Raw genomic sequence first — 53,854 nt, forward strand, 5'->3', positions numbered from 1 at the left:
GGCCTTGATGGCCTGGACCACCGGCACGAAGGCCTGGGCCAACTGGTCGTTCCAGATCCCGGGGCAGCCGGGGGTGATGCGCCCTTCCGGCGAGACGGCGGTGGCCTCGACGATCACCAGCCCCGCACCACCCCTGGCGATGCTGGCGTAATGCACCTTGTGCCAGTCGTTGATCAGGCCGTCGTTGGCCATGTACACGCACATGGGCGGAACGGCGATGCGGTTGCGCAGGGTGACATCCTTCAGCGTGTACGGCTGGAACAGAGCGGACATGGAGCTTCCTCGTGCGGTGAGATTGAATTCTCTAGTTCGATAATATTCGAACAATGGATGACGAACAATCCCTCCGGTATGATTCCGCCATGCGCCCCTTCAAACACCCCGCCGCCAGCGAATTCGTCCTCGAGCGCGTTCTCTACGCCCTGAGCGATCCGGTGCGCCTGGAGATCGTCCGGCGCCTCGCCGCGCTGGGCGAGGCCAGTTGCAGCGAGCTCGACGGCGGCCGGCCGAAGTCGAGCGTTTCCCACCATTTCCGGGTGCTGCGCGATGCGGGCCTGGTCTGCACCCGCAGCGTCGGGACCACCCACATCAACTCGCTGCGCAGCGAGGAGATGAACGCACGCTTCCCGGGCTTGCTCGCGGCGATCCTGTCGCAGCGCGAGTGACAGGAATCCTTCCCCTGCAGGTGCGGCGGCGAAACAGCGGACGGAGTCTCGAAGGCCTCATCTGATCCGCTTTTTTAGAAAGAACCTGAGCCTGTCATCGGAGCAGCGCCAGCCCGATGATTGCCCCCGTCCACCCAAGCCTGACGGGGCGAACCGCCATGACCGACCGCATACCCGCCCGGATCGTCGAGTCCTTCGACCCGGCCAGACCGATCCGCCTGCCCCCGGCCCGCAACGGCAGCCCCATCCATACCCGCAGCTTCAGCGGGCGCTTTCGCAACCTGCGCCGGTATGGCGCCGGGCTGTTGCTCCTGCTGTTCTTCGGCCTCCCCTGGCTGAGCTGGAACGGCCGCCAGGCCGTGCTCTGGGATCTGGCGGGGCGCAAGTTCCACATCTTCGGCGCCACCTACTGGCCGCAGGACTTCATCCTGCTGTCGGCCCTGCTGATCATCGCCGCCTTCGGACTGTTCTTCGTCACCGTGCTCGCCGGCCGCGTCTGGTGCGGCTATGCCTGCCCGCAGAGCCTGTGGAGCTGGATCTTCATGTGGTGCGAGAAGGTCACCGAAGGCGAGCGCAACCAGCGCATCAGGCTGGATGCCGCCCCCTGGTCGGCGCACAAGCTGCTGCGCCGCACGGCTAAACATGGCCTGTGGCTGGCGGTGAGCCTGGCGACCGCGTTGGCCTTCGTCGGCTACTTCACGCCGGTCCGCGACCTGTTGCAGGACCTGCTCACCTTCGAAACGGGTGCGACCACCGGCTTCTGGCTGTGCTTTTTCACTGTCGCCACCTATGCCAAGGCCGGCTGGCTGCGCGAGAAGGTCTGCCTGCACATGTGCCCCTATTCGCGCTTCCAGAGCGTGATGTTCGACAGCGATACCCTGATCGTCTCCTACGATGCCGGGCGCGGCGAAAACCGCGGGGCGCGCCGGAAGGGGGCCGCCCCGCGGGCCGAAGGGCTGGGCGACTGCATCGACTGCACCCTGTGCGTCCAGGTCTGCCCCACCGGGATCGACATCCGCGACGGCCTGCAACTGGACTGCATCGGCTGCGCGGCCTGCATCGACGCCTGCGACAGCGTCATGGACAAGCTGGGCTATGCCCGCGGCCTGGTGCGCTACAGCTCCGAACGCGCCCTGGCCGGCGGCCGGACACGCCTGCTGCGCCCGCGCCTGGTCGGCTACGCCGCCATGCTGCTGGTCATGCTCGGCGCCTTCGCCTGGGGCATGGCCTCACGCCCCCTGATGTCGCTGGACGTGAACAAGGATCGCGGCCTGTTCCGCGAGAACGACCAGGGACAGATCGAGAACGTCTACACCCTCAAGGTCATCAACAAGTCCCAGCAGCCGCGCCAGTACGTCCTGTCGCTGGCCGACAGCGGCCCCTTCGCGCTGCACGGCCGGCGCGAACTGTCCCTGGCGCCGGGCGAGATCCTCGATCTGCCGGTCAGCGTCACCCTGACCGACGCGCGTGCAGCCAAACCCACCCGGACGCTACGCTTTGCGTTGACGGAGCGGGACAACCCCACGCACCGGATCGCTACCGACAGCGTTTTCCTTGCCCCCGCCAACCGCTGATTGCAGGCCCCTCCCCCGCAGGGGCCCTGTCCGGCACACCAGCAGAGAGTTCGCATGCACGCATCGCCGCCCGCAGAGTCTCCCGCTACGCCCTGTGCGCCGCTGAACCGGGACAAGATGAAACGCTACGAGAAGTTCGCCGATGAAATCGCCGCCCTGATCCGCAGCGGCGTGCTGGCGCCCGGCGAAAAGGTGCCCTCGGTACGCCACGCCAGCCGTACCTACGGGGTCAGCCCGTCCACCGTGTTCCAGGCCTACTACCTGCTGGAGGACCGCGGGCTGATCCAGGCGCGGGCCCGTTCCGGCTATTTCGTCCGCGAGCATTCCCGGCATCCGCTGCACGAGCCCGAGATCGGCGCCCGCCAGGCGCAGACCACCGAGGTTGGCGTCAGCGAGCTGGTGTTTTCCGTGCTCGGCTCGCTGAAGGACCCCGATACCGTGCCCTTCGGCTCGGCCTTTCCCAGCCCGGACCTGTTCCCCCTGGCGCGCCTTGCCCGCTCCATGAGCCACGGCTTGCGGATGCTGTCGCCCCACGAGGTGATCGCCGACATGACCGCGGGCAATCCCGACCTGCGTCGGCAGATCGCCCTGCGCTACATGGTCAGCGGGGTGAGGCTGCCGCTCGAGGAGCTGGTGATCACCAACGGCGCCATGGAGGCGCTCAACCTGTGCCTGCAGTGCATCGCCAGTCCGGGCGACTTGGTGGCCATCGAGTCGCCGGCCTTCTACGCCTGCCTGCAGGTGCTGGAGCGGCTCAAGCTCAAGGCGGTGGAGATTCCCGTGCACCCGCGCGAGGGCATCGACCTGGAAACCCTGGCCGACAGCCTGGCGCGACTGCCGATCAAGGCCTGCTGGTTCATGAGCGGCCTGCAGAACCCACTGGGCGCCAGCATGAGCGAAGCGAAGAAGCGCGCCCTCTACGAGCTGCTGCGGCGCCACCAGGTACCGCTGATCGAGGACGACGTCTATGCCGAGCTGTACTTCGGCAACCAGCCGCCCAGGCCGGTGAAGAGCTTCGACCGTGAGGGGCTGGTGCTGCATTGCGGTTCCTTTTCCAAGAGCCTGGCGCCGGGCTACCGGGTCGGCTGGGTAGCCGGCGGGCGTCATGCGGAGCAGATCGGCCGGCTGAAACTGATGACCACCATCTCGCCCAGTGTGCCGGCCCAGGCGGCCATCGCCGACTACCTGCAGCACGGCGGCTACGACCGCCATTTGCGCAAGCTGCGCCACGCTCTGGAAATGCAGCAGGCCGCCATGCTCGCCTCTGCCGCCCGGCATTTCCCCGCCAGCACCCGGGTGACCCGCCCCAGCGGCGGCTATTTCCTCTGGTTCGAGTTCCCCGAAACGGTCGACTCGCTGCAGCTGTTCCGTCTCGCCCTGGCCCAGGGCATCAGCCTGGCACCGGGGCCGATCTTCTCGGCGACCCGCCGCTTTCGCAATTGCGCCCGGCTCAACCATGGCCATCCCTGGAGCGCCCGGAGCGAGCAGGCCATGGAAGTGCTCGGACGCATCCTGCAGTCGTTCTGAGAGGCCGCATGCGCACGTCTCCCGGCTAATCGGCCCGGCACAGCCCGCGCTTCGCGCCCGTCGCGGCCTGCGCCCAGCCGAAGGCGATCAGCGCGACCAGCGAAAGGGCGCTGCCGAATACCACGATCCCCAACCACCCCGCGTGTTCGTAGAGCACGCCGGCCACCGAGGAGCCCGTGGCGCCGCCGATGAAGATGCTGGTCATGTACAGCGCATTGAGGCGCCCGCGGCTGGCCGGATCGAGGCTGTAGACCGCGCGCTGGCCGAGCACCATGTTCATCTGCACGGCGAAGTCGAGGACGATCCCGGTGATCGCCAGCCCGACGACCCCGCTCGGCAGCGGAACGACGCCCGGCAGAAAGCTGAGGACACCGAGCGCCATGGCTAGCGCGGACATGGCGCGGGTATGGCCGGCGTCCGCCAGCCGCCCGGCGATGGGCGCGGCGATCGCACCGATCGCGCCGACCAGGGCGAAGAGCGCGATCTGCGACTGGGACAGGCCGTACTCGCGCGACAGCGCCAGCGGAGCCGCCGTCCAGAACAGGCTGAACGCGGCGAACATCAGCCCTTGGTACAGGGCGCGCTGGCGCAGCACCGGCTCGCGCCGGAACAGTTGCCCGAGCGAGCGGAGCAACCGGGCATAGCTCGCCCGGTGCTCGGGCCGGCGGCCGGGCAGCGTGGTGGCGACGACCAGGGCGATGAGCAGCATCGCCGCCGCCGCGCCGAAGAACACCGCCCGCCACTGGAAGTGGTCGGCGATCAGGCTGGAGACCGGGCGGGCCAGCAGGATGCCCAGCAGCAAACCGCCCATGATCGCGCCGACTACCCGGCCGCGGGTTTCCTCGGGTGCCAGGTGCGCGGCCAGGGGAATCAGCATCTGCACCGACACCGAGCCGAAACCGATCAGCAGCGAGGTCGCCAGCAGGACGCCCGGCCCTTCGCTCAGCCCCGCGCCGATCAGGCCGACGACGGTGAGCGCGAGGGTGGCCAGCATCAGCCGGCGATTCTCGAGCAGGTCGGCGAGCGGCACCAGGAAGAACAGCCCCAGCGCGTAGCCGACCTGGGTCAGCGAGACGATGAGGCTCGCGCCGCCGGCGGAAAGGCCGATGTCGGGGGCGATCAGCTCGATGATCGGCTGGGCGTAGTAGATGTTCGCCACGATGACGCCGCAGCAGAAGGCGAACAGCAGGACCAGTCCCCGGCCCATGATCCCGGCGCCCTGCGCGGGGACTGTCGTTGCCGGGCGGCTCATGGGCGCGACTCCTCTGCAAGGGTCCGGGCGAGGCGCGACTCAAGGCGGAAAGGGACAGGCGGGATGGCGGGAAAGAGTGGCGGGGGCATGGCGGTTCTCCACGGCAGGTTGTCTGGCTGCCACCTTAGGCGCTGCCGGCAAGCGGGAGAATCCGCCGGCACGGCAACGCGGCGTTGCGCCCGGCGCAATGGCGCGCGGGCGCCTCAGAGAATCCGCGCCATGAACGCCAGGAAGGCGTCGATCCGCGTCGAGCCGCGGTGGTTGGGCAGATACAGTGCGCTGATCAGCGGACGGGTGTTGTCGGGATCGACCGAGAAGGCGTCGAACAGGCCCATCAGCTGGCCGTTCGCCAGGTCCCGGTCGACGACCCAGTCCGGCAGGAGCGCCACGCCGAGACCGGCGCGCGCCACCGCGTGCAGGGCTTCGACATTGTCGCTCCTGAACCGCCCGTGGACCGGCACGCGGATGACTTCGTCCTGCGCCTGGAAGGTCCACACCTGCCGGGCGCTGCCGTAATTGAAACGCAGGCAGTCGTGCGCGAGCAGATCCATCGGCCGCTCCGGCACGCCCCTGTCCCGCAGGTAATCCGGACTGGCCACCACGCGCCGCCGGAATTGTCCGAGGGGGCGACTGACCACGCCGTCCATCGGCGCCGCCGCGCCGAGCCGGATCGACAGATCCACCCGCTCGGCCAGCAGATCGACGATGTCGTCGGTCAGGGAGACGTCCAGTTCCAGCCGGGGATAGCGGCGCAGCAGATCCCCCAGGTGCGGGCAGATGCGCGCACGCCCGAAGGCCATCGGCAGCGAGACGCGCAGGGGGCCGGCCGGCTCGTCGCCGCGGTCCCGGATCGACGCGTCGGCCTCCTCCAGCGCCTCCAGAATGCGCCGTGCGCTCAGGTAGTAGGCGGCGCCGGCCTCGGAGACCGTGACCTGGCGGGTCGAGCGGTTGAGCAGGACGCTGCCGAGCTCCTGCTCCAGCGCATCGACCATCCGCGTGACCGTGGAGGTCGCGACTTCCAGCCGGCGGGCGGCCGCGGAAAATCCCCCGGCGTCCACCGTGGCGACGAACATCTTCAGAGCGAGCAGCTTGTCCACGCGATCTCCCGCACTCCATGCAGCCATACAGGCCGGGTGGGCCCTATGGTCTCACGACTTCGCCGCGAATCTCGCCCGGCGGCAGACGGCGGATCAGCCCTGGCCGGCGGCGTAGCTCTGCATCAGGTTGGCATAGGCCGGCAAATGGCTGCCAAGCAGCCCGCCGAACCCCTCGATGTCGTTGCGCCAGTCGCGGTGCAGCTCGCAGCCCACGGCGAACCAGTTCATCAGTTGCGCGCCGGCCTGGCTCATGCGGTTCAGAGCGGCCTCGCGCACCACCGGGTTGAAGGTGCCGGACGCATCGGTCACCACGAACACCTCGAAGCCCTCCGCCAGCGCGGAAAGCGTCGGAAAGGCCACGCACACGTCGGTCACCACCCCGGCGATGATCAGCTGCCGGCGCCCGGTGGCCTTGATCGCATCGACGAAGTCGGCGTTGTCCCAGGCGTTGATCTGGCCCGGCCGCGGAATGTACGGCGCCTCCGGGAACATGGCCTTGAGCTCGGGCACCAGGGGACCGTTGGGGCCCTTCTCGAAACTGGTGGTGAGGATGGTCGGCAGCTGGAAGAACCTGGCGATGTCGGCCAGCGCCAGCACGTTGTTCTTGAACTCGTCGGGCGTGAAGTCACGTACCAGCGACAGAAGGCCGGCCTGATGATCCACGAGCAGCACTACGGCGTTGTCCTTGTCCAGGCGGTTGTATGGGCGGGCCATGGCGGTTCCTCTCGGGTGAGTGGGTAGCGGTGCGGCTACGGTCCCGGCAGGTGTCCAGGCGAACGGAAGAGTGCTGCCGCCTCGCTACGCCGCGCGGCGCGGGCTCTCGCTGTCCTGAACCGGAAGCGGGGAAAAGAGCCCCGTGCGCCGGTCCGTGGCACGCCCATCGAGCATAGCCCGCGGGAAAGCCGCAGCCTTCGCGCGGGCGATCAGGGGTATGGACGGTACGAGACGGCAATGGCCGGGAACGGCGGAGGCGCTGCGGGCTGAGCCTGGAAACGAAAAGGCCCGGCGCAAGGGCCGGGCCTGGGATTGCTGCGCTGTACGCGGGATCAGTCGCGGTAGCTGTAGGCGCCGCCGTAGGTGCGGTCGTCGGCCAGGGCGGCGGCGTCGTAGACGCGGTTGCCGCGGGTCTCGACCTTGTCGCCGACGGCGAACTCGTTGTTCGGCGAACGCAGCACTTTCACGTCGCCCTCGGCGGTGCGGACCTTGTAGGCGCGGTCGCTGAGGCCGGCGGCGTCCTGGGCCTCGCCACCGAACAGGGTGCCGATGCCGGCACCGATCAAGGCGCCGATCGGGCCGCCGACGGCACCGATCATCATGCCGGTCATGCCGCCGGTGGCCTTGCCGGTGGTTTGATCCTTGGTTTCCTCGAGAACTTCGGCGGCGTTTACGCTACCGGCGGCCAGCAGGGTGAGGGTCAGGGCCAGGGTGCCGAGCTTTTTCATGGCAGTTCTCCGAGGAAGCATTCCAGCGATTTTGGTCGAATCGGTCATGCGGAACGGGCGCTGTGCTTTTGGCAGGTTTCCGTCTCCGCTGGGGCGGAAATTACCCACTCCATTGACATGGATCAAGAAAAGAATGGCCTTATTATGCTTAAGGATTGGGTATGCCTGGCAGCACGCCTGGCAGGCATGCAGCCGCTTGCCAAGCAGGCTCCAGACAATCGCTTGATTCTCAAGGAAAAGCCCTCCTCCCCACGCTCCCGGGCGTTTGCGCTGCCGCCCTCTTCCATGCGCGGCAGAGGGCCAGCGCCAGGCAATACCTCTTTCCTGAACCTCTTCCGCAAACGGGAGAAGGCTCTCGATACTGCGCGGTCCTCCCGTTCCGACGCCGGTCCGCGGAGCCGATCTCGCCGGGGAAAGCCCCGTTCCTGACGCGCCGCACGTCCTGCCGAATGCCTATTTGCTTATTCCAAATAAGAATTTAATTTTTTCATTTTCTCGAATCAAGATATAAAAACCGGACCACCGGAGCATCGCTTTCCAGCGCCGATCTCCAGTGCCTCCTCTTCCGGGGCCCCGTGCGGCGCTCCCCTGAAGACGAGGTAAGGCATGACCAGTCCGTTACTTTCCCAAACCCGGGACGCTCAACGTCCGGTATTCGAGGCCACGTCCAGCGACCTGGACAGCCGTCCCCCCTTCACGCCCGCCAGGCTGCTGCACAGCGACGGCGAAGCCCTCGAAGCGGCCCGCGCCGTGGCGCGCCAGGCTGCGGCCGGCGCCGCCCAGCGCGACCGCCTGCGCCAGCTGCCGTGGGACGAGGTCGACCTGTTCAGCGCCAGCGGCCTGGGCGGCATCGGCATTCCCCGCGCCTACGGCGGGCCGGGCCTGTCCTTCGTCACCATCGCCGAGGTGTTCCGCCTGATCTCCGCCGCCGATCCCTCGGTCGGGCAGATCCCGCAGAACCAGTTCGGCATCCTCGGCCTGCTCGAAGGCAGCGCCACCCGCGAGCAGAAGGAGCGCTTCTACAAGGCCGTGCTGAGCGGCGAGCGCATCGCCAACTCCGGCCCCGAGCGCGACACCCGCCACATTCTGGACGTCCGGGCGCACCTGGTGCGCGACGGCGACGGCTACCGCCTGAGTGGCGAGAAGTTCTATTCCACCGGCGCGCTGTTCGCCCACTGGATCACCGCCAAGGCCATCGACGACAAGGGCCGCCTGGTGATGGCGCTGATCCCGCGCGGCACGCCGGGGCTGCGCATCCTCAACGACTGGTCGGGCTTCGGCCAGCGCACCACCGCCAGTGGCAGCGTGCTGCTCGACCGGGTGCCGGTGGCCGCGGAGAACCTGGTGGAGATCTGGCGCCTTGCCGAGAAGCCCAATATCCAGGGCGCCGCCTCGCAGCTGATCCAGGCCGCCATCGACGCCGGCATCGCCCGCGCCGCGCTGGACGACGCCATCGCCTTCGTGCGCCAGCGCGCCCGGCCGTGGATCGACGCCAACGTCGAGCGCGCCGCGGACGATCCCTACGTGATCGCCGAGGTCGGCCGCCTGCAGATCGACCTGCACGCCGCCGAGGCGCTGCTGCGCCGGGCCGGCCGGGTGCTCGACGAGGTCGCCGCCGCGCCGGTCGACGCCGACTCCGCCGCCCGTGCCTCGATCGCCGTGGCCGAGGCCAAGGTGCTGACCACCGAGATCTCCGTGCTGGCCGGCGAGAACCTGCTGGAGCTGGCCGGCAGCCGCGCCACCCTGGCCGAGTTCGACCTCGACCGCCACTGGCGCAACGCGCGCACCCACACCCTGCACGACCCGGTGCGCTGGAAGTACCACGCGATCGGCAACTACCACCTGAACGGCGCCAAACCGGCGCGCCACTCCTGGATCTGAGGTCGCCATGCCCGTCCACCAAGACTTCCCGCGCGGCCAGGCCGCACTGATCGAAAACGACGCCCAGGCCCTGCGGGTCGCCGACGAGTTGGCCGCGGAGTTCGTCCGCGACGCCTCGGTACGCGACCGCGAACGGCGCCTGCCGCATGCCGAACTGGAGCTGTTCTCCCGCGCCGGCCTCGGCGGCATCACCGTGCCGCGCGCCTACGGCGGCGCCGGGGTGTCCAGCGTCACCCTGGCCCAGGTGATCGCACGCATCGCCCGCGCCGACGCCTCCCTCGGGCATATCCCGCAGAACCACTTCTACGCCCTGGAAGTGCTGCGCGTGAACGGCAGCCCCGAGCAGCGCCGCCACCTCTACGCCGAGGTGCTGGCCGGGGCGCGCTTCGGCAACGCCCTGGCCGAAATCGGCACGCGCACCGCCCAGGAGCGCAGCACGCGGCTGCGCCGCGAGGGCGACGGCTACCGCATCCAGGGGCGCAAGTTCTACGCCACCGGCGCGCTCTACGCCCAGCGCGTGCCGACCCTGGCGATCGACGACGACGGCGTCCAGCAACTGGCCTTCGTCGACCGCCGCGCGCCGGGGCTGGAGGTCATCGACGACTGGGACGGCTTCGGCCAGCGCACCTCGGCCAGCGGCACGGTGAACTTCAACGACGTGCCGGTCGCCGCCGGGGACGTGGTGCCCTTCCAGAGCGCCTTCGCCCGGCCGACCACCGTCGGCCCGCTCGCCCAACTGCTGCACGCCGCCATCGACGCCGGCATCGCCCGCGCCGCCTGGGAGGACGCCCTGGCCTTCGTCGCCCGCCGCGCCCGTCCCTGGATCGACGCGGGGGTGAACCGCGCCGCCGAGGACCCGCTGGCCCTGCAGATCCTCGGCCGCCTGACCAGCCGCCTGCATGGAGCCGAGGCGCTGCTCGAACGCGCCGGCGAGTTCGTCGACCGCGCCCAGGCCGCGCCCGATGCGGAAAGCGTGGCGGCGGCCTCGATCGCCGTCGCCGAGGCCCGCGCGGCGACCACCGAGGTCGCCCTGGACGCCGCCAACCGCCTGCTCGAACTGGGCGGCAGCCGCGCCACCCTGGCCGAGTACAACCTCGACCGCCACTGGCGCAACGCGCGCACCCACACCCTGCACGATCCGGTGCGCTGGAAGTACCACGCGGTGGGCAACTACTACCTGAACGACGCCCTGCCGCCGCGCCGGGGGACCATCTGATGAGCCGCAAGCAGATTCTGCTCAATGCCTTCAACATGAACTGCGTGGGGCACATCAACCACGGCCTGTGGACCCACCCGCGCGACCGCTCGACCGAGTTCAACAGCCTGGAATACTGGACCGATCTGGCCCGGCTGCTCGAGCGCGGGCTGTTCGACGGACTGTTCATCGCCGACATCGCCGGGGTCTACGACGTCTACCGCCAGTCGGTCGAGCTGACCCTGCGCGAGGCCATCCAGCTGCCGGTCAACGACCCGCTGATGCTGGTCTCGGCGATGGCCGGGGCAACCCGCCACCTGGGCTTCGGCGTCACCGCCAGCCTCAGCTACGAGCCGCCCTACCTGCTCGCCCGGCGCCTGTCGACCCTCGACCACCTGAGCCGCGGGCGGGTCGGCTGGAACATTGTCACCGGCTACCTGGACAGCGCCGCCCGCGCCCTGGGCCTGGAACATCAGGTGGAACACGACCGCCGCTACGACCAGGCCGACGAGTACCTGGAGGTGCTCTACAAGCTCTTCGAGGGCAGCTGGGAGGACGGCGCCGTGCTCGAGGACCGCGCCGGCCGCCGCTACGCCGACCCGGCGCGGGTGCACAAGGTCGAGCATCACGGCGAGTTCTACCGGGTCGAGGGCTACCACCTGTGCTCGCCCTCACCGCAGCGCACTCCGCTGCTGTTCCAGGCCGGCACCTCGGAACGCGGCCGGCGCTTCGCCGGGCGCCACGCCGAGGGCGTGTTCATCACCGGGCAGCATCCCCGGGCGGTCGCCGAACAGGTGCGCCAGGTGCGTGCCGAGGCGCTCGCCGCCGGCCGCCCGGCCGATGCCATCAAGCTGTTCATGGGCCTCACCGTGATCGTCGCGCCGAGCGAGGCCGAGGCCCGCGACAAGCACGCCGAATACCTGCGCTACGCCAGCCCCGAGGCGGGCCTGGCGCACCTGTCCAGCTCGATCGGCATCGACCTGGCCGCCTACGGCCTCGACGAGCCGATCCGCTACCGGAAGACCAACGCCATCGAGTCGGTGGCCAGGACCTTCACCGCCGCCGGCAGCGGCTGGACCAAACGCAAGCTGCTGGAGCAGCACGCCCTGGGCGGCCGCTACCCGACCCTGGTCGGCTCGCCGCAGCAGGTCGCCGACGCCATCGCCGACTGGGTCGGGCAAACCGACCTGGACGGCTTCAACCTGACCCGCACGGTGACCCCGGAAAGCTACGCCGACTTCATCGACCTGGTGGTGCCCGAGCTGCAGGACCGCGGCCTGTACAAGACCGCCTACGCCGAGGGCAGCCTGCGGGAAAAGCTCTTCGCCGCCGGTCCGCGCCTGCCCGCCAGCCATCCCGGCGCGGCCTGGCGCGACCTGGGCCGTAGCGACGCACGCGCCAGACGCGCCTGACCCCGATCCCGATCCGACTTCCCTCAACACAAGGAAACCGTTCATGCCGCTCACGTCCCTCTCCCGCCGCCGCTGGTTCAAGACCCTCGCCTGCAGCGCCCTGCTCGGCTTCTCCGGCCTGAGCCTGGGCAGCGACGCCCCCCTGAAGATCGGCACCACCGCGGCCTTCGCCCCGCCGCTGGAAGTGGCGGTCGCCGAGGCCGCCAAGGAAGGCCTCAAGGTCGATCTGGTCGAGTTCAGCGACTGGATCTCGCCGAACGCCACCCTGGCCCACGGCGACATCGACGCCAACTACTTCCAGCACATCCCTTTCCTGGAGAACGCCAGGCAGGAAGGCGGCTACGAGCTGGTGCCGGTGGCCCCCGGCGTGCTGAACAACGTCGGCCTCTATTCGAAGAAGCACAAGAGCATCAATGCGCTGCCCGAGGGCGCCAAGGTCGCCATCGCCAACGATCCGGTCAACGGCGGGCGCGGCCTGCAGCTCCTGAAGAAAGCCGGGCTGATCACCCTCAAGCCGGGCGTCGGCTACAAGGCCACCCTGGAGGACATCACCGCCAACCCGAAGAAGCTCGAGATCATCGAACTGGAGGCGGTGCAGCTGGTGCGCGCCCTGGACGACGTCGACCTGGCCCAGGGCTACCCCCACTACATCCGCCTGGCCGGCACCCTCGATCCGCATTCGGCGCTGCTGTTCGACGGCCTGGACCACCCGGAATACGTGATCCAGTTCGTCGCCCGCCCGCAGGGCAAGGACGACCCGCGCCTGCGCCGCTTCATCGACATCTATCAGCATTCGCCGCTGGTGCGCGCCGCCCTCGACAAGGCCCACGGCGGTCTCTACCTGCCCGGCTGGGAGCAATGACATGAGCAGCCTGACCTCCGACTATCGCTATTTCGACGACGGCTCGCCGGAGCGGGATGCCCGGGCCCCGTCCGCCGCGCGGATCCAGGCCGGCGTCGAGCCGCAGCACGCCCACCTGCGCTTTTCCGGCCTCGGCAAGCGCTACGACGGCGCCCAGGGCCCGGTGCACGCCCTGCAAGGCATCGACCTGACGGTCCGCCGCGGCGAGATCTTCGGCATCATCGGCCGCAGCGGCGCCGGCAAGTCGTCCCTGCTGCGCACCATCAACCGCCTGGAGCGGCCCAGCGAGGGCCGCGTGCTGATCGACGGCGAGGACATCGGCGGCTACGACACGGATCGCCTGGTCGCCCTGCGCCGGCGCATCGGGATGATCTTCCAGCATTTCAACCTGCTGGCCTCGAAGACCGTCGGCGAGAACGTCGAGCTGCCGCTGCGGGTCGCCGGGGTGCCGCGCGAGCGGCGCCAGCGCAAGGTCGAGGAGGTGCTGCGCCTGGTCGGCCTGGAGAGCAAGCGCGACGCCTATCCGGCGCAGCTCTCCGGCGGCCAGAAGCAGCGTGTGGGCATCGCCCGCGCGCTGGTCCACGACCCGGAGATCCTGCTCTGCGACGAGGCTACCTCGGCGCTCGACCCGGAGACCACCCAGTCGATCCTCGCCCTGCTGCGCGAGATCAACCGCCGGCTGCGGCTGACCATAGTGCTGATCACCCACGAGATGGAGGTGATCCGCGAGATCTGCGACCGCGTGGCGGTACTGGAGCGCGGCGAGCTGGTGGAACAGGGACCGGTCTGGCAGGTGTTCGGCGCGCCCCGCCATCCGGCCACCCGCACGCTCTTGGCGCCGTTGCAGCAGAAACTGCCCGAGGACCTGCTGGCGCAGCTGCAGAACGGCCGCCGGCAGGCGAACGACCGCCTGCTGCTGGAGCTGCGCTACACCGGGGCGAGCAACCGCGAGCCAGACCTGATGGGTCTAGGCGCATACTTCGGCGGCCGGGTGAGCCTGCTGCAGGGCGGCGTCGAGCGCATCCAGGGCCGCACCCTGGGACAGCTGCTGCTGGCCGTGGCGGACACGCCCCTGGCCGCGGAGGCGCTGCGCCGGCAGGCGCTGGAACTGGCCGATTCGGTGGAGGTGCTGGGTTATGTCGCCGCTGCTTGATCGCCTCTGGCAGGCCCTGCTCGACACCCTGCTGATGGTCGGCGCCTCCGCCCTGCTCGCCCTGCTGCTGGGCATCCCGCTGGCGGTGCTGCTGGTCACCAGCTCGCGCGGCGGCCTGTTCGAGGCGCCGCTGCTGAACCGGGTAGTCGGCTGGCTGGTCAACCTGTTCCGCTCGGTGCCCTTCCTGATCCTGATGGTCGCGCTGATCCCCTTCACCCGCCTGCTGGTCGGCACCAGCTACGGCGTCTGGGCCGCGGTGGTGCCGCTGACCATCGCCGCCACGCCGTTCTTCGCGCGGATCGCCGAGGTCAGCCTGCGCGAGGTCGACCCCGGGCTGATCGAGGCTGCCCAGGCGATGGGCTGCCGGCGCCGGCACATCGTCTGGCACGTGCTGCTGGCGGAGGCCCGTCCGGGGCTGGTCGGCGGCTTCACCATCACCCTGGTGACGCTGATCAACGCCTCGGCGATGGCCGGCGCCATCGGCGCCGGCGGCCTCGGCGACCTGGCCTACCGCTACGGCTACCAGCGCTTCGACAGCCAGACCATGCTCACCGTGATCGTCGTGCTGGTCGCCCTGGTCTGCCTGCTGCAGTACGGCGGCGACCGCCTGGCCAGGGGGCTGAACCGGCGAGGCTGAGCGTCGTCGCCGCGGGGCGGTCCCGACCGGTCCGCTCCCGCAGGCTCATCCATTCCTCAGGGGTTGCCGGCGAGCATCTCGCCCTTCGTCAACTCGCCGCTGTTGAAAAACGGCACCTTGCGTCCGAACAGACGTCCCGTCTTGACTTCCCCGCTCACCCTGTAAGGGATGGGGTCTTCGGCTTTCTTCAACAGCTTGACGAGAGGCTTCATGCGCCGCCAGAGGTTCGTCGTGACCGGCACCTCGAATTCCTGGTAGCTACGGGCAGGAACGGTGAACGATTGTCTCGACTCGCCATCGCTCACCAGCTCGATATCGTCCAGATGCACCTTGTAGGCCAGACCGCGGACCGACAGCTTGCTCTCGTTAGGATTGCTGATCCGGAAATGCAGGACGAAATCCTGCTCCAACAGACCGGCCTTGCTGATGTTCACTTGAGTCAGCTCGAGAACAGGAGACTGAAATGCTTCATCTGCCCAGCTTGTGGAGGCAGTCGTGCCGGCAAGGAGAGTCATGAGCCAGAAGCCGAAAAACTTTGCTGTAGGTGCCCGTAAATGCATGGGTCTGCTCCCTGGTTGCCTATGAGCGTAGCAACCCCTTGCCCTTCGGCAAGTCAAATAATAATAATTCTTATTTAGCCACTACTGGATCAGCTTGGCAAGAGTGCGTCAGCCGGCCAATGACCGGCGTCATACTTTGCGCGATTATTGCGACAACGACGTGTCATGGCCTTCGCTCCGAGCGATCGGGAACCATTCTGCCGGTAGTTGCCCCCCCGTTGATCGGGGGTTGATCTGTCTGGCGACTGCCAATTTGCCTGCCTGTCAATCCTCTTTCCCGGGATCGCGCCAGGAACCAAAAAAGGCCGGCCCTTGCGGGACCGGCCAAGAGGTCGAGATGACCCAGCCTTTTGGTATTCGGGTTGCGCCTGCGACGGACCCAGGCCCGCTTAGAGCAGCGGCAGGCTGTAGGTGACGTACAGGCGGTTCTCGTCGATGCTGCGCTGCGAGGCCACGTCGCTGCGCAGCGAGGCATGCCGGTAGGAGAGGCCGACGCCCTTGAACAGGCCGCCCTGCACGACGTAGTCCAGGCGCAGGTCGCGCTCCCACTCGCTGGCGTCGCTGCCGTTGGTGTCGATGTTGTCGCCGTGCAGGTAGACCGCCGAGGCCTTCAGGCCCGGCACGCCGAGCTTGGCGAAGTCGTAGGCGTAGCTGGCCCGCCAGGTGCGCTCGCCGGCGCGCAGGAACTTGTTGATCTGGCTGTCGGTGATCAGGTAGGCGGTGTAGCCGTCGCCCTGGTTGAGCACCGGGAAGTCGCTGTTGCCGGACAGCCGCTGCACGCCAAAGCTCAGCTCGTGGGCGTCCAGCAGGTAGGTGAACTTGGCGCTCCAGGTGCGGTTGTCGACCTCGCCGCGGTCGCGGTCGCCGGCCGACCAGTAGCCGCTGCTGCGATAGCCTTCGGCGCGTCCGGAGGCGCTGGCGTTCTTGCCGTCGGAGTCGCTGTTGAAATAGCGCAGGTCGGTCTTCAAAAGGCCCACCGGCAGCTTCCAGTCGTGCTGCAGGCCGACGAAGTGCTGCACGTAGAAGTCTTCCAGGTTGCCGTAGTAGTACTGCAGCAGGAGGTTCTTGCCGAGCTTGTAGTCGGCGCCGGCGAAGTAGAACTGGTTGCTGAACTGGCCGGTCTTGGCATTGTTGGCGCCGGCGATGGACAGGCTGTCGCTGTTGGTCGAGCTGCGGCCCTTGGCACGCTCGAACTTGCCGCCGGTCAGGGTCAGGTTGGAAATCTCGTTGCTGGTCAGCTGCGCGCCCTCGAAGGTCTGCGGCAGCAGGCGGCCGTCGTTGTGGGTCACCACCGGCAGCTTGGGCAGGAAGGTGCCCAGACGCGCCTCGGTTTTGGAGAAGCGCACCTTGGCGGTCAGCCCCAGGCTGCCGTATTCGTGCACGGCGCGGCCGTCGCTTTCGGTGGGGAACAGCTGGCCGCTGTTGTTGGCGCTGGTCGGGTTGTAGTGGGTGCCCTTGCCGGAGTCGAGGCGGACGCCGACTAGGCCGAGGGCATCGACGCCGAAGCCGACCGGGCCCTGGGTGTAGCCGGACTTGTAGTCGAGGATGAAGCCCTGGCCCCATTCCTCCTGCTTGGACGGGGCGGCGGCGCCGTCGCGGTTGTCCTGGTTGAAGTAGAAATTGCGCAGCCCCAGGGTGGCCTTGCTGTCCTCGAAGAACCCGGCAGCGCCCGCGTGCTGCGCGGCCCCGCCGAGGACGACCGCCAGGGCCAGGTAAGACTTGTTCATGCTCGATGCTCCAGATGCCTGTTCGAAATTCTTGGAATGCATGGCTGGGGCTCGGGCCGGCGAACGCTGCGAGGAGGTTGCTGGTGGGAGGGGGAGCCCCATGATCGGGCTCGGTGCGGTGATCCGCTGTCGGCTGGGGGTGCAATCTAAGGGAAATCCTTTATCCCTAAAAAGAATTATTTTTTACTTTAATATAACTAAAATATCAAAGGTTGCCGCGCAGCCTTGTTCCCTCTCGAACGGGTGGCCGGGCATATCCTTATCGCCTTAAATTATTGGCTTGCCAGTTTTTAGATAATCTAGTTTGCAACGACCGGACCACCGGACTTCCCGCATTTTCTTTCGAAGTTCCGTCGTTCCGGTCCCTCGTAGTGGCCGGGACCGCATCCACGAGGTCTTTCATGCCCCCGTTCATTTCCCTCAGCCGCCGCGCCCTGCTCGGTCTCGGCCTCGCCCTGGGGCTGTGCGCCGCCCTGCCCGTCCAGGCGGAAACCGAGCTGCGCATCGGCTACCAGAAGTCCTCCACCCTGATCGCCCTGCTGAAGGCCCGCGGCACCCTGGAGAAGGCCCTGGCCGCCCAGGACATCCGCCTCAGCTGGCACGAGTTCGCCAGCGGCCAGCCGCTGCTGGAGGCGCTCAACGTCGGCAATCTCGACCTGTCCGCCGACGTCGCCGACACCGTGCCGGTGTTCGCCCAGGCCGCCGGCGCCCAGCTCGCCTATTTCGCCCAGGAGGCGCCGTCGCCGGCCGCCCAGGCGATCCTGGTGCGCGCCGACTCGCCGCTGCGCGGCCTGGCCGATCTCAAGGGCAAAAAGGTGGCGGTGACCAAGGCCGCCGGCAGCCACTACCTGCTGCTCGCCGCGCTGGCCAGGGCCGGTCTGAAGTTCTCCGACATCCAGCCGGCCTACCTGACCCCGGCCGACGGCCGCGCCGCCTTCGAGAACGGCAAGGTGGACGCCTGGGTGACCTGGGAACCCTTCCTCAGCAGCGCCCAGCGCCAGCTGTCGACCCGCACCCTGGCCGACGGCGAGCAGCTGGCCGCCTATCAGCGCTATTACCTGACCAGCCAGCGCTTCGCCAGGGAACACCCGCAGGTGCTGGAAGTGGTGTTCGCCGAGCTGGTCAAGGCCGGCGACTGGCTGCGCGCCAATCCCCGGGAGGCGGCACGGATTCTCGCGCCGCTGTGGGGCAACCTGGCGCCAGAAATTGTCGAGCAGGCCAACGCCCGGCGCAGCTACCGGGTGCGCCCGGTGCAGGTGGAGAGCCTGGCCGAGCAGCAGAAGATCGCCGACGCCTTCTTCGCCGAAGGGCTGCTGCCCAGGCGCGTCGATGCCCGCGACCTGTCGATCTGGCAGCCGCAGACGGCCGCCCGCTGAACCCCTCTTCCCCGGCCGCATCCACTCGCCGGGGATTTTCGTCTGTGCCTTCAGATACCCGGCTGGGCCAGCAAGGCGCGCAGGTGCGCCCGCTCCCGGGCGTCGAGCCGGGCCAGTTGCTCCTCGATGATGGTCAACGGCGTGTGCGACGGCGCTGGGGTGCCCGGCAGATTGAGGTGGGCCGGGAGGATCTCGTCGCCGCTGCAGACCAGCAGGGCGAAATGGATGACGCTCTCCAGCTCGCGGGTGTTGCCCGGCCAGGGATGGCGCTCCAGGGCGAGCTGGGCCTGCGCGCCGAGCTGAGGGAGAGCCAGGCCCAGGCGCTGGGCGTAGACGCCGAGAAAGTACTCGGCGAGCGGCAGGATATCCCCGGGCCGCTCGCGCAGCGCCGGTAGCTCCAGACGGCCCTCGTCAAGGTAGCGGTACAGCCGCTCGCTGAACTTGCCGGCAGCCACCGCCTGGGCCAGGTCGACGCTGCTGGCCGCCACCAGATGCACATCCACCGGCGCCGGCTGCTGCGCACCGACGCGCAGCACCTCGCGGGTTTCCAGGGCAGCGAGCAGCTTGCCCTGCAGGCCCAGCGGCAGATCGCCGATCTCGTCCAGATAAAGGGTGCCGCCGTTGGCCGAGCCGAACCAGCCGGCGCGGCTGCAGGCGGCACCGGCATAGGCGCCGGCGGCGTGGCCGAACAGCTCGGCCTCGGCCCAGGTCGGGCTGAGCGCCCCGCAGCTGACCGCGACGAACAGGCCGCCGCGTCCGCTTTCGCGGTGGATCTGCCGGGCCAACAGCTCCTTGCCGGTCCCGCTCTCGCCGCGGATCAGCACCGGCAGGCCGGTCGGCGCGAGGCGCTCCACCTCGTCGCGCAGCCGGCGCGAACGGGGATCGACGAACACCAGCGCCTTGGCACGGATGCTCAGCGGGCTCTTGTCGGCATCGGGGAAAGTCAGCAGCGGCTGACCGGGCGGAAGATGGCGATTCATGGGGAACTCTCCTGGCTGGGCCGCCGGGCCGGCCAGGTCCGGGGCTATCGGCGATTGTCGGGTGGGAAACGGCTGCACCCCGGCATCTGCCGGTTCTCGCGGGCGCCCGGGCGCCTCATACGCAGCGCCGCTCCAGTCGTTCGATCTGTTGCTGCAGGCGGTAGAGGTGGGCAAAACCCTGCTCCCAGCGCCGGTGTCCGGAATCGACATTGATATGGCCGGCGCCGGGCAGGATGGTCGGCAGCGCGCCCCAGTCGCGGGCCAGCTCCAGGGCGCGGACCGCCGTGGCGGTCGGGTCGTTGTCCGAGCCGACCAGTTGGCTGGGAAACGGCAGGCGCTCGCGGACGATGGGGGCGAAACATCGCAGGGGTTGGTGACAGCCGGGACGCTCGACATCCGCCGGCGCCACCAGCAGCGCCCCGCGCACCCGGCGCAGCGAGGCGGACGGGGCCTGGGCGGCCCAGCGCGCCACGGTGACGCAACCGAGGCTGTGGGCGATGAGGATCGCCGGCGTGCGCTCGGCGGCGACCGCACGCTCCAGCGCGGCGACCCAGCTGAACGGGTCGGGATTGTCCCAATCGGCCTGCTCGACCCGCACCGCATTCGGCAGCGTGCGCTGCCAGTGGCTCTGCCAGTGCTCGTCGGGCGAGCCGTGCCAGCCCGGCAGGATCAGGTAGCGAAGTGTCTGGCTGGGCATTGCGGGCCTCCTCGTGTGGCAATGGAGACCAGTCTAGGCATACCTTTTAAATTCTAAAAAAGAATAAAAAATTATTTATTTATTCAAATTTTCTTATGCTGCAGACCGTTATCTGATAGCAATTAATTATATAAAAATCACAAAACAGTATTTTTAAGAATAAATGCTTTTCCCTACTATCCGCTCCACGCCGCCGAACCACCGACCCGACGGCATATTCATCCAAGGAGAGCACAGCCATGAGCGCCCCCCTCAGAAGCCTCGAAGGCCAGGACGAGTCCAGCATCCTGCGCGAGATCCACAGCGCCCTGAAGAACCTGCGTTTCGGCGCGGTGGAGATCACCGTGCACAACGGCCAGGTGGTGCAGATCGAGCGCAAGGAGAAGTTCCGCCTGCAGGCACAGCAGACCGGCAAGACCCCCTGATTTCCCGGGGCGAACGACCCGACTGGACAACCGGAGGGTACGCATGAACGAAGAACACACCGGGCACCGAGCCCCTCGGTGCAGACAGGGCTCGAGCCACCTGCACCGGCACATGCCAACGTCGACCGTACCCCACAACCAGAACGCATCGCCGATACATTCAGGAGTCGTATCCATGTCCATCCGTCGTTTCGCCCTCGCCGCCCTGGCCGGCCTGAGCCTCTGCGCCGCCGCCCAGGCACAGACCCTGCTGCTCAACGTGTCCTACGATCCGACCCGCGAGCTGTACCGGGAGTACAACGCCGCCTTCAACAAGCACTGGCAGGCCGAGGGCCATGACCCGGTGACCATCCAGCAGTCCCACGGCGGTTCGGGCAAGCAGGCGCGCGCGGTGATCGACGGGCTCAAGGCCGACGTGGTGACCCTGGCCCTGGCCGGCGACATCGACGAGCTGTACAAGCTCGGCAAGCTGATTCCCGAGGACTGGCAGAGCCGCCTGCCGCAGTCCAGTACGCCCTACACCTCGACCATCGTCTTCCTGGTGCGCAAGGGCAACCCGAAAGGCATCAAGGACTGGGGCGATCTGGTCAAGCCGGGCGTGGAAGTGATCACCCCGAACCCCAAGACCTCCGGCGGCGCACGCTGGAACTTCCTCGCCGCCTGGGCCTGGGCGCAGAAGCAATACGGCAGCGAGGACAAGGCCCGCGTCTACGTCGAGCAGCTCTACAAGCAGGTGCCGGTGCTGGATACCGGCGCGCGCGGCTCGACCATCACCTTCGTCAACAATAACATTGGCGACGTTCTGCTGGCCTGGGAGAACGAAGCCTTCCTGGCGCTGAAGGAACAGGGTGGAGAAAACTTCGAGATCGTCGTGCCTTCGGTGTCGATCCTTGCCGAACCGCCGGTGGCGGTAGTGGACAAGAACGTCGACCGCAAGGGTAGCCGCGAAGTGGCCACCGCCTATCTCAACTACCTGTACAGCGAGGAAGGTCAGCGCATCGCCGCGAGGAACTTCTACCGGCCGCGCAACGAGAAGGTCGCCGCCGAGTTCGCCAAGCAGTTTCCCAGCCTCGAGCTCGTGACCATCGATACGGAATTCGGTGGCTGGAAAACCGCCCAGCCGAAGCTCTTCAAGGACGGCGGGGTATTCGACCAGATCTACAAGGTGCGCTGAACCCATAACCACGCAGACAAGGCCACGAGCCGGAAGTCCTGGACTCCGCTTGTGGCTTGTTGCTTTCCGTCATTCGAGAGATGTCCATGTCCCGCCGCATATCCCCCGTCATACCCGGCTTCGGGCTGACGCTGGGCTACACCCTGGTGTATCTCAGTCTGTTGGTGTTGATTCCCCTGGGTGCCATGTTCGTCCACGCCTCCCAGCTCACCTGGTTGCAGTTCTGGGAGGTTGTCTCCGCCCCGCGGGTGCTGGCCGCACTCAAGCTCAGCTTCGGCACCGCGCTGGCCGCCGCACTGCTCAACGGCGTGATCGGTACCCTGCTGGCCTGGGTGCTGGTGCGCTACCCCTTCCCCGGCCGCAAGGTCATCGACGCCATGATCGACCTGCCGTTCGCCCTGCCCACCGCGGTGGCCGGCATCGCCCTGACCGCGCTCTACGCGCCGGCCGGAGCGGTCGGCCAGCTCGCCGGCGAGTTCGGCCTGAAGATCGCCTACACCCCGCTGGGCATCGCCCTGGCGCTGACCTTCGTCACCCTGCCCTTCGTGGTGCGCACCCTGCAGCCGGTGCTGGCGGACATTCCCCGCGAGGTCGAGGAGGCGGCCGCCTGCCTCGGCGCCAGCCCCTGGCAGACCTTCCGCCACGTGCTGCTGCCGGCGCTGCTGCCGGCCTGGCTGACCGGCTTCGGCCTGGCCTTCGCCCGCGGCATCGGCGAGTACGGCTCGGTGATCTTCATCGCCGGCAACATGCCGGGCAAGACCGAGATCCTGCCGCTGCTGATCATGGTCAAGCTGGACCAGTACGACTATACCGGCGCCACCAGCATCGGCGTGATGATGCTGGTGGTGTCCTTCGCCCTGCTGCTGCCGCTCAACCTGCTGCAGCGCCGCATCGCCACGCCGTAAGGAGGCCGCCATGTCATCCACAACCCTGAGCGCGGCCGCCTCCGCCAATGCCGCCCGCCGCGGCAACGCCCTCGGCCGCCGCCTGCTGATCGCCACCGCCTGGCTGGCGTTCGCCGTATTCCTCCTGCTGCCGCTCTACGTGGTGCTGAGCGAGGCGCTCAAGCTCGGCTTCGGGACCTTCTTCGAGGCCCTGCTGGAGCCGGACGCCATCTCCGCCCTCAAGCTGACCCTGCTCGCCGTGGGCATCTCGGTGCCGCTCAACCTGGTGTTCGGCCTGGCTGCCGCCTGGTGCGTGAGCAAGTACGAGTTTCCCGGCAAGAGCCTGCTGGTGACCCTGATCGACCTGCCGTTCTCGGTCTCGCCGGTGATCGCCGGCCTGATCTACATGCTGCTGTTCGGCGCCCAGGGCCTGTTCGGCGAGTGGCTGAGCGAGCGCGACATCCAGATCGTCTTCGCCCTGCCCGGCATCGTCCTGGCGACCATCTTCGTCACCCTGCCCTTCGTCGCACGCGAGCTGATCCCGCTGATGCAGGAACAGGGCACCCAGGAAGAGGAAGCCGCGCGCCTGCTCGGCGCCAACGGCTGGCAGATGTTCTGGCACGTCACCCTGCCCAACATCAAGTGGGGCCTGATCTACGGCGTGGTGCTCTGCACCGCCCGCGCCATGGGCGAGTTCGGCGCGGTGTCGGTGGTCTCCGGACACATCCGCGGCTTCACCAACACCCTGCCGCTGCACGTCGAGATTCTCTACAACGAGTACAACCACGTCGCCGCCTTCAGCGTCGCCAGCCTGCTGCTGGTCCTGGCGCTGATCATCCTGCTGCTCAAGCAGTGGAGCGAAGCCCGTCTGTCCCGCCTCAAGTCCAATGCTGCCGAGGAGTAAGCCATGTCCATCGAAATCCGCAACGTCAGCAAGCGCTTCGGCGCCTTCCAGGCCCTCAACGACATCAATCTGGACATCCACAGCGGCGAGCTGGTCGCCCTGCTCGGCCCCTCCGGCTGCGGCAAGACCACCCTGCTACGGATCATCGCCGGCCTGGAGACCCCGGATGCCGGCAGCATCTCTTTTCACGGCGAGGACGTCTCCGGCCACGACGTGCGCGACCGCAACGTCGGCTTCGTATTCCAGCACTACGCGCTGTTCCGCCACATGACGGTGTTCGACAACGTCGCCTTCGGCCTGCGCATGAAGCCCAGGCGCGAGCGGCCGAGCGAGCAGGTCATCGCCCAGAAGGTCCATGAACTGCTGGGCATGGTGCAACTCGACTGGCTGGCCGACCGCTATCCGGAGCAGTTGTCCGGCGGCCAGCGCCAGCGCATCGCCCTGGCCCGCGCGCTGGCGGTGGAGCCGAAGATCCTGCTGCTCGACGAACCCTTCGGGGCGCTGGATGCCAAGGTGCGCAAGGAGCTGCGCCGCTGGCTGGCGCGCCTGCACGAGGAGATCAACCTGACCTCGGTGTTCGTCACCCACGACCAGGAGGAAGCCATGGAGGTGGCCGACCGCATCGTGGTGATGAACAAGGGGGTGATCGAGCAGATCGGCGCGCCGGGCGAGGTCTACGAGCAGCCGGCCAGCGACTTCGTCTACCACTTCCTCGGCGACTCCAACCGCCTGCATCTGGACGACGGGCACATCCTGTTCCGCCCCCATGAGGTTCTGCTGTCCCGCGAGGCGGTGGCCGAGTACCACGGCGCCGAAGTGCGCGACATCCGTCCGCTCGGCGCCATCACCCGGGTGACCCTCAAGGTCGACGGCCAGAACGAGCTGGTCGAGGCGGAGGTGGTCAAGGACCACGACACCCTGGTCGGTCTGGCGCGCGGGGAGCGGTTGTTCATCAAGCCGAAGGCGAGCGCCTGAAACGCCCCGCCCGGCCCGATATCATGCGGGCCGGGCGGAACATTCTTCGAACTGAAAACACGACGGGCGGGGTAAAACCCCGCCCGTTCCTTTCATGCCGCAGCGAATCGCCCTCCACGGTCCGGCAAGCGGACGACGTCAGAGGCGCTTCAGCTCGCCGCCCAGCGGAACCAGCTCGGGCGAGCGCTCCGCGGTGGCGTCGCGCAGCATCGACTCCAGGTTGCGCTCGATGTTCTGGCACAGGGCCTCGGTCTGGATCCGGTGCTCGCTGTTGCGGAAGGGGCTCTGCAGGTCGGTGCCGACCCGCTCGATGGCCAGCAGCATGAAGCCCGCCACCGTCGAAGCCAGCGGCGTGTACCAACCGAGGGTTTCCACCAGGCCGATCGGCATGATCAGACAGAACAGGGTGATGAACAGCCGCGGGAAGTACACGTAGGGATACGGCAGTGGCGTGTTGGCGATCCGCTCCATGCCGCCCTGGCAGTCGGAAAGCACCACCATGGTCGACTCCAGGCGGGACAGACGCATGCTGTCCAGCCGTCCGGCCTTGTATTCCTTGGCCAGCAGGGCCGCCGAGCCGTTCAGGATGTCGTTGGGGAAGTTGTTGGTGTGGTGGCGACGGTCGAACTCCTCGGCCGGGATCAGCGCCTGGACCTCCTCGCCACAGGGAGCGCCCTTCAGGTGCGCCGACAGGGCCTTCACGTAGGCCACGTGGCGACGCAGCAGCACGGCCTTGACCGGGTTCATGCCGTAGGCGTCGTCGATCAGGGTGAGCACCTGGCGCGCGAAGCTGCGCGAGTTGTTGGTCATGGTGCCCCACAGGGTGCGCGCTTCCCACCAGCGATTGTAGGCGCTGGAGTTGCGGAAGCTGGTCAGCACCACCAGCGCCGAACCGAGCAGCGTCAGGGGCATCGGAGGGAGATTCCAGCGTGGACTCACCAGAAGCATGTAATCCACGGTGATGAAGATATCCCAGAGCAACAGCCAGAATAGCGACCAGCCGACATAGGTAAGCGTTTTGATCAGGTATCGGCTTTTTCGGATAAAGGCGTTCGACACAGGCGCATCTCGACTAGGGGAGTAACGGGGATTCGACCACCGAACAATAGTTCGATCGCACTGCAATCCCATGATTCTCGGGTTATCCGATGGGTGGAACTATTAATGATTAACGAATTGACGCGCGTCAAGGACACCAAGTGCGCGCCCATGCGTCAGTTCATATCGTGGCAATCCAGGCGATGGCAAGCGGGCACGCCCTGCAAATCGGTTCGACTTCGAAGCAGTGCACTTTGGAAACTCGCCTGCAGCCGGCCAGATACAAGGCGGTCCCGGCTTTCGCCAGTACTGCAATCGCAATCTTGCAGTGACATTGTTCGGCCGAAAACTACGACCAGAGAACCGGCGATGCAGAACCCGCCGGAAACATCTGCAAACAATCTCATTTCCCGCAGATCACGCCACGAATCGAGCTGGAAAGCCCAAAACCTTGAAATAGAGGGTTGCGAGCCCCTGAGCGAACCTCCCTTCGACCTACCTGTCCGCATCTGGGGCATCGAAACAGGCAGGAAACAATGTTGCTATCGGAAACAGACGCCGCCTCTGCAACACGTCAATCAAGATCCAGCAAAGATGATGCACAGCCTGTCCAGCAAGTTGCAGACACTGCGGTACATCCTCATCCGAGTAATATCAAATCGATATCATTACGTGGGCCGTAAATATTTTGTAAATCTTTACCTGCGATTCCGGGGTAGCCCTGCTCCTCTTTCCATCATTGAAGCCAATCAATCCCGCACCCTCTTTGCCACGGCAGCAACCGCCCGCCGAAGTTCTGAGGGGCTCCTTCGAGAAAAACGATGGCTGTTTCAAAAAGGAATAGCCGAATACGGGCGAATGCCGAAACGGGAACTTTGCACAGGCTTGGCGAGAGTATTTGGAAACTGCTTGCGCACCCTTTTCCTGACGGTACTCAAGAACTGCAAATCCCGCAGGCTGGGCCGGGGCCTTTCTCTTTCCGGCCAATGATCGTCGAACATGAGGACAAGTAAAGGTGAGGAACTCGCATCACGGAATGCGCCCTGACAGGCGACAGGACACGAATAGAAAAATCCTGTGGAGCAGGAGACCGGCAATGACCAGCCTCGGCAGCCAGTGCATTCAAGGTGCGGGCCTGGCATCGGCAATAGCGCCGGCCTCATTGCTTCGGCACTACCGAGCCAGGCCCTGGACAGCAGGAGAGCCCCCTCCCGCCCTTGAGGGCTATTCGCTACGCAGGCATGTCCCGCATCAGGGCATCATGCTCGCAGCTGAAGGAGGTAACGAGAGAAAATACCAGCCGTCAATGCCGGGCCAGCCTGTCGATGAGCGCGCGGCAATGCCGGAAGCCGGCCTCGCGGGCCGCTTCGATGCCGTCCCAGGAACAATCGACATCGGTTTTCCGGGAGGTGAACATTTCCCTATCCCGACGTACGCTGGCCCGGATGGTCCACTTCCGTCCCAGCCCGGAGCGGTATGGCTCGACAGCCATATCGAACCCCTTGTATTTCTGCACATAAACAGCAACATCGGCACCCTTATTATTCATATTATCTCCGTGATAGTGATGTTGGCCTGTCGAAACAGGCAGATAGGCACTTACAGCGCAAAAAATCCTGCCCCAACTAAAGTTGCGTGGCAAGCGCACCGTAACAGGGCAACATGCCAGCAAGCGGCCAGCCTTGGCCCGCCGATCAGAGAACATGAACACCACCTGTGTTCGCCAGTCGCCTGGCCCAGGCGAAACCGCTTGCTTCCCATTCAAGATCCGGCTTTTCTGATAGGCCGATCTGTCCCCACATTCGGTCCGATCCGCGCAACATGCCCATTGCCATCATTTTTATGACGCAAGGAGATGGCATTGGTGCAACAGGGTGCTGCGAGAACCGCCCCATCTCATCCCTTACCCGCCTCCTGAGACTGGCCGCTGGGAGCGAAGCGGATGGCATCGCGGATAAGGCGTGGCGGCACAGCCAGGTCGCGGGTGCCGCTGGGGAAAAATGTGCGACTCGGAACATGTCAGACCGTCGCCGGGATCGGTGACGGTGGGCAACCCAAGCGTTGCCCACCCTGACCTGCCAGCTGACGCCATTAGCCGTTATAGGGAAAGGACTTGGCGGTTTCGGGCGTCCAGCCAAGCGGGCGCGGGCGGTTGCCGTGGATCATGACCTTGTCGCCGGGGGCAAAGACATAGTTCGGCGAGCGGTACGTCTTCAGTTCGCCGCTGTCGGTGCGCACGATGTAGGCGCGGTCGCTGCCGCCGACAGCCTTCTGACCGGAACCGCCGAACACCGCGCCGAGGCCTGCACCGATCACCGCACCGATCGGACCGCCCACGGAACCGGCCATCATGCCCGTCATGCCGCCCGTAGCCTGCCCGGAGGTCTCGTCGCCCACTTCGCTGACGATTTCAGCGGCGTAAACGTTGCTGACGGCGAGCATGCCGATGGTCAGAGCCAGAATGCCGAACTTTTTCATGGCGGTTCCCCCGAGGACGATATCTGTGGTCGTTGCCAGTGATTCCTGTTACTGGGGCGCTGTCTGCGCCGTTTCGCTTTCCTTGGTGAGGAAACTAACCATTTGGCTGACATAGATCAATAAAACAATCATCGCATCATGCTTAAGGAGGGGGTGTCCCTGGCAGTCTGCCAGGCAGAACTTTCCCACCGTCGAATGCCAAGTGACTGATTTTAAAGAAAAAATTACCAGCGCGAGAGTTGCAGCCGGTCTTCAGGCCTGGAGGAAGTTCGTTCGTCGCCCTTATCCGAGGGAGCCGGAGATGATGAGTTCGGCAGGCATGCCGGCGCCCGCTGGCCATGAACAACACCGCCAGCGATCAGCTCCCGGGGAGAAGTGCCCCCTACTTTGCGTCTTGCCGGATATCTGCCTGTGAGGTCGAGAGGTTCAGCGTCGGTAGCCTGGGCGGCGAGGCTGTGGATTCGCGGTCGCCGCCGGCCAGGAGAGGTAATTCAGGTCATCGGCTCTTGGCCAGATGCCTGTCGATCAGCGGCGCCACCTCGGCGGCGAGGATTTTGGCCAGGCGGTGATCGCCGCCGGGGAGAACGTGCAGCTCGGCGCGGGGCAGCAGCGTGGCGAGGCGCTGGCCGACACTGACGGGACTGACCGGGTCGTCATCGCCCCACAGCAGCAACGTCGGCATCTCCAGCTCCGCCAGCCGGGGCGTCAGGTCCTCGCGATAGTCGATGAACCACTGCGGCACGACCAGGTTTGCCTCCGCGAACAAGGGGCGCCAGTCCTGCGCGCCCAGGCTCTCCATATCCATCCCGCCCGAGGTCGCGGTCAGTACCAGGTGGGTGACCAGCTCGGGCTGCTCAAGCGCTGCCAGCATGGCAATCACCCCGCCCATCGACTGCGCCACCAACGCCGTCGGCTGGTCGATCTCGGCTACGACGCGTGCCACCAGATCGGCAAAACGGGTCACGCCCGGATCGGCCGGCGTCGAACCCAGGCCGGGCCAGCCGATATGGACTTTCTGTGCCGGGTGAGCGAGCAGGTCGGCAGCCGGCCGCCAGAATCGCGTGCTGCCGGAGGCGCCGGGGAGGAACAGGAGTTTGGAGGGAGAGGAATACACAGGGTCAGCCCTTGAAAGTATTGTTTGAGGGGAGCGACGCCATAGTAATGCTGGACAGGCAAAGCGCTGTCTACCCTACTTGCTGTCAATCCGCATAAAAAGCTCAGACTGAAAAAAGCCAGAAACTCCAATAAATACAAGGGATTCGGGCTTTTCCGTTTAAGTCGCCGCTAGCCGTGGCCGCGCGCTCCCTGGTCGAGGCGAGTCTGCCAGCCGATGCCGCCAGCCTTGAAGCAGGCGATCGCCTCGGGGAAAGACGCAGAGAAACCTGCTCCTTGGTAAGAGTCTTCTCCGAGCCATGGGCCTGGTGTGTTTGGCGACTACCAATTTACCTGCTTCCCTACCTGTAGATCCTCGCTTCCCCAGGACTCTGCGAAGAATCGAAAAAACCCTGCCAGTGTGGCAGGGGCTCGTTGGTCGGACTTGCCGGCCCGACAGCAGCCAGGCTGCTAGACTGCCAGGGATGTCTCTTCCTCCTCGCCTGTCGCGCAGCGTCCTCTACCCAACATGGCTTTCCCAGCACAGTGCCTTCCGTCGCATTGCACCGCGCACTGCGGTCAATGTTGGCTCAAGTCAAGAATGCCGCTGCCTTGGTGCCCTAGGGTGCCGGCTTGGGCGGCCGTCCTGTATGTGTCCAGACCTTTGCCGGTCCGTGGTAGCGCAATGAAACGAAGTGTTAGCCGCCCCCCCTTGCTCGCCATGCCATCCCATCAAGCCAGGCTGGAGGCACACCCGATGAATGGAGTTTTGATACTCACGATTGCCGCCATGGTCTACCTGATCCTGGCCGCTGCGGTGATGGATCTTCTCATAGAGCTGATATGCCATCTCCTGCAAAGCCAGGACAACCCCGATCTGGAAGAGGTTTCGGACAGCCTCCAGGTCGTCTCGTCGCAAGACGAGCAGGTGCGGAAAATCCCCTCCGCGTGCGCACCCGGCACGCAGCAGGGCAATAGCCCCTGCCCTCCCTCACCCTCCGAGCCTTTACAGCGGATCCCCCTATCCCCCTGGCTCCTCACGAGGGTTGGGGCGTAACCACACGCCTCCAGCGATCAGCCGTCCGCTGCTGGATTGCAGGCACAAAAAGAGCCCCTGCCAGAGTCGCAGGAGCTCTGATGTGGAACCGGTTGGCCGAGCTTGTGACTTTCCCTGCCTTCGCACGGGAAGGTCATCCGGCGGATCCTCGAACACGGACCAATGCTCCCGGATTTTGTCGGTGGCGTTCCTGACTTTCCGCCTGCTGCGCGACTTCGGACGCCTCAGTCCTGTCGCTGTGCGTCATGTTCAGCGAATAGAAGGTGGCTCTCCCGGCCCCCGTTCCGCCTATCTCCTGCTGGCTGTACATGCCGGCCTTGGCATACCACCTGTCGCTCCGGTACGAGGCCACGTCGAACCGGTATCTCCTGACTTCGCCGTTGACCGTGACGGTCAGTTCCCCATCGCTGGTCACTGCCGCCGAGTAAGCCAGCCTGTTGCCAAGCCTGTAGCCCTTGAGGATGGGATCTTTCCTTTCCTCGCCGTTGTACTGCGGGCGATATTGCACGTAGATGGTGCTGCCGGTGATCTGCAATTTGAACGGCGGTTTCGTGCTCGTGCCATGGAACTGGCCGATGATCGCCTTTTGGCTGGCTGCCAGGGAGTCGACCGTAAGCGTTGCGCTCAAACGGTGGACCCTGGCGCTGCCGAGGCGCCAGTTGGCCTCCTTGTCGGCGCCGTTGGGCAGCGTTTCCCGGAGTTCGGAGCGTGGGTAAACGCTGTTCGGCGTGCTTCGGATGCCTGCCCCGGAGGAAGGCGCATAGAAGGTGATGGAGCCATCGGTGTTGCGGACAAACCACTTCGACTCATAGGTCTGAAGCTGCCTGGTCTGAATGATCGCGGCCCCAACGGGAATGGTGAGATTCCAGTGCGAAAGATCAATCACTTCACGGTTCCTAGCACGACAGGTTCATGATGGCATTATTTTGCCTTCATATTGATATTACCTGTGTGCCATCGCACGCATCCTCCTCAATCGATCGGCCGCTCGCGCAGAGCCATTGCCCGCAATCGCCTTCGGTCACATTGCCTCGCTGACACTGATCAATGTAAGCGGCTGGGGATTACACCTTGCTGGCAGGCATCCAGTTGTGCGGCAGCAGCTCGGTGAGCCCACTGGCCTTCTGCGTTGGCAGCCGGGTCAGCACATCTTTCAGATAGGCATACGGATCATGGCCGTTCAACCGCGCTGACTGGATCAGTGTCATCAGCGCAGCCGCACGTTTGCCGCTGCGCAGCGAGCCGGCGAACAGCCAGTTCGCACGGCCGATGGCCCACGGGCGGATCTGGTTTTCACACCCGTTGTTGTCGATGGCGAGCATGCCGTCATCGAGATAGCGCACCAGGGCCGCCCAGCGCTTGAGGCTGTAGTCGAGTGCCTTGGCGATGGCCGTGCCTTCATGCACCAACCGGCGCTGGGCGAGCATCCAGCCGTGCAGGGCATCGGCGATGGGCTTGGCTTTTTCCTGGCGTATTCGCTGTCGCTCATCGGGCAGCAAGTCGTGTACCTCGCGCTCGACGTCATACAGCTGACCGATGTGGCGCAGGGCCTGTTCAGCCAGTTGGCTCTGGTTCGCGACATGCAGGTCGTAGAACTTGCGTCGGGCATGGGCCATGCAGCCGATCTCGGTCACGCCCTGCTCGAAGCAGGCCTTGTAACCGGCGAAGTCGTCGCAGACCAGCTTGCCTTTCCAGTCGCCCAGGAAGGTGCGGACATGCTCGCCGGCACGGCTGGGGCTGAAGTCGTAGACGGCTGCGCGCAGCTCGGCGAACGGGCTGGGAACGTAGGCCCAGACGTAGGCGCGCTGGGTCTTCTTCATGCCCGGCGCGAGCATCTGCACCGGGGTCTCGTCGGCATGGACGACGTTCTGCTCCAGGACTGTGTCCCGCAGCGCATCGACCAGCGGTTGCAGCTGTACGCCGCAGCGGCCGACCCACTGCGCCAGGGTCGAGCGCGGGATGGCCAGGCCGGCCCGGGCGAAGATCCTTTCCTGCCGGTACAGGGGCAGATGATCGGCAAACTTGGCCACCATGACCTGGGCCAGCAGCCCGGCGGTCGGGATGCCCTTGTCGATCACCTGGGCCGGAACCGGCGCCTGGATCAGGGTTTCGCACCGCTCGCAGACCCACTTGCCGCGGATATGCCGCTCCACCGTGAAGACGCCCGGGGTGTAGTCGAGCTTTTCGCTGACATCCTCGCCGATGCGCTTGAGCTGGCAGCCGCAGGAGCACTGCGTGTTGTCCGGCTCGTGATGGATCAGCGTGCGGGGGAACTGCGGCGGCAAGGCCGTGCGCCTGGGCTGCCGGCGTGGCCCGGCAGCGGCGGGAGCTGGAGCCAGTTCCTCGAGCTCGGCTTCGATGGCCGCGATATCGGTATCGAGCAGATCGTCCAGCAGGCTGAGCTGGGCAGCACCGAGCTGCTCGCTGCGCCGGGCAAACCGATGCCGCTTGAGGACGGCAATTTCGTGAGCCAGCTGCTCGCCGCGGGTTTTGTAGTAATGGACTTGCTGCGTCAACTGCGCCGCCAGTTCGCGCAGTTGCTCGGGAGTCAGATGGTCGAAGCAAGCAGAAGTCATGGCGCCGAGTGTGCCTGCCTTGATCGCTCCCGGCGATAGGCCGTTCGGTCAATTGCGCGGCATGGGGCACCTGACGGTCAACTATAAAAGGCGGATTTCGGCCCCCGATCCGACCCGCTGCCAGGGCAGCCCGACCACCAGGGCCTGAAGCTGCTCGGCGCTCAGTTCAAACTGGGCACCCTGCCAGCTGCCCGGCCAGACGAAGCGGCCCCGGTTCAGCCGGCGCGAGGCCAGCCAGACACCGAAACCATCGTGAACCAGCACTTTCATGCGGTTGGCCCGCTTGTTGGCGAACAGGTAGGCGTTGTGCGGCTTCGCCGCACCGAAGACCGCCACCACGTTTCCGTTCCGGCCCGCATATCCAGCGGCGCGGTGGCGAGCCAGATGGCATCGATGCGGATCATTGCAGGAGCTCGCGGACGAACCGGGCACAGCCTTCGGCATCGCCCGCCGGCCAGTGCACGGTCAAGCTTGTACGGCGATGGGGAATCTCGATGCGGATCTCCGCCTGGTCGGAAGTCGCCGACTGAACCAGCGGCTCCAGCGTCACCGGAAGAAAGGCGGGCAGTGTCCCGGTCGACGGGGAGCATGCGGCCAATCTTCTCCAGCGATGAACCACATTGGTATTGATGCCGTGGCTCAGGGCCACGCTGGCAACCGAGTTGCCGGGCAGGCTGCACTCCTGCACGACCTGCGCCTTGAAGGCCTTGGAATAAGAACGTCGCTGCATGATTCCCCGCTTGAAAGCCTTGAAATGGTGTCCACGATAAATAGGTGGACACCATCTCTTAGCCTGGCGGGTTCAAGCCAGATGACTTGGCCGGACGGTTACTGATCAATGTTGGCTCAAGCCAAAATGCCGCTGTGCAAGTGTCATAGGACGCCAGCTCGGGCTGGCCTTATCCCGAATGTGTCTGGCCTTTGCCGACCCGTGGTGGCGCAACGAGCGAAGTATCAGCCGCCTTTCTTGCTCGCCTGGCACTGGTCTTCGGCGGGGCATCGCTGGCGGCGAAGCTGCACGTTTCGGCACCGATCGTGATGGCGGTTGCCGGCCTGATCATCGGCAATCATGGCCGCCGCCATGCCATGTCCGATGAACCCCGCCGTTACGTCGATGGCTTCTGGGTCCTGATCGACGAGACTCTCAACGCCCTGCTGTTTGCCCTGATCGGCCTCGAGCTGCTGGCGCTGCCTCTCGCCTGGCTGCATGTGGCTGCAGCGATCCTGCTCGGCGGAGCCGTGCTGGTAGCCCGGGTGCTGACCATCGGCCCCGGTATCGTCCTGATCCGCCAGTCGAAATCCGCCCAGCTCCAGGTGCCCCCCGGAACCGTCCGCATCCTGTCCTGGGGCGACCTGCGCGGCGGGGTTTCGGTGGCACTGGCCCTGGCGCTGCCCCAAGGCCCGGAGCGCGACCTGCTGCTGGCCCTCACCTATATCGTGGTGCTGGTCTCGATCCTGGTGCAGGGGCTGACCATCGAGCCACTGGTACGGCCGCTGTATGGCAGCAATCCTGTCGAGGCCGGGGAAGCCCACTGAGCGCCACGTCCGACAGCGCCCTAGGCAGAGCCTGCCGGTCCAGGCGCGCCACTAGGCGGCGATGACTCACGCCAGGTGATCTTCGGGAAGCAGCTCATCGAGGCTGATGGGGAACAGACTGCCTTGGCCGGAGGAATGACCGCGGATGCAAGCCATAAATGACAATGCCTCACCGACTGCCAGATTTTCACACAGTCTGTGAGGCGCGGCTCCAGTGTTCGGGATGTCGTCATCCGCTCGGTAGTCGGGCTTTCGAGCCAGCCCTGCATCGACTCGCTCTTGCTTGCCGAGCAAAGAGTCTCAGCGAGATGTACCTGCTATTTACTCTTGCCCTTGCCTTCCCCGATCACGCCTGAAAGGCCACGAAGCGTCGCTTGTCGGTAGCCTCCGTCCAGAAGCGGCTGGCTCACGTCCTGAATCTGGCAGGCTTTCTGTCCGGCGGTCGTCAAGTGATGGCCGACTTCTTCAGCCTGCTGTGGAGTCAGCCGGATCTCGACCGGCCCCAGCCAGAAAACGACGACATTTTCCTCGACACAGACCCGGACGCTGTAGTCTGCGATCATGCCTCCACTGAACAGCCCAGCTGCTTGATAGTTGTCCGTCCCACTCAGCAGGTGCAGCTTGTTCATCGCTCTCCTCCTCGGAACCCCTTCAAAATTCCGTCACGAACCATAACGGAAGTGAGGGTCCTGAAGCACGGTAATCGCGCACTTTGGCGACTATCGGTTGGAGAGCCCACTATTCGACGCAGAAAGCCGAAGCGACATCGGCCTTGGCTTATCTTATAGGGCCTCGGCTTTTTGGGTAGTCTTGACGGTTTGCTGTACTGTCCCGCTCCTCGCGCCTCAAGGCCACCCCCGGCCTGTCCCGTCACGCCACCTTCTTCACCAGCTGCATCTCGCAGAACCTGGAGATGCCGGTCTCGGTGACCTGGCCGTCGGCCAGAAGCTCGGTTGGCGCTTCCAGGCGCAGATGCCCGGTACCGAATACCGGCAGTTTGCCGACAAGACCGAATTCAACCCCGCGCGGGCGCATATTGCTGCACAGAAACTGGTCGTTCAGAAAGCGATCCGAGGCGTCGGTGGTGGACTTGTGGTCGGCGAAGGCGTTCCGGAAGCCGCGCCCGCACATGGCCAGCCAGCCGCTGATGATGCCGCTGTCGGCGATGGCATCCTCGGCCTTGCACTCGGTCTCGACGATCCTGACGAGCGCTCCGGTAGCATCGATGTCAGTGCCATGGCGTGGCTTTGCTGCTCGATGCCGAACTGCTGATGCAGACGCAGCCATGGGAAAAGCCAGTCCGAAAATGCAGAAGGGATGCTTTCGCACCCCTTCCATTCACGCTGCCGTGACTCTAGATCAGTTCAACAAGGCCGGCTTGTCGCCCTGGCTGATCGCAATGCGCCTGGGCTTGGCTTCTTCCGGGATGACCCGTTCCAGCTCGATGCTCAGCAAGCCATTGGCCAGGTTGGCGCTCTTCACTTCGATATGGTCGGCCAGGTTGAACGACAGTTTGAAGCTGCGCTGGGCAATACCTTGATGCAGATAGATTACCGTTGGCGCTTCTTCGCCTTTCTCCGATACGTGTTTGGCACCGGACACGGTCAGTACACCCTGCTCGACTTGCACATCCAAGTCGGCTTCTTCGAAGCCTGCGATTGCAACTACGATGCGGTAGTTGTTTTCGCCATGCTTCTCGATGTTGTAGGGCGGATAAGTATTGCCGCTTTCATTGTGCAGTGCCGCCTCAAACAGATCATTGAAGCGATCGAACCCGACGGATTGGCGAAACAGGGGGGCCATGGCGAAAGTAGCCATATTCAATCTCCTGAAGATCAGCGAGTTTGACGAATCCGGGATCCGACTTCGGCATCCCGTACTTCCTAAATAGGGATCTGCAGATATGCTTCAAGGGCTGTGATCGAAAAATTCATTGAGTCTTTTGCGGACGGAGTTCCGCTCGGTACCCGGCACAGCCAGCTCGGCCTCCCGTCGCTTGATCCCGTTCCGGGCTAATGCTTCCGGTCGACGGTCGGGCTTTCTCGATAGACGACTTCGCGCCTGATCCTGATCTGTGCGGTATACCCAGTGCCGCCACCACTTGCGTTACGTGGCCGCGCCGTAATCGTCCCTCATTCCGGCTTCGGCGCTACAGCGGTTTTTCGAGCCTACAGTAGCATCGGATATTGAAAAGCCAGGCAAGAATGGGCCGAAACGACAGGAAATTCCCCAAAATGCCTGAAAAATCACACTCAAACCCAGCAACCACGCGCTCCGAGCCATCCCGCCGCTTCTGCGTTGCGCCGATGATGGATCGGCAGCATCGATCAAAAAATGGCTTTTAAAACAAGTAGTTAAAACAAGGGAAAATTTTCGCGTAGCAAAAATGTAGCACTGGCCCTGCAGGGCAGATGGAATCGGTGCAACAGGTGCTACAAGAACCGCCTCATCTTATCCCCTACTCGCACAACGGCGACTGGCTGTCGGGAGCGAGGTGGATGGCGTCTGGGGAGAAGGCAGGCGGCACAGCGAGGGCGTGGTTGCCGCGGGGAGAAGATGTGCAACAGGGACGTGCGGGGCGTCGCGGGGATCGGTGATGGTGGACAACCGGCGTTGTCCACCCTGCTCGTCAGCGGCCGTTGTAGGCGAAGGCTTCGGCAGTTTCGGGGGTCCAGCCGTAGGGACGCGGGCGGTTGCCGTAGATCACGACCTTGTCGCCTTCGGCGAAGACGTAGTTCGGCGAGCGGTATTCCTTCAGTTCGCCGCTGTCGGTGCGCACCAGGTAGATACGCTCGCTGGCGCCCAGGGCCTTCTGACCGGAGCCGCCGAACAGCACGCCGAGGCCTGCGCCGAGCACCGCACCGATCGGACCGCCGACGGAGCCGGCCATCATGCCGCTCATGCCGCCGGTGGCCTGCCCGGAGGTCTCGCTCGTTACTTCCCGGACGATTTCGGCAGCGTTAACAGTGCCGACAGTGAGCATGCCGATGGTCAGAGCCAGAATGCCGAACTTTTTCATGGCGGTTCCCCCAGAGCGAGACGAGCGGTCGTTACCAGTCGATTCAATCGAGACGAGGTGTGGCGCTGTTATCGCCGTTGTTTCGTCTCCCTTGGAGCAGAAATTACCGCTTCGACTGACATGGATCAATAAAATAATAGCCTTCTTATGCTTAAGGAGGGGGTCTCCTGAGGGCCGGCAAGACAGCGCCTCCAGCCGCGCGCTTTGCAAAAGATAGCCAACTAACTGATTTACAAAGAAAAGCCGGCCATATGGGACTTGCGTCCAACTCTTGAGAAACAGCTGGAATTTATGCGCCCTCTATTCCCCATGTCGAGAATAGCGATTCGGCAGGCGCGCCGACGCCCTCCTCTCATGCACGGCATCGCCAGCGACCGACTCCCCGGATCAAGCGGCGAGGCGGCTGGTGGGCAGGCACCTGGACTGGGAGTTGCCGGAGCACCGAGGTGGAAAAAGCTCGTTGAAACGGGCCTTGAGGTGGCGGAAGGTGCTGCAAGGTGGACAGGCGGAGCGTTGTCCACCCTTGCTGCCGGCTGGCAGAAGCTTTCGCCAGGGGCCAGGCGTCAGGGTCGCGCAACGCCTCGGGGGTGCTGGGCGACCACGCGCAGAAGGGTCCGTGCAGCGCCGGTAGGCTGCCGGCGGCCCTGCTCCCAGTCCTGCACGATATGCAGGCTGATGCCGAGCAATTCGGCGAAGGCATTCTGCGACAGACCGACCTTCGCGCGCGCCTCGGCAGCCGGAGTGAGCCTCACCTGAGTAGTGTGCGCCGCCTTGCCGGCCTTCATCTGGCAGACGGACTGGAGCAGGTCCGCCTGGAATTGCTCGAACTCTTTATCCATCGCCGATCGCCTCTTTCAGTTGCTTGCACATGGCCACGACATCAATGCCCAAGAACCGCCACAGCCATGGCTACGAGTGGGTCGCGCGTTCGAATACCTCGTCAGCCCACTGGTTAAGGGCCGGCCGCTTGTGCCGCGATGGTCGCGGCGGCATGCACCTCCGGGCGGATGCGCAGCATGATCTTGCCGGACGCCGGCTTGTCCGGGCTGATGCCCTGCTCGGCGCAGTCAGCCAGGTAATCGTCCACGGCCAGATGAAACTCGGTACGCAGCTCCGCAACCGAAGCGCCCTGGAAACTGATGATGTCACTCACGCCCAGCACACGACCGACGAAGATATCGTCTCGCTCGTCAAACTCGATGCGGGCGATGTAGCCCTTGTAGCTCATGCTGCTCATAGCTCGTCTCCCGTCCGCCGCAAGAGCTCGCGGAACGGCTGGCGTTCGCCGCGAACGATTTCGTCCATTTGCACGACGCTTTCCAGGAAGTCATCGAAAAACCTGCTCATGACGGTTACCTTGCCGCGCAGTGCCGAGCCACTCAACCCGACAGCACATCCCGGAATACGTCGGGGCGCTTGGCGGCTATATGCAGTAGCGAGCGCTCGGCGCCGGATGGAGTACGACGCCCCTGCTCCCACTCCTGCAGGGTGCGTACCGACACGCCCAGCAGCTCGGCGAACTTCGGCTGAGACAGCCCGGTTTTACTGCGTGCCTCGGCGGCTTCGGTCATGGCCACACGATGCACGGCACCATGGCGCCCGGCTTGACGTTAACGATGGCGGCCAGCAGTTCCTCGCCGATATTGCGCTTGCTTGGCGTCACGTTCGAGCAGCTCTTTCTCGGTCAGGGACATGGCTATGACCCTTAGTCCGCCAGCGCTCGAATGACGTGCTCCGGGTCATTGTGGATGGCGCGCAGCAGAGCCTTGGCCGGGCCGGTCGGTTCGCGACGGCCTTGCTCCCAGTTGCGCAGAGTGCCCAACTGCACATCGATCATCGCGGCAAACTTGGCCTGCGAAAGACCGGTGGCCTTGCGGATCTGCTTCACCTGCAAGGCATCCACGGTGAACTCGCGGGACGGCTGGCGTTCGCCGCGAACGATTTCGTCCATTTGCACGACGCTTTCCATGAGGTCGTCGGAAAACTTACTCATGATGGTTACCTCCACGTCTCGATGATGCATTTGAGCGCTTTGCGCTCGTCGGCAGTCAGGTCATCCTTCTCGTTCTTCGGATAGATCAGCAGCAGGGCGATCTGCGATTCCGAGACGAAGTGATAGTAGATAGCCTGGGAGCCATCCCGTTTTCCATGCCCCTTCGAGGCGACACGCACCTTTCGAATGCCTCCAGTGCCCTCGATGATATCGCCGACATCGGGGCGCTCGGCCAGCGCCTTCTGGAAGGCTGCGTAGCTGTCGTCATCCAGCAGCTCGCGCAGGCGCCTGGTAAATATGGGGGGTTTCGATGAATATCATGCGCGCAATGTACGCCATTGGCGCATACCGTACAGTATCACTGTACCAGTGGCGCCTCTACCTGCCAGCCTCCCGCGCGCCCCCGCCCTTCGGCAGCACGCCGCCCCAGCGCATCCGGGACATACCAAGTCCTGGGCGTTTCTGCCATCGGCTACACGATGCCACAGCACTGTACCGTTGACGCGGCACAGGCTCTGTCAAAACGCATCCAAACCGGGGCCAGCCCAGCCAGGATATCGCCTACTGCAAGAAGAAATTCCCCGACCTGATATGCCACGCCGTGCGGGTTGGTAAATGACGTGAGCAGACCTTGCTCTCTTGAAACACCGGCGACCGGTGGTGGATAGTGGCCGCTTTCTTACACTCGGCGAAAACATTCCCATGCAATTGATCAGAAGCATTCCCCTGCTGTTGTTCGTTTTCCTGGCTTACAACGCGGTCATGATGACCGGCACCGGCAACCTCGATGGCGTGCTGTTTCAAGGGACTTTGCTGTCCGGCGCACAATGGCTTTTCACCACTTCGGACTTGTTGTTGACGCTGGCCCTGGTCGCTCTGGGCGGCGAAGTAGTCAAGTCCACCCGCTCCGGCAATGCTTCGGTCATAGACCATGCCCTGTCCATGCTGCTGTTCGTGGCCTTCCTGGTGGAATTCATAGGCTATAGCGCGGCGGGGACTTCGACGTTCTTCCTCATGACCCTCATGTCTTTCATCGACGTGCTGGCTGGATTTACCGTCACCATTTCCTCCGCCCGGCGTGACGTAGGGTACAACTGACGGAAACCTGCTCCTGCCAGCGCCACCGTCCCCCGCTGCCGCCAAGCCGGCAACCTGGGGAAGCGCCAAGGCGAATACATAGCGTCCCCGAACATCCCCGAGAGCGGTTCCCACGCAGGAGCGTGGGAACCATCAAACCGCTGAATCGCGGGCACAAAAAAAGAGCCCCCGCCGGTGTGGTGGGGGCTCGGTGTTTCGACGCGTCGGCCGCTGCGGGGATCAGTGGCTGTTGTAGGCGAAGTCTTCGGCAGTCTCGGGGGTCCAGCCGTACGGACGAGGGCGGTTGCCGTGGATCACGACCTTGTCGCCTGCGGAGAAGACGTAGTTCGGCGAGCGGTATTCCTTGAGTTCGCCGCTGTCGGTGCGCACCAGGTAGATGCGCTCGCTGGCACCCACGGCCTTCTGACCGGAAGCGCCGAACAGTGCGCCAAAGCCTGCACCGAGCACCGCACCGATCGGACCGCCGATAGCGCCGGCCATCATGCCGTTCATACCGCCCGTGGCCTGGCCGGAGGTCTCGTCCGTCACTTCCCGGACGATTTCGGCGGCATTGACGGTGCCGACGGTGAGCATGCCGATGGCCAGAGCCAGAATTCCGAATTTTTTCATGGCGGTTCCCCCAGAGCGAGACGAGCGGTCGTTACCGGTCGATTCAATCGAGACGGGCTGTGGCGCCGTTATCGCCGTTTGTTCCGTCTTCCTTGAAACAAAAGCTAACAACTCCATTGACATGGATCAATAAAATAATCGCCTTCTTATGCTTAAGGAGGGGGTGCTTTCGAGAGGCGGCAAGACAGGCCCTCCGCCGCACCCTCCACAGGTGGCGGACAAGCGACTGATCTACAAGGAAAAGTCGGCAAAACTAGAACTTGCGTTCTATTCCTGATGCTTCGGCTCAACATCTTCACTTCGATGCGATCGTGCTCACCCGCTTCCAGCGATCGGCCGTGCGCAGCGTGCCGAGGCCGAGCATCCCGCACACCAGCTCGAACAGCACCTCGTCGAGCGAGGGCAGCGGCGGCACATCGGCGGCGCCGGCCACGGTCAGCAGCCACGGCAGCAGCGGCCTGACCAGGAACTCGTAGGCCAGGCCCGCCACGCAGACGTAGCCCGCCAGTGGCCTCCAGCCAGCCTGAAAGCCCGATTGGCTCGCCGCCTCCACCTCGTTGATCTTCGCCTGGGCCAGGCTGAGCTGCAGTTGAGCGTCCAGCTCTCTGAAAGCGCCCTCCTGCTGGAGCCTGAGCAGTTCGAGCTGGGCCTTGGCCTTCTGCTCGGGGTCGTGGATCAGCTTGTCGAGCAGGCCGGCGACGGTCGGCAGCAGTGCCGTGGCCGTAGACAGCAGGCTCATGCCAGCACCCCGCCCGCGGCGATGAACTGGGCGAGCAGGTCCAGGAAGGCGAGCACGTTGGCACCGCCAGCGACGGCGGCAGAGAGTCGGGCCATGGGTTTCCTCCAGGCAAAAAGAAGCCCGCGCGGGGCGGGCTCGGGATGGGATGAGGCGGCGCTCAGACTTCGATGTCGTACTGCGGCAGCTCCGGCGCCGGGCCGGTGATCTGGCCGTCGACGACGAAGGCCTTGCTGTCCACCGCCACGCCGGTGCCGCGGGCGGCGATCGGCACGCCGTTGCGCAGCTCGACGGTGCTGGTGCCGCTGGCGGTGTTCACCGCAGTAACGGTGCCGACGGCGCGCACGCCGCCGGGCAGCAGGCCGATGAATTTCTTCCAGGGGTTGACGGTGGCCATGGGGGTTCCGTTTTTTCGACATGAATCGAGAGGGCGTCAGTGGTACCGCTCGAGGCGCATGGTCTGGGTGACGCGGGCGGCCCCTACCTATCGCTGCGGCCGGCCCGGGTTCAGGTCGACAGCGCCGGCAGGATGACCAGCACGGCGCTGACGACGATGAGCAGCAGCCCGAGTTTTTCCCGGTGGGAGACCTGCTCCTTGAGCCAGTGATGCGACAGCAGGAGGGTGAAGAACACCTCGATCTGGCCCAGGGTCTTCACCAGTCCGACGTCTTCCAGGTTGACCGCGGTGAACCAGCACAGGGAGGCGATGGAGCTGGACAGGCTGATGCGGAAGACCAGCGAGGGACGTTTCCACAGCTTCCCCAGCGTCTGCGGGTCGCGCAGGGCCAGCCAGCCGGTCAGCGCCGCGACCTGGATGCTGATGGTCCACACCAACGCCCAGGCGGCGGTGTGCATGAAGGGCAGCTGCAACTGGTGGCAGGCATCGCGTACCCACAGGGTGGTCAGGGCGAAGCACAAGCCGCTCGCCAGGCCCAGCAGTAGGGTCGCGAGGTCCAGCGTGCCGGGTTCGCTGCGCCCTTTCATCAGCCAGACAGCCACCGAGCCGACCATGACGCCCAGCCAGCCGACCGGGCCGAGCAGGGCGCCGAAGAAGATCGAGCCCAGTACCGCCGCCAGCAGGGCTTCGCTCTTGGCCAGGCCAACGCCCGTGGCATAGCTGCGGCGCTGGAACAGCAGCACCATGAAGGCGGTGGCGAAGATCTGCGCGAAGGCGGCGGCCGCTACGTCGAAGACGAAACGGCCGCTGAACTGCGGCAGTTCGGCGGGGGCGCTGGCGTACAGCAGCACCAGGTAGAGCACGGCCAGCGGCAAGGCCCAGATGAAGCGCGCCAGGGTCACGCCCAGCGCATTCACTTCGCGGCTGAGCTGTTTCTGCTGGGCGTTGCGCAGTGCCTGGGTGAAGGCGGCGGCCAGGGTGAAGGGGATCCAGAGCATAGAGAGACCCGCGTGCAAAAACGGCACAGGGTCTGGCCCATTCGCTCGGGCGTCAAGTCCACTGGCCGGCTGGCCAGGGCAGGTGCCCATGTGGCCGACCATTGGGCCTTTGTCCCTGCTTCTGCGGGGTTTTCCCTTTCCGTCTGACCGGCAAGGAGCACTGATGTCGACCGAGCAGCACACGCTGGCGGACATGCCATTCTGGATGCTGGTTCCGGTCTCGATGTCGATGGCCGGGCTGTTCGACCCGCGCGAACGCTTGGTGGTCGGAACGATCACGCCCCGGTTGTCGATCAGGGTGCCGATGGTGCAGCGAACGTTGCCGGGGCCGGGGAAGGACTCGCGGATGGCCTGCTGCTTGGCCCAGGCGTGCAGCAGCTCGTCGATCTCCTTGATCAAAACGCCGTCTCCCTGGCCTTGGCCGCCGCTTCGGCCGCCTCGGCAGCGGCCGCCACCTTCCAGCTTTCCGGCCGCCGGTAGCCCCAGGGACGGATGCCGCTCTTGCGCGAGGCCGCCAGCCGCTCCCGTCGCCAGCCGAGGCGCTGCATGATGTGGCCGACGCGGATCTGCTCCGGCCGCCCCCAGTGGCCATAGTCCAGCTTCAGGGCATCCTGCAGGATGCGATCGGACGTGACGGTCTCGCCCGAGGCCGGGTCTTCGAGCCATTGGCGGATCGGGTACTCCCAGGCATCTACCGTGTAGCGGGCATCCTGCTGCTCGGCGAACTGCTCGGCCTCCTCCCGTGCCACCCACCAGCCCTCGCCGGCCTGGAAGCGGAACACCGCCTCGGCCCACAACTGGTCGCGCAGCTCGCGCAAGGCCTCCAGCTCCACCTTCTGGCAGGTCACCGGCCAGTAGCGGCGGTTGCCGGTGGTGTCCTTCAGGTATTCCTCCTGGTTGGTCGTGCCGGCGAAAACACACTGGCGTGGCACGTCCAGCACCCGGCGGCCGTAGCTCTCCCGGTAGGTATCGACGGACGCCGAGAAGAACTGCTTGGCCCGGGTCGACTCGGCCTTGTTGAAGCTGTCCAGCTCGCCCAGCTCGACGATCCACTTGCCGCGGATCACCTGGAAGCCGTCCTTGTCGCCCAGGTTGAACGGCGTATCCATGAACCACTCGCCGCCCAGGACCGACAGCGCCGTGGACTTGCCGGCGCCCTGCGCGCCTTCGAGGATCAGCACCGCATCCGCCTTGCAGCCCGGCCTCATCACCCGCGCCACCGCCGAGATCAGCCAGCGCTTGCCCACCTTCATGCTGTAGGGCGACAGCGGCACCCCGAAGATCAGATGCAGCCAGCTCTCCAGGCGCGCCACCCGGTCCCACTCCAGCCCCTGCAGATACTCCCGCACCGGGTGGAAGGCATGGTCGTTGGCGACCACGCTGACCGCCTCGACCACGCTGGCCGCCTTCACGCGCAGGTTGTACTGCTCGGCCAGCCACATCACCACCCGCGCATCGTCCAGACCGCTCCACTCCCCCCTCTCGCCGCCGCAGTTCGGCGCACGCAGCTTGACAAGCTTCAAGCTGAAGGCGTTGTAGCCGATCATCCCAGTCCAGCGCTCGTCGTTGCCCAGGATCAACGCCACATAGCGCGCCGGTCTCGCTGCGCTGCAGCGTCTTGCCCACCGGCAGCAGGTTGCCGGCGTCGAAGGTGATCGCCACCGCACAGCCGGTCGCCATGTGCAGGCTTGCGCCAGTGGCGTAACCCTCGCACACCAGCAGCGGCTCGCCCGGCTCCGGGTGCGGACCGATCAGATGGAGCGCCCCTCCTTCGTCATGCCGGCCGGCCAGTAGGTCTTGACTTGACGAGACGCTGCGCGCCATGTTCTTCCCAGTCGGCACCAGGCGCCCGCAGAGCCACCGGCTGACCGTACACATGGCCGGCAACGCCGTCCCACCGGTCGCGGGAACGGAGATCGTCAAGGCGCTGAAGGAGGCCGCATGAACACGATGTTTCTTCTGATGGCCCAGTACAACGGCCAGGCGATCATTCCGCTCGAACGGGTCTGCGAGGACTACTTCCGCCACCTGACCCCCGAGAAGTTTCTACGGAAAGCCATGGCCGGCGAGATCGACCTGCCGATCGTGAGGATGGAGGGGAGCCAGAAGGCGGCGCGGGGCGTGCATCTGGCCGATCTCGCGCGCTACTTGGATGCGCAGCACCAGAAGGCTGTGCTGGAGAACGACAAGTTGCAGGGGAGAGCCGTTCGAAAAGCCAGTTGACTCACGGGACTGTCAGGTCCCATTTCTGGAGCGGATCGATACGAATGCAGATCGGCGACTGCATGCTCTTCGCTACGCTGGCCTTGCTATAGTGAAGCCGTTCACAAAGTGCGCCAGAGGTATGCAAAGCATGTCCACGACTACGACCAGGCACAGCCCCCGACAGTCGCCGACAGCCTCTGGAACGCGCAATAGCGGATGGGGGCGCCCAGAAATTGCCGACAGCCCGGCTCCGCTGTCGACCATCATGACCATCACCCAGTTCAAGACACGCCTGGACAACATCATCCAGGACGCCAGGAGGGTGCTGGACGATCTCCATGCACGGCAATGGGGACGCTACAAACATCCGGAGAAGATTGTCGAGCGGCTGGATGCCCAGCTCAAACGTTGCATCGTGATGCGCAGCCTGCTGGAGCTCGGCATGTCCGACAGCGAGCTTTGCCAGTTCCAGCAGAATGAAATTGACTTCGTGCGCGGCGTCGAACTCTTTCTCGAACAGCTTGGTGCCCAACAGTTACGGGAAACACCAAATTCGAGGCTGACCGGTCTGATCTGAATTTCCGCCTGTATGCGGTGAACGGCAAGGCCCGACAGCGCCAGGGCCGGACTTTCCCCAAGCCCGGACAATCACGCTTCCGCTCTCGCCCCCAACGCTACCGGCGCCGCCATAATCCTCTCCAGCCACTTCCAGTCCCGATACGGATCACCGCGCCCATGCAGGTGCGTGTAGCGCCGCAGCGAATTCCAGTTGCGATGCCCGGATACGCTGGCGACCCGCGGAATGTCCCAGTCCATCTCGAACAGCCGACTGACGCCCTCGTGGCGGAGGTCGTGGAAGTGCAGGTCCTCGACCTGCAGGAACTTGCAGGCCCGCGTCCAGGATGCGGAGATCGAGTCCCCGTTGTACGGAAATATCTCCGGACAGCTGCGTGGCATGCTCTGCAGGATCGCCCAGGCCTCGTCCGGCAGATGGCACCGGACGTCGTTGCCGATCTTCTGCCCCGGGTTCTTCATGTCGCGGACCAGCACGGCCTGCCGGCGCTCGTCCAAGCCATCCCAGCGGATCCGCGTGATCTCCTCCTGCCGGCGCGTGGAGAACAGCGCGAAGGCCAGCACCTTCGGCATGTTGATCGAACTCGGCCGGCGCTGCTGCATCTCGAAGAAGTGCTCGAGCAGCCGGTCCAGTTCGTCTCCGGTCGGGCGCCGGTCGCGCTCGCTGCTGCGGCTCACCATGCCGAGCCTGCACAGCAGGCTTGCGCGCATCGCCCAGGGCATGCGGGTCCACCTCGTAGCCCCAGGCCGGCCTGGCCACCGAAAGGGCCGCGCCAAGATGGGCCAGGTCGTTGCTCAAGGTCTGCGGCTTGATGCCCCCGCCGGCCGGCTCCATGCACCACTGGGCATACTCGACCAGCCGCTGACTGGTCAGGTCCTAATCCATCGTCTCGCCCAGCCAGGTTTCCGAGATCGCTCGCAGCGTGGCCCGCTTGGTCTTGCCCAGCGGTCGGGTCTTCTCGTGCTCGTCCAGGTAGCGCTCGATCATTTTCCTGACCGTGGCGCCCTTGCGCCCGGCCCGCTCCAGCGCCCCCGGCACGGCCAGCTCGGTCTCCCGTCGCTTGATCCAGGCCTGCGCCGCCTGCTTTCGGTCGAAGGTCTGGCTTTCTTGGTAGACTCGCTCGCCAGCACGCATGATCCGAATCTGCGCCGTATATCCGTTGGTACCGTTCTTGCGGCGCCGCGCTTAATCGTGCCCATTCGATTTGCTACATGAGGTTTCTGGTTTGCGACGTTGTAGCAACGACACCTCAGAAATAAGCAAAACAGGCCAAAACGGCAGGAAACCAGACCTCTTAAAATGCCCGAAAAATCAAGCTCAAACCCAGCAACCACGCGCCCCGAGCCGTCCCGCCGCTTCTGCGTGGCGCCGATGATGGATTGGACGTATTTTTATTGAAAGCCTCTATATTCAAGGGCTACAGAGCGTTTGCACAAACTGCTTACCACTTTTTTACCACCAAGCTTTTCTAAGTCAGCGCGAAAGTAACGGCGAGCGAGATCGTTACCCTGTGCACATGGGAACAGGACAAGGCCAAGCCGAACGCCCAGGCCGCCGTTCTTATCAAGCTGGTCGAGCAGTACCCCGACATGGCCGAAAGACTGGCCGCGATCTGAGGCGCAATCCGGTAGGGTGGCAACTCGCGCAGCGATTGCCCACCGTTTGCATCGGCAGACGAGGCTGCACCGTTGTCTACCCTACGCGCTCGCTCTCTTGATACACCGGCGACCGCGCAGCGAAAAGCCTGAACCAATGGGTTGTCGATGCGCTGGACAGGGAGGTGCATGCCTGAGTCAAGCAGCGGCATGTTAATTACGTAGAGCGCCCTTCTTTCGTTAAATCAACACCGCCAATTCCGTATAAGCCGCTACCTTGCTGTCCGCCGTGAGTAGCTTCATGGGTTCGGCCTTGGCCACGGCTACCAACAGCCGATCAAAGGGGTCTTTGTGCAGGGGTTCAAGGCCCAGTAAGGCAAGGGTGTGTTCTGCGGTCACGGGTAATTCCTGGATGCCCAGGTTTTGGCATTCTTCAATGACCTGTTCGAGCTGAAGATCCAGTTTGCCGAGATTCTGCTTGATGGCCATCTCCCAGAAGGAGGCGGTGCTGATGTAAATCTCGCTGGCTTTGTCCAGTAGCTTACGGGCTTTGGGGGTCAGTCTGGGGTCGTCGATCAGTATCCAGATCAGGATATGGGTGTCGATTAACAGCCTCACGCCGAACCCTTGCCTTCAAAACCGGCCAAGGCTTCGCTGGGCAGTTCGGCATCGAAATCATCGGCTACGCGAATCTGACCTTTCAGGGTGCCGTAGCGCAGCCGGGCAGGCTTGCCAGCGGCCACAAGGCGGGCCATAGGGCGACCGTGCTTGGCAATGATGATTTCTTGTCCATCGCTGGCGGCATCCACAAGGCGGGATAGGTTGTTTTTGGCATCGGCCAGCGGGATGATTTCCATCATGCGCCCTATATTTGGCTAGATTTAGCCAAATATCATAGGAAGTCAGCGGATGGTTCGCAAGGCTCTGTTGCTGGTGCAGCGATTGGCGAAGGCCGATTCGAATTCGGGGCGCAGATCGGCGGTGTCGAGCAGAGCTATTAATCCGGCAATACGAAAGCACAAATAAGGCTCATACCAGTATCGGCATATATCCTTGATTTTCAAGGAGAAACCAAAATACAGAAAGTGCCCTATTGTATTGCCGGATTAATACGTAGCCGTAAGGTAGGTAACTCGCACAGCGACTACCCACCGTTTGCATCGGTAGACAAGGCTGCGCCGTTGTCTACCCTACTTGCTGCGTGCCCTGGCGGCTTCGGTCAGGGCCACACGATGCACGGCCCCTGGCGCCCGGCTTTGACGTCGACGATGGCGGCCAGCAATTCCTCGCCGATCTTGCGCTTGGCGTCACGCTCGAGCAGTTCCTTCTCGGTCAGGGACATGGTTATGCCCCTTAGCCCGCCAGTGCTCGAATGACGTGCTCCGGGTCATTGTGGATGGCGCGCAGCAGAGCCTTGGCCGGGCCGGTCGGTTCGCGGCGGCCTTGTTCCCAATTGCGCAGAGTGCCCACCTGCACATCGATCATCGCGGCAAACTTGGTCTGCGAAAGACCGGTGGCCTTGCGGATCTGCTTCACCTGCAAGGCGTCCACTGTGAACTCGCGGGACGGTTGGCGTTCGCCGCGAACGATTTCGTCCATTTGCACGACGCTTTCCATGAGGTCGTCGAAAAACTTACTCATGATGGTTACCTCCACGTCTCGATGATGCGTTTGAGCGCTTTGCGCTCGTCGGCAGTCAGGTCATCCTTCTCGTTCTTCGGATAGATCAGCAGCAGGGCGATCTGCGATTCCGAGATGAAGTGATAGTAGATAACCCGGGGCCACCCCGTTTTCCATGCCCCTTCGAGGCGACACGCACCTTCCGAATGCCTCCAGTGCCCTCGATGACATCGCCGACATCGGGGCGCTCGGCCAGCGCCTTCTGGAAGGCTGCGTAGCTGTCGTCATCCAGCAACTCGCGCAGACGCCTGGCAAGAAGAAATTCCCCGACCTGGTCTGCCGTGCCGTTTCCGCGCAGTTCATGAGCGACGACCGGATCGCCATGTTCGAACTCACCGTGCAGGACGGCGAAGTCAAGGCCCAAGCAAAAGCAGTGAAGCAGGCCATAGGACATATAGCCATCTGGACGTCCTAATAGCCACTCACCTATCCTTACACACCATGAGCCAGGCACTGATAAACCCCCAGATCCTGACTTGGTCTCGCCTCAGAGCGGGGCTGAGCGAAATGGACGTCGCCAGCAAGCTTCCCGTGAAAGCCGAAAAGGTTTCTGAATGGGAGGCCGGCGAGAGTCGCCCTACATTCAAGCAAGCCCAGAAGTGGGCCACCCTCGCGCACATTCCGTTCGGATTCCTCTTCCTTCGCGAACCACCCGTTGAGAAATTGCCGCTGCCGGACCTGCGAACCGTAGAAGGAATGGCCTCCAGCGAGCCCAGTCTCGACCTGCTGGACACCGTCAAGGACGTACTGCGCAAGCAGGACTGGTATATCGAATACCTGCAGGATCACGAGCGTGAGCGTCTGCCCTTCGTCGGTCGCTACAGCACCCGTGCCCCCGCGAAAGAAGTGGTGGCCGACATCCGCCAGACCCTTGGTGTAAATGCCGACGCCAGGCGCCTCGACTACGAGAACTACATGCGCACGCTGATCGAGGCGGCCGAAGCAGCCGGTATCCTCGTCATGCGCAGTGGTATCGCTGTGGGCAACACCCATCGCAAGCTGAACGTCGGCGAATTCCGAGGCTTCGCAATCAGCAACGCACTGGCTCCAGTCGTCTTCATCAACAGTGCCGACGCCCCCAGTGCCCGCCTCTTCACCCTCATGCACGAGCTGGCCCATATCTGGATCGGCAGCAGCGGCATCTCCGATGGCAACACCACCGGCGGCCGGCGGGAAGAGACTTTCTGCAACGCCGTGGCTGGCGAATTCCTCGTGCCGGAAGACAGCTTCCGCGCCCTGTGGAACAGCGACATTCCATGGGAAGACAACCTCGCCCCACTGGCCAGCCACTACCATGTCAGCCCCTTGGTGATTGGTCGGCGCGCCCGCGACCTCGGCTATATCGGCAACGACCAGTATGGCGCCTACTACCGCCGCATACTCAAGGCCTTCCAGAACAAGGAAGGTGGCGGCGGTGATTACTACCGCACCGCCACAGCCAAAAACAGCACTCGCTTCAGCAACGCCGTAATTGCCGAGGCCCGTAGCGGGCGCTTACTGCTGCGCGATGCCGGAAAATTGCTCGGAGTGCAACCCGCCAAACTCAGGACCTACGCCAGCAAACTCACGGAATGAAGCATTTACTCGACGCCAATACCCTCATCGAAGCCAAAAACCGTTATTACGGCATGAGCATCTGCCCCGGCTTCTGGGAATGGCTAAAACTCCAGCACCAAGCGCATGAACTGGCCAGCATTTCCTTGGTGGGCGACGAGCTAAAGAAAGGCAATGATGAGCTGGCCGAATGGGCAAAGAATTACCCTACCCTCTTTCATGACGTGACTGACGAGAATACCCAGGAAGCTTTCGGGATGATCGTCACTGCGCTGGCCGAACAGGCATCAATGATGAAAACTGGGGCACTGGATGACTTTTTGGAGGGCGCCGATCCATGGCTGATTGCCAAGGCCATGACCACTGGTGCATCTGTGGTGACGCACGAAGTCTACAACCCTGACATTAAGCGCAAGTTCAGCATCCGAACGTGTGCAAGCAGTTCAATGTGCCCTTCATGAATACCTTCGAGCTGTTACATAAGCTCGAAGCGCAGTTCGTCCTGCCGGGCTAAGCTCTGCCACCAAGAGGTTGGAGCAAATCGTCCTATCGCTGGTGGACCTAGTGGGGCTGGTGGACAAGCAAAGCGTTGTCCACCCTCGCTGACCGACAAGGACTATGATAGCCATCCTAATAGCCACCCTGCCGAACGGTAGGCGGGCCGGTTAAGTTGACACAACCTCATCCGTAACTGCCCGCCGGCCCAGCGATACCCGACCTTCCCTCCATTGACTCCCACCACCTCCCCCGCTACCTTTCCTCCGTCGCTGTAAATCCAGCGACCTGGGCTTGGCGGCCCGGAACTCCGAGGCGGTCACGAAACCGCTGCTTACAAGCGGTTTTTTTGTGCCCGCGACATGGCTGCACCCGTTATGGGCGGGCCGTGTGTGGGGAGCCTTCGGGCTCCGCCGGTCCTAGCCCGGTCCGCCAACCCGCACGGTTCCGCTCACCCATCTTGGCGGATGGGGAGCGGTTCATCAGAACTGCTAGGACAATCCCATGCCGAATATCATCACCCAGCCCGCCAGCATTGACTTCCACGGGCAAGCACTTACCGTCATCACGGGTCCAGCAGGCGAACATCTTGTCGCCATGCGCCCTATCTGCGAAGCCATCGGCCTGAGCTGGCAATCACAGTACAACCGTATTCAGCGCCACCCTGTACTTTCGACCTGCGTAGTCATGATGAATACGCAGGTACCCGGCGACGACCAGCACCGCGAACTCGTCTGCCTCCCCCTCGACTACCTCAACGGCTGGCTGTTCGGCGTGGATGCCTCCCGCGTCAAACCCGAGATCCGCGAGCGTCTGGTGCAGTACCAGCGCGAATGCTTCGCTGCCCTCGCCGCCTACTGGCAGCAGGGCGAGGCCGTCCGGCCGCGCGCGGCCCTGCCGGCCGGCGGCACCGCCGCGCCACTGCGCCTGACCTACAACGACCGCCACTTCCGCATCGTGCCCGTCGGCACCGAGGTCTGGTTCGTCGCTGCCGACGTGGCCAGCGCCGTCGGCCTGCGCGACTCCTATGCCGCCACCCGCCACCTGCGGCCCGAGCACAAGGCCGCTCTCCCGGTCGGTCGGCAGACGCTCAACGTCATCAGCCGGGCCGGGCTGGAACTCGCCCTGCTGCACACCAACCCCGAGCGGGTGGTGCCCTTTCGCGCCTGGCTGGCCGAGGCGCTGAATCTGCTGCCCACCACCATCGCGGCACCCGAACCGGAGCGCCCGCCCGTGGCCAGCCTGAGCCAGGAGGTGCGCGACTTCACCTTCGACTACCTGGACCGCTGCCGTCAGGCCGTGCTCGATGCCGGCGGCAGCCTGCCGGAATGGGACCGCGAGACCGACCAGCGCATCTCCGACAACATGGCCGCCCTGCTCATCCGCGACAAACGCTGGGTGCTGACCTTCGACGACAGGGGCGAGCCGCAGCTCCGGGCCATCCCCAGCGGGGCCGACGTCTTCACCCCCGAATCACTGCTGAACTGGATCCGCAACCCCTTCGGCGCCCACCGCGATTTCCTGCCGACCATGCTGCAGGCCATCGGCGAACGCCTCTCCAGCTCCCACCGCTGAGTCGCAGTCCTGTAGGGCGGGCGCTGCCCGCCCCCGTTCGCAGGTCAGCGCTGCCGCCGGCTCTCCCACCGGCAGGCATTGCTGGGTCTTGGGCGGTATCACAAACTGATACCATGAACAGCGAGCAACGCAGCACACTCGAAGCCATCTTCTCGAAGCCGGCTCCGGCCTCCCTGGAGTGGGCGCGGATCGAGTCCCTATTCGTGGCGGCTGGTGCCAAGGTCGTCGAAGGAAACGGATCGAGAGTCCGTTTCGAGCTGAATGGCGTGATCGCCACCTTTCATCGACCGCACCCGGACACGGAGGCCAAGCCATACCAGGTGCGCGACGCAAGAGCCTTCCTCGAGAAAGCAGGGATAACGCCATGAACGTGATGAACTACAAGGGCTATTCGGCCCGCATCGAATACAGCGACGAAGATAAACTGCTTGTCGGACATATCGTCGGGATCAACGATGTCGTCGGCTTTCACGGCGAGTCCATCCCCGAGCTTCGCGGCGCATTCGAGGAAGCGGTAGACGACTACCTTGAAACCTGCGCCAAGCTGGGTCGTGCCCCGCAAAAGCCATACTCCGGCAAATTAAGCCTGCGCATGGCCCCCGAGTTGCACGCCTCCATCTCCGCCAAAGCCATGCTCTCGAACAAAAGCATCAACCAGTGGGTTGTCGACGTACTGAATCGAGAGGCGCACGCGTGAATACCAGCCATCGAGGGGCCGACGTCTTCACCCCGAGTCGCTGCTGAACTGGATCCGCAACCCCTTCGGCATCCACCGCGATTTCCTGCCGCCCATGCTGCAGGCCATCGGCGAACGCCTCTCCAGCTCCCACCGCTGAATCGCAGGCACAAAAAAAGAGCCCCTGCCGGGATGGCAGGGGCTCGGCATCTTGACCCGATATCGTTCACTTCGGCGCGATCGCGCTCACCCGCTGCCGCCGCTCCAGCGTTCGCAGCGTCCCGAGGCCGAGCATTCCGAACAGCAGCTCGAAGAGCACGTCGTCGAGCGACGGCAGCGGCGGCACGTTTTGCACGCCGGCCACCGTCAGCACCCAGGGCAGCAGCGGGCGCAGCAGAAACTCATAGGCCAGTCCGCCGACGCAGACATAGCCGGCCAGAGGCCGCCAGCCCGACTTGAATGCGGACTGGCTCT

The 53,854-nt window shown here is 64.7% G+C and carries 59 protein-coding genes and 8 pseudogenes (2 of these 67 cut by a window edge); 29 read left to right on the forward strand and 38 right to left on the reverse strand.

The features are described 5' to 3' along the window. Positions 1-273, reverse strand: the start of a protein-coding gene (locus GCU53_RS03810; protein ID WP_152386439.1) for an NADH:flavin oxidoreductase/NADH oxidase. It extends 822 nt beyond the left edge of the window; 273 of the gene's 1,095 nt are visible here — the first part of the coding sequence; it begins with the start codon at positions 271-273; its stop codon lies beyond the left edge, outside the window. 89 nt (positions 274-362) lie between these two features. Here GCU53_RS03810 and GCU53_RS03815 point away from each other — a divergent pair, with 89 nt between their 5' ends. The 3 genes from GCU53_RS03815 to mapR all read left to right on the forward strand — a co-directional run bounded on the left by GCU53_RS03815 (position 363) and on the right by mapR (position 3,766). Then, positions 363-665, forward strand: a complete 303-nt coding sequence (locus GCU53_RS03815; RefSeq protein WP_152386440.1) for an ArsR/SmtB family transcription factor — start codon at positions 363-365, stop codon at positions 663-665. A 158-nt stretch (positions 666-823) separates the two neighbouring features. Continuing rightward, a complete protein-coding gene (ccoG, locus tag GCU53_RS03820; protein WP_152386441.1) occupies positions 824-2,239 on the forward strand; it encodes a cytochrome c oxidase accessory protein CcoG in 1,416 nt (471 codons plus the stop codon). A 117-nt stretch (positions 2,240-2,356) separates the two neighbouring features. After that, a complete protein-coding gene (mapR, locus tag GCU53_RS03825) occupies positions 2,357-3,766 on the forward strand; it encodes a GntR family transcriptional regulator MpaR (RefSeq protein WP_152389775.1) in 1,410 nt (469 codons plus the stop codon). 25 nt (positions 3,767-3,791) lie between these two features. Here mapR and GCU53_RS03830 read toward each other — a convergent pair whose 3' ends face one another. The 4 genes from GCU53_RS03830 to GCU53_RS03845 all read right to left on the reverse strand — a co-directional run bounded on the left by GCU53_RS03830 (position 3,792) and on the right by GCU53_RS03845 (position 7,557). Continuing rightward, on the reverse strand, positions 3,792-5,018 hold the full coding sequence (locus GCU53_RS03830) for an MFS transporter (protein ID WP_244307046.1): 1,227 nt from the start codon (positions 5,016-5,018) through the stop codon (positions 3,792-3,794). Positions 5,019-5,221: 203 nt separating this feature from the next. Next, on the reverse strand, positions 5,222-6,115 hold the full coding sequence (locus GCU53_RS03835; RefSeq protein WP_152386442.1) for a LysR family transcriptional regulator: 894 nt from the start codon (positions 6,113-6,115) through the stop codon (positions 5,222-5,224). Between the two features lie 93 nt (positions 6,116-6,208). Beyond that, positions 6,209-6,829 (reverse strand): isochorismate family cysteine hydrolase YcaC, encoded by a 621-nt coding sequence (gene ycaC / locus GCU53_RS03840; RefSeq protein WP_152386443.1) that lies wholly within the window; start codon positions 6,827-6,829, stop codon positions 6,209-6,211. Positions 6,830-7,161: 332 nt separating this feature from the next. Beyond that, positions 7,162-7,557 (reverse strand): hypothetical protein, encoded by a 396-nt coding sequence (locus GCU53_RS03845; RefSeq protein WP_152386444.1) that lies wholly within the window; start codon positions 7,555-7,557, stop codon positions 7,162-7,164. Between the two features lie 606 nt (positions 7,558-8,163). Between GCU53_RS03845 and GCU53_RS03850 the strand changes: the two genes are divergently transcribed. Genes GCU53_RS03850 through GCU53_RS03875 form a run of 6 tightly spaced genes read left to right on the forward strand, consistent with a single transcriptional unit; the run spans position 8,164 to position 14,697 of the window. Next, the gene (locus GCU53_RS03850) at positions 8,164-9,438 is read left to right on the forward strand and encodes an SfnB family sulfur acquisition oxidoreductase (protein ID WP_152386445.1); all 1,275 of its coding nucleotides are present in this window, start codon (positions 8,164-8,166) and stop codon (positions 9,436-9,438) included. Between the two features lie 7 nt (positions 9,439-9,445). Beyond that, a complete protein-coding gene (locus GCU53_RS03855; RefSeq protein ID WP_152386446.1) occupies positions 9,446-10,654 on the forward strand; it encodes an SfnB family sulfur acquisition oxidoreductase in 1,209 nt (402 codons plus the stop codon). Beyond that, positions 10,654-12,045 (forward strand): LLM class flavin-dependent oxidoreductase, encoded by a 1,392-nt coding sequence (locus GCU53_RS03860; RefSeq protein ID WP_152386447.1) that lies wholly within the window; start codon positions 10,654-10,656, stop codon positions 12,043-12,045. The genes GCU53_RS03855 and GCU53_RS03860 overlap by 1 nt, the downstream gene beginning before the upstream one ends. A 43-nt stretch (positions 12,046-12,088) precedes the next feature. Then, a complete protein-coding gene (locus GCU53_RS03865; protein WP_152386448.1) occupies positions 12,089-12,907 on the forward strand; it encodes a MetQ/NlpA family ABC transporter substrate-binding protein in 819 nt (272 codons plus the stop codon). 1 nt (position 12,908) lies between these two features. Next, entirely contained in the window at positions 12,909-14,060 is a 1,152-nt protein-coding gene (locus tag GCU53_RS03870) for a methionine ABC transporter ATP-binding protein (RefSeq protein ID WP_152386449.1), read from the forward strand. Further along, positions 14,044-14,697 carry a methionine ABC transporter permease gene (locus tag GCU53_RS03875; RefSeq protein WP_152386450.1) on the forward strand — a complete coding sequence of 218 codons (654 nt, stop codon included), beginning with the start codon at positions 14,044-14,046 and terminating at the stop codon, positions 14,695-14,697. The genes GCU53_RS03870 and GCU53_RS03875 overlap by 17 nt, the downstream gene beginning before the upstream one ends. Positions 14,698-14,753: 56 nt before the next feature. Here GCU53_RS03875 and GCU53_RS03880 read toward each other — a convergent pair whose 3' ends face one another. Both GCU53_RS03880 and GCU53_RS03885 read right to left on the reverse strand, forming a co-directional pair. Then, entirely contained in the window at positions 14,754-15,257 is a 504-nt protein-coding gene (locus GCU53_RS03880; RefSeq protein ID WP_152386451.1) for an LEA/WHy family protein, read from the reverse strand. A gap of 389 nt (positions 15,258-15,646) precedes the next feature. Further along, entirely contained in the window at positions 15,647-16,984 is a 1,338-nt protein-coding gene (locus GCU53_RS03885) for an OprD family porin (protein ID WP_152386452.1), read from the reverse strand. Positions 16,985-17,385: 401 nt separating this feature from the next. On the opposite strand from GCU53_RS03885, the gene GCU53_RS03890 reads away from it, so the two are divergent. Next, positions 17,386-18,360, forward strand: a complete 975-nt coding sequence (locus tag GCU53_RS03890; protein WP_152386453.1) for an aliphatic sulfonate ABC transporter substrate-binding protein — start codon at positions 17,386-17,388, stop codon at positions 18,358-18,360. Positions 18,361-18,410: 50 nt separating this feature from the next. Here GCU53_RS03890 and GCU53_RS03895 read toward each other — a convergent pair whose 3' ends face one another. Both GCU53_RS03895 and GCU53_RS03900 read right to left on the reverse strand, forming a co-directional pair. Next, positions 18,411-19,340: a sigma 54-interacting transcriptional regulator gene (locus GCU53_RS03895; protein WP_152386454.1), complete on the reverse strand. Its 930-nt coding sequence runs from the start codon at positions 19,338-19,340 to the stop codon at positions 18,411-18,413. Positions 19,341-19,455: 115 nt separating this feature from the next. Continuing rightward, complete coding sequence (locus GCU53_RS03900) at positions 19,456-20,037, reverse strand: RBBP9/YdeN family alpha/beta hydrolase (RefSeq protein ID WP_152386455.1); 582 nt, start codon at positions 20,035-20,037, stop codon at positions 19,456-19,458. Between the two features lie 239 nt (positions 20,038-20,276). Here GCU53_RS03900 and oscA point away from each other — a divergent pair, with 239 nt between their 5' ends. The 5 genes from oscA (at position 20,277) to GCU53_RS03925 (ending at position 24,399) form a co-directional block, all read left to right on the forward strand. Next, entirely contained in the window at positions 20,277-20,462 is a 186-nt protein-coding gene (gene oscA / locus GCU53_RS03905; protein ID WP_152386456.1) for a sulfur starvation response protein OscA, read from the forward strand. A gap of 175 nt (positions 20,463-20,637) precedes the next feature. Then, positions 20,638-21,636 carry a sulfate ABC transporter substrate-binding protein gene (locus GCU53_RS03910; RefSeq protein ID WP_152386457.1) on the forward strand — a complete coding sequence of 333 codons (999 nt, stop codon included), beginning with the start codon at positions 20,638-20,640 and terminating at the stop codon, positions 21,634-21,636. An 86-nt stretch (positions 21,637-21,722) separates the two neighbouring features. Next, positions 21,723-22,541: a sulfate ABC transporter permease subunit CysT gene (gene cysT / locus GCU53_RS03915; protein WP_152386458.1), complete on the forward strand. Its 819-nt coding sequence runs from the start codon at positions 21,723-21,725 to the stop codon at positions 22,539-22,541. 10 nt (positions 22,542-22,551) lie between these two features. Beyond that, positions 22,552-23,424, forward strand: a complete 873-nt coding sequence (gene cysW, locus GCU53_RS03920; RefSeq protein WP_152386459.1) for a sulfate ABC transporter permease subunit CysW — start codon at positions 22,552-22,554, stop codon at positions 23,422-23,424. A gap of 3 nt (positions 23,425-23,427) precedes the next feature. Continuing rightward, complete coding sequence (locus tag GCU53_RS03925) at positions 23,428-24,399, forward strand: sulfate/molybdate ABC transporter ATP-binding protein (protein WP_152386460.1); 972 nt, start codon at positions 23,428-23,430, stop codon at positions 24,397-24,399. A gap of 138 nt (positions 24,400-24,537) precedes the next feature. Here GCU53_RS03925 and GCU53_RS03930 read toward each other — a convergent pair whose 3' ends face one another. Then, positions 24,538-25,443 carry a bestrophin family protein gene (locus GCU53_RS03930; RefSeq protein ID WP_208845490.1) on the reverse strand — a complete coding sequence of 302 codons (906 nt, stop codon included), beginning with the start codon at positions 25,441-25,443 and terminating at the stop codon, positions 24,538-24,540. Positions 25,444-25,806: 363 nt separating this feature from the next. Between GCU53_RS03930 and GCU53_RS03935 the strand changes: the two genes are divergently transcribed. Beyond that, positions 25,807-26,427: a hypothetical protein gene (locus GCU53_RS03935; protein WP_152386462.1), complete on the forward strand. Its 621-nt coding sequence runs from the start codon at positions 25,807-25,809 to the stop codon at positions 26,425-26,427. A 313-nt stretch (positions 26,428-26,740) separates the two neighbouring features. Here the strand turns inward: GCU53_RS03935 and GCU53_RS03940 are convergent, their stop codons facing one another. The 3 genes from GCU53_RS03940 to GCU53_RS03950 form a co-directional block, all read right to left on the reverse strand. After that, complete coding sequence (locus GCU53_RS03940; protein ID WP_152386463.1) at positions 26,741-26,986, reverse strand: DUF6566 family protein; 246 nt, start codon at positions 26,984-26,986, stop codon at positions 26,741-26,743. A 542-nt stretch (positions 26,987-27,528) separates the two neighbouring features. Then, positions 27,529-27,915: a hypothetical protein gene (locus tag GCU53_RS03945; protein ID WP_152386464.1), complete on the reverse strand. Its 387-nt coding sequence runs from the start codon at positions 27,913-27,915 to the stop codon at positions 27,529-27,531. A gap of 496 nt (positions 27,916-28,411) precedes the next feature. Next, positions 28,412-29,029, reverse strand: coding sequence for an alpha/beta fold hydrolase (locus GCU53_RS03950; protein WP_152386465.1), 618 nt, complete (start codon positions 29,027-29,029; stop codon positions 28,412-28,414). Between the two features lie 768 nt (positions 29,030-29,797). Here GCU53_RS03950 and GCU53_RS03955 point away from each other — a divergent pair. Continuing rightward, a complete protein-coding gene (locus tag GCU53_RS03955; protein ID WP_152386466.1) occupies positions 29,798-30,064 on the forward strand; it encodes a hypothetical protein in 267 nt (88 codons plus the stop codon). A 133-nt stretch (positions 30,065-30,197) separates the two neighbouring features. Here GCU53_RS03955 and GCU53_RS03960 read toward each other — a convergent pair whose 3' ends face one another. The 4 genes from GCU53_RS03960 to tnpA form a co-directional block, all read right to left on the reverse strand. Next, positions 30,198-30,950, reverse strand: a complete 753-nt coding sequence (locus tag GCU53_RS03960) for a polysaccharide lyase family 7 protein (protein ID WP_152386467.1) — start codon at positions 30,948-30,950, stop codon at positions 30,198-30,200. Positions 30,951-31,128: 178 nt separating this feature from the next. Further along, entirely contained in the window at positions 31,129-32,640 is a 1,512-nt protein-coding gene (gene tnpC / locus GCU53_RS03965; RefSeq protein ID WP_152386468.1) for an IS66 family transposase, read from the reverse strand. An 81-nt stretch (positions 32,641-32,721) separates the two neighbouring features. Next, positions 32,722-32,979: an IS66 family insertion sequence element accessory protein TnpB gene (gene tnpB, locus GCU53_RS03970; RefSeq protein WP_167520026.1), complete on the reverse strand. Its 258-nt coding sequence runs from the start codon at positions 32,977-32,979 to the stop codon at positions 32,722-32,724. 61 nt (positions 32,980-33,040) lie between these two features. Continuing rightward, entirely contained in the window at positions 33,041-33,370 is a 330-nt protein-coding gene (tnpA, locus tag GCU53_RS03975) for an IS66-like element accessory protein TnpA (protein ID WP_152386470.1), read from the reverse strand. 242 nt (positions 33,371-33,612) lie between these two features. On the opposite strand from tnpA, the pseudogene GCU53_RS03980 reads away from it, so the two are divergent. Continuing rightward, positions 33,613-34,176 (forward strand): annotated as a pseudogene (locus GCU53_RS03980) (cation:proton antiporter domain-containing protein); the annotation flags it as partial. Between the two features lie 317 nt (positions 34,177-34,493). Here GCU53_RS03980 and GCU53_RS03985 read toward each other — a convergent pair. The 9 genes and pseudogenes from GCU53_RS03985 to GCU53_RS04030 all read right to left on the reverse strand — a co-directional run bounded on the left by GCU53_RS03985 (position 34,494) and on the right by GCU53_RS04030 (position 39,509). Further along, on the reverse strand, positions 34,494-34,805 hold the full coding sequence (locus GCU53_RS03985; RefSeq protein ID WP_152386471.1) for a hypothetical protein: 312 nt from the start codon (positions 34,803-34,805) through the stop codon (positions 34,494-34,496). 241 nt (positions 34,806-35,046) lie between these two features. Further along, the gene (locus tag GCU53_RS03990) at positions 35,047-35,463 is read right to left on the reverse strand and encodes a hypothetical protein (RefSeq protein ID WP_152386472.1); all 417 of its coding nucleotides are present in this window, start codon (positions 35,461-35,463) and stop codon (positions 35,047-35,049) included. 72 nt (positions 35,464-35,535) lie between these two features. Next, positions 35,536-35,994 (reverse strand): Hsp20 family protein, encoded by a 459-nt coding sequence (locus GCU53_RS03995; RefSeq protein ID WP_152386473.1) that lies wholly within the window; start codon positions 35,992-35,994, stop codon positions 35,536-35,538. Between the two features lie 811 nt (positions 35,995-36,805). Further along, positions 36,806-37,195 carry a hypothetical protein gene (locus GCU53_RS04000; RefSeq protein WP_208845439.1) on the reverse strand — a complete coding sequence of 130 codons (390 nt, stop codon included), beginning with the start codon at positions 37,193-37,195 and terminating at the stop codon, positions 36,806-36,808. A gap of 563 nt (positions 37,196-37,758) precedes the next feature. Beyond that, positions 37,759-38,034 (reverse strand): helix-turn-helix domain-containing protein, encoded by a 276-nt coding sequence (locus GCU53_RS04005; protein ID WP_152386474.1) that lies wholly within the window; start codon positions 38,032-38,034, stop codon positions 37,759-37,761. 113 nt (positions 38,035-38,147) lie between these two features. Further along, on the reverse strand, positions 38,148-38,432 hold the full coding sequence (locus tag GCU53_RS04010; protein ID WP_425278162.1) for a type II toxin-antitoxin system HicB family antitoxin: 285 nt from the start codon (positions 38,430-38,432) through the stop codon (positions 38,148-38,150). A 142-nt stretch (positions 38,433-38,574) separates the two neighbouring features. Continuing rightward, positions 38,575-38,889, reverse strand: a pseudogene (locus tag GCU53_RS04020) (helix-turn-helix domain-containing protein). 11 nt (positions 38,890-38,900) lie between these two features. Next, positions 38,901-39,188, reverse strand: coding sequence for a helix-turn-helix domain-containing protein (locus tag GCU53_RS04025; protein ID WP_152386475.1), 288 nt, complete (start codon positions 39,186-39,188; stop codon positions 38,901-38,903). Positions 39,189-39,193: 5 nt separating this feature from the next. Further along, positions 39,194-39,509, reverse strand: a pseudogene (locus GCU53_RS04030) (type II toxin-antitoxin system RelE/ParE family toxin). A 381-nt stretch (positions 39,510-39,890) separates the two neighbouring features. Here GCU53_RS04030 and GCU53_RS04035 point away from each other — a divergent pair. Further along, positions 39,891-40,286 (forward strand): hypothetical protein, encoded by a 396-nt coding sequence (locus tag GCU53_RS04035; RefSeq protein ID WP_152386477.1) that lies wholly within the window; start codon positions 39,891-39,893, stop codon positions 40,284-40,286. A 219-nt stretch (positions 40,287-40,505) separates the two neighbouring features. Here GCU53_RS04035 and GCU53_RS04040 read toward each other — a convergent pair whose 3' ends face one another. From GCU53_RS04040 to GCU53_RS04060, 5 genes and pseudogenes are all read right to left on the reverse strand, one after another. Next, positions 40,506-40,895 carry a hypothetical protein gene (locus tag GCU53_RS04040; protein WP_152386478.1) on the reverse strand — a complete coding sequence of 130 codons (390 nt, stop codon included), beginning with the start codon at positions 40,893-40,895 and terminating at the stop codon, positions 40,506-40,508. 295 nt (positions 40,896-41,190) lie between these two features. Beyond that, positions 41,191-41,634: a holin family protein gene (locus GCU53_RS04045; RefSeq protein WP_152386479.1), complete on the reverse strand. Its 444-nt coding sequence runs from the start codon at positions 41,632-41,634 to the stop codon at positions 41,191-41,193. Positions 41,635-41,791: 157 nt separating this feature from the next. Next, a complete protein-coding gene (locus GCU53_RS04050; protein ID WP_152386480.1) occupies positions 41,792-42,028 on the reverse strand; it encodes a hypothetical protein in 237 nt (78 codons plus the stop codon). 110 nt (positions 42,029-42,138) lie between these two features. Next, entirely contained in the window at positions 42,139-43,425 is a 1,287-nt protein-coding gene (locus GCU53_RS04055) for a DMT family transporter (RefSeq protein WP_244307047.1), read from the reverse strand. Beyond that, positions 43,422-44,825, reverse strand: a pseudogene (locus GCU53_RS04060) (virulence-associated E family protein); the annotation flags it as partial. The pseudogene GCU53_RS04060 and the gene GCU53_RS04055, both read right to left, overlap by 4 nt. A gap of 23 nt (positions 44,826-44,848) precedes the next feature. Between GCU53_RS04060 and GCU53_RS25915 the strand changes: the two are divergent. The 3 genes from GCU53_RS25915 to GCU53_RS04075 all read left to right on the forward strand — a co-directional run bounded on the left by GCU53_RS25915 (position 44,849) and on the right by GCU53_RS04075 (position 45,808). Beyond that, a complete protein-coding gene (locus GCU53_RS25915) occupies positions 44,849-44,971 on the forward strand; it encodes a hypothetical protein (RefSeq protein ID WP_341873600.1) in 123 nt (40 codons plus the stop codon). Next, the gene (locus GCU53_RS04070; RefSeq protein WP_152386481.1) at positions 44,968-45,249 is read left to right on the forward strand and encodes a pyocin activator PrtN family protein; all 282 of its coding nucleotides are present in this window, start codon (positions 44,968-44,970) and stop codon (positions 45,247-45,249) included. Before GCU53_RS25915 ends, GCU53_RS04070 begins: the two co-directional genes overlap by 4 nt. A 247-nt stretch (positions 45,250-45,496) precedes the next feature. Next, positions 45,497-45,808 carry a hypothetical protein gene (locus tag GCU53_RS04075; protein WP_152386482.1) on the forward strand — a complete coding sequence of 104 codons (312 nt, stop codon included), beginning with the start codon at positions 45,497-45,499 and terminating at the stop codon, positions 45,806-45,808. 71 nt (positions 45,809-45,879) lie between these two features. Here the strand turns inward: GCU53_RS04075 and GCU53_RS04080 are convergent. Continuing rightward, a pseudogene (locus tag GCU53_RS04080) lies at positions 45,880-47,004 on the reverse strand (tyrosine-type recombinase/integrase). Positions 47,005-47,310: 306 nt separating this feature from the next. Between GCU53_RS04080 and GCU53_RS25920 the strand changes: the two are divergent. Then, positions 47,311-47,421, forward strand: a pseudogene (locus GCU53_RS25920) (transcriptional regulator); the annotation flags it as partial. A gap of 219 nt (positions 47,422-47,640) precedes the next feature. Here GCU53_RS25920 and GCU53_RS04090 read toward each other — a convergent pair. The 5 genes and pseudogenes from GCU53_RS04090 to GCU53_RS25925 all read right to left on the reverse strand — a co-directional run bounded on the left by GCU53_RS04090 (position 47,641) and on the right by GCU53_RS25925 (position 49,315). Further along, positions 47,641-48,018 (reverse strand): type II toxin-antitoxin system VapC family toxin, encoded by a 378-nt coding sequence (locus tag GCU53_RS04090; protein WP_152386483.1) that lies wholly within the window; start codon positions 48,016-48,018, stop codon positions 47,641-47,643. After that, positions 48,015-48,260 (reverse strand): type II toxin-antitoxin system Phd/YefM family antitoxin, encoded by a 246-nt coding sequence (locus GCU53_RS04095; RefSeq protein ID WP_152386484.1) that lies wholly within the window; start codon positions 48,258-48,260, stop codon positions 48,015-48,017. Before GCU53_RS04095 ends, GCU53_RS04090 begins: the two co-directional genes overlap by 4 nt. Before the next feature lie 359 nt (positions 48,261-48,619). Beyond that, entirely contained in the window at positions 48,620-48,742 is a 123-nt protein-coding gene (locus tag GCU53_RS26470) for a hypothetical protein (protein WP_280115866.1), read from the reverse strand. 11 nt (positions 48,743-48,753) lie between these two features. Next, positions 48,754-49,041, reverse strand: a complete 288-nt coding sequence (locus GCU53_RS04105; protein ID WP_152386485.1) for a helix-turn-helix domain-containing protein — start codon at positions 49,039-49,041, stop codon at positions 48,754-48,756. 5 nt (positions 49,042-49,046) lie between these two features. Continuing rightward, positions 49,047-49,315 (reverse strand): annotated as a pseudogene (locus GCU53_RS25925) (type II toxin-antitoxin system RelE/ParE family toxin). On the opposite strand from GCU53_RS25925, the gene GCU53_RS25670 reads away from it, so the two are divergent. From GCU53_RS25670 to GCU53_RS04135, 6 genes and pseudogenes are all read left to right on the forward strand, one after another. Continuing rightward, positions 49,196-49,495 (forward strand): hypothetical protein, encoded by a 300-nt coding sequence (locus GCU53_RS25670; protein ID WP_208845440.1) that lies wholly within the window; start codon positions 49,196-49,198, stop codon positions 49,493-49,495. The pseudogene GCU53_RS25925 and the gene GCU53_RS25670 overlap by 120 nt on opposite strands. Before the next feature lie 26 nt (positions 49,496-49,521). Beyond that, positions 49,522-50,655: an XRE family transcriptional regulator gene (locus GCU53_RS04115; RefSeq protein WP_152386486.1), complete on the forward strand. Its 1,134-nt coding sequence runs from the start codon at positions 49,522-49,524 to the stop codon at positions 50,653-50,655. Continuing rightward, positions 50,652-51,148 (forward strand): annotated as a pseudogene (locus GCU53_RS04120) (DUF4411 family protein). The gene GCU53_RS04115 and the pseudogene GCU53_RS04120 overlap by 4 nt, the downstream one beginning before the upstream one ends. Positions 51,149-51,633: 485 nt before the next feature. Next, a complete protein-coding gene (locus GCU53_RS25405; RefSeq protein ID WP_167520027.1) occupies positions 51,634-52,704 on the forward strand; it encodes a phage antirepressor N-terminal domain-containing protein in 1,071 nt (356 codons plus the stop codon). A 113-nt stretch (positions 52,705-52,817) separates the two neighbouring features. After that, entirely contained in the window at positions 52,818-53,072 is a 255-nt protein-coding gene (locus tag GCU53_RS04130; protein ID WP_152386487.1) for a type II toxin-antitoxin system HicA family toxin, read from the forward strand. Then, positions 53,069-53,401, forward strand: a complete 333-nt coding sequence (locus GCU53_RS04135) for a type II toxin-antitoxin system HicB family antitoxin (protein WP_152386488.1) — start codon at positions 53,069-53,071, stop codon at positions 53,399-53,401. The genes GCU53_RS04130 and GCU53_RS04135 overlap by 4 nt, the downstream gene beginning before the upstream one ends. Before the next feature lie 205 nt (positions 53,402-53,606). On the opposite strand, the gene GCU53_RS04140 is transcribed toward GCU53_RS04135, so the two are convergent. Beyond that, on the reverse strand, positions 53,607-53,854 hold the 3' portion of the coding sequence (locus GCU53_RS04140) for a holin family protein (RefSeq protein ID WP_152386489.1). The gene runs 196 nt beyond the window's last position; the window shows 248 of its 444 coding nt (coding positions 197-444); its start codon lies off the right edge, out of view; its stop codon occupies positions 53,607-53,609.

Origin of the sequence: Azotobacter salinestris (assembly GCF_009363155.1) — a bacterium.
Lineage (GTDB): Bacteria > Pseudomonadota > Gammaproteobacteria > Pseudomonadales > Pseudomonadaceae > Azotobacter > Azotobacter salinestris.

Bases quoted from the DNA above. Each gene is read 5' to 3' on its own strand.
- GCU53_RS03815 (WP_152386440.1), top strand. From the start codon at position 363: ATGCGCCCCTTCAAACACCCCGCCGCCAGCGAATTCGTCCTCGAGCGC.
- ccoG (WP_152386441.1), top strand. From the start codon at position 824: ATGACCGACCGCATACCCGCCCGGATCGTCGAGTCCTTCGACCCGGCC.
- mapR (WP_152389775.1), top strand. From the start codon at position 2,357: ATGAAACGCTACGAGAAGTTCGCCGATGAAATCGCCGCCCTGATCCGC.
- GCU53_RS03830 (WP_244307046.1), bottom strand. From the start codon at position 5,018: ATGAGCCGCCCGGCAACGACAGTCCCCGCGCAGGGCGCCGGGATCATG.
- ycaC (WP_152386443.1), bottom strand. From the start codon at position 6,829: ATGGCCCGCCCATACAACCGCCTGGACAAGGACAACGCCGTAGTGCTG.
- GCU53_RS03845 (WP_152386444.1), bottom strand. From the start codon at position 7,557: ATGAAAAAGCTCGGCACCCTGGCCCTGACCCTCACCCTGCTGGCCGCC.
- GCU53_RS03850 (WP_152386445.1), top strand. From the start codon at position 8,164: ATGACCAGTCCGTTACTTTCCCAAACCCGGGACGCTCAACGTCCGGTA.
- GCU53_RS03855 (WP_152386446.1), top strand. From the start codon at position 9,446: ATGCCCGTCCACCAAGACTTCCCGCGCGGCCAGGCCGCACTGATCGAA.
- GCU53_RS03860 (WP_152386447.1), top strand. From the start codon at position 10,654: ATGAGCCGCAAGCAGATTCTGCTCAATGCCTTCAACATGAACTGCGTG.
- GCU53_RS03865 (WP_152386448.1), top strand. From the start codon at position 12,089: ATGCCGCTCACGTCCCTCTCCCGCCGCCGCTGGTTCAAGACCCTCGCC.
- GCU53_RS03870 (WP_152386449.1), top strand. From the start codon at position 12,909: ATGAGCAGCCTGACCTCCGACTATCGCTATTTCGACGACGGCTCGCCG.
- GCU53_RS03875 (WP_152386450.1), top strand. From the start codon at position 14,044: ATGTCGCCGCTGCTTGATCGCCTCTGGCAGGCCCTGCTCGACACCCTG.
- GCU53_RS03880 (WP_152386451.1), bottom strand. From the start codon at position 15,257: ATGCATTTACGGGCACCTACAGCAAAGTTTTTCGGCTTCTGGCTCATG.
- GCU53_RS03885 (WP_152386452.1), bottom strand. From the start codon at position 16,984: ATGAACAAGTCTTACCTGGCCCTGGCGGTCGTCCTCGGCGGGGCCGCG.
- GCU53_RS03890 (WP_152386453.1), top strand. From the start codon at position 17,386: ATGCCCCCGTTCATTTCCCTCAGCCGCCGCGCCCTGCTCGGTCTCGGC.
- GCU53_RS03895 (WP_152386454.1), bottom strand. From the start codon at position 19,340: ATGAATCGCCATCTTCCGCCCGGTCAGCCGCTGCTGACTTTCCCCGAT.
- GCU53_RS03900 (WP_152386455.1), bottom strand. From the start codon at position 20,037: ATGCCCAGCCAGACACTTCGCTACCTGATCCTGCCGGGCTGGCACGGC.
- oscA (WP_152386456.1), top strand. From the start codon at position 20,277: ATGAGCGCCCCCCTCAGAAGCCTCGAAGGCCAGGACGAGTCCAGCATC.
- GCU53_RS03910 (WP_152386457.1), top strand. From the start codon at position 20,638: ATGTCCATCCGTCGTTTCGCCCTCGCCGCCCTGGCCGGCCTGAGCCTC.
- cysT (WP_152386458.1), top strand. From the start codon at position 21,723: ATGTCCCGCCGCATATCCCCCGTCATACCCGGCTTCGGGCTGACGCTG.
- cysW (WP_152386459.1), top strand. From the start codon at position 22,552: ATGTCATCCACAACCCTGAGCGCGGCCGCCTCCGCCAATGCCGCCCGC.
- GCU53_RS03925 (WP_152386460.1), top strand. From the start codon at position 23,428: ATGTCCATCGAAATCCGCAACGTCAGCAAGCGCTTCGGCGCCTTCCAG.
- GCU53_RS03935 (WP_152386462.1), top strand. From the start codon at position 25,807: ATGCAGAACCCGCCGGAAACATCTGCAAACAATCTCATTTCCCGCAGA.
- GCU53_RS03940 (WP_152386463.1), bottom strand. From the start codon at position 26,986: ATGAATAATAAGGGTGCCGATGTTGCTGTTTATGTGCAGAAATACAAG.
- GCU53_RS03945 (WP_152386464.1), bottom strand. From the start codon at position 27,915: ATGAAAAAGTTCGGCATTCTGGCTCTGACCATCGGCATGCTCGCCGTC.
- GCU53_RS03955 (WP_152386466.1), top strand. From the start codon at position 29,798: ATGGTCTACCTGATCCTGGCCGCTGCGGTGATGGATCTTCTCATAGAG.
- tnpC (WP_152386468.1), bottom strand. From the start codon at position 32,640: ATGACTTCTGCTTGCTTCGACCATCTGACTCCCGAGCAACTGCGCGAA.
- tnpA (WP_152386470.1), bottom strand. From the start codon at position 33,370: ATGCAGCGACGTTCTTATTCCAAGGCCTTCAAGGCGCAGGTCGTGCAG.
- GCU53_RS03985 (WP_152386471.1), bottom strand. From the start codon at position 34,805: ATGAACAAGCTGCACCTGCTGAGTGGGACGGACAACTATCAAGCAGCT.
- GCU53_RS03990 (WP_152386472.1), bottom strand. From the start codon at position 35,463: ATGGCTGCGTCTGCATCAGCAGTTCGGCATCGAGCAGCAAAGCCACGC.
- GCU53_RS03995 (WP_152386473.1), bottom strand. From the start codon at position 35,994: ATGGCTACTTTCGCCATGGCCCCCCTGTTTCGCCAATCCGTCGGGTTC.
- GCU53_RS04000 (WP_208845439.1), bottom strand. From the start codon at position 37,195: ATGAAAAAGTTCGGCATTCTGGCTCTGACCATCGGCATGCTCACTGTC.
- GCU53_RS04005 (WP_152386474.1), bottom strand. From the start codon at position 38,034: ATGGATAAAGAGTTCGAGCAATTCCAGGCGGACCTGCTCCAGTCCGTC.
- GCU53_RS04010 (WP_425278162.1), bottom strand. From the start codon at position 38,432: ATGAGCAGCATGAGCTACAAGGGCTACATCGCCCGCATCGAGTTTGAC.
- GCU53_RS04025 (WP_152386475.1), bottom strand. From the start codon at position 39,188: ATGAGTAAGTTTTCCGACGACCTCATGGAAAGCGTCGTGCAAATGGAC.
- GCU53_RS04035 (WP_152386477.1), top strand. From the start codon at position 39,891: ATGCAATTGATCAGAAGCATTCCCCTGCTGTTGTTCGTTTTCCTGGCT.
- GCU53_RS04040 (WP_152386478.1), bottom strand. From the start codon at position 40,895: ATGAAAAAATTCGGAATTCTGGCTCTGGCCATCGGCATGCTCACCGTC.
- GCU53_RS04045 (WP_152386479.1), bottom strand. From the start codon at position 41,634: ATGAGCCTGCTGTCTACGGCCACGGCACTGCTGCCGACCGTCGCCGGC.
- GCU53_RS04050 (WP_152386480.1), bottom strand. From the start codon at position 42,028: ATGGCCACCGTCAACCCCTGGAAGAAATTCATCGGCCTGCTGCCCGGC.
- GCU53_RS25915 (WP_341873600.1), top strand. From the start codon at position 44,849: ATGTTCTTCCCAGTCGGCACCAGGCGCCCGCAGAGCCACCGGCTGACC.
- GCU53_RS04070 (WP_152386481.1), top strand. From the start codon at position 44,968: ATGAACACGATGTTTCTTCTGATGGCCCAGTACAACGGCCAGGCGATC.
- GCU53_RS04075 (WP_152386482.1), top strand. From the start codon at position 45,497: ATGACCATCACCCAGTTCAAGACACGCCTGGACAACATCATCCAGGAC.
- GCU53_RS04095 (WP_152386484.1), bottom strand. From the start codon at position 48,260: ATGATGGAAATCATCCCGCTGGCCGATGCCAAAAACAACCTATCCCGC.
- GCU53_RS26470 (WP_280115866.1), bottom strand. From the start codon at position 48,742: ATGTCCCTGACCGAGAAGGAACTGCTCGAGCGTGACGCCAAGCGCAAG.
- GCU53_RS04105 (WP_152386485.1), bottom strand. From the start codon at position 49,041: ATGAGTAAGTTTTTCGACGACCTCATGGAAAGCGTCGTGCAAATGGAC.
- GCU53_RS25670 (WP_208845440.1), top strand. From the start codon at position 49,196: ATGCCCCTTCGAGGCGACACGCACCTTCCGAATGCCTCCAGTGCCCTC.
- GCU53_RS04115 (WP_152386486.1), top strand. From the start codon at position 49,522: ATGAGCCAGGCACTGATAAACCCCCAGATCCTGACTTGGTCTCGCCTC.
- GCU53_RS25405 (WP_167520027.1), top strand. From the start codon at position 51,634: ATGCCGAATATCATCACCCAGCCCGCCAGCATTGACTTCCACGGGCAA.
- GCU53_RS04130 (WP_152386487.1), top strand. From the start codon at position 52,818: ATGAACAGCGAGCAACGCAGCACACTCGAAGCCATCTTCTCGAAGCCG.
- GCU53_RS04135 (WP_152386488.1), top strand. From the start codon at position 53,069: ATGAACGTGATGAACTACAAGGGCTATTCGGCCCGCATCGAATACAGC.